Source organism: Dictyobacter alpinus, assembly GCF_003967575.1.
GTDB lineage: Bacteria > Chloroflexota > Ktedonobacteria > Ktedonobacterales > Ktedonobacteraceae > Dictyobacter > Dictyobacter alpinus.
This window is the reverse complement of sequence record NZ_BIFT01000001.1, coordinates 5536461-5582978: the sequence shown is the minus strand read 5'-3', so window position 1 is coordinate 5582978 and position 46518 is coordinate 5536461. Positions and strand designations below refer to the sequence as shown.

General features: G+C 51.7%; 44 protein-coding genes and 2 pseudogenes (1 of these 46 cut by a window edge). 17 read left to right on the top strand and 29 right to left on the bottom strand.

Going from position 1 to position 46518, the window contains the following annotated elements; genetic code table 11:
- Positions 1–576 precede the first annotated feature (576 nt).
- From EL633_RS22205 to EL633_RS36655, 6 genes are all read right to left on the bottom strand, one after another.
- The gene (locus EL633_RS22205; protein ID WP_126625225.1) at positions 577–816 is read right to left on the bottom strand and encodes a hypothetical protein; all 240 of its coding nucleotides are present in this window, start codon (positions 814–816) and stop codon (positions 577–579) included.
- 857 nt (positions 817–1673) lie between these two features.
- Positions 1674–2150, bottom strand: a complete 477-nt coding sequence (locus EL633_RS22200; protein WP_246039055.1) for a TniB family NTP-binding protein — start codon at positions 2148–2150, stop codon at positions 1674–1676.
- Between the two features lie 536 nt (positions 2151–2686).
- Complete coding sequence (locus tag EL633_RS22195; protein WP_161981819.1) at positions 2687–3127, bottom strand: Mu transposase C-terminal domain-containing protein; 441 nt, start codon at positions 3125–3127, stop codon at positions 2687–2689.
- A 64-nt stretch (positions 3128–3191) separates the two neighbouring features.
- A complete protein-coding gene (locus EL633_RS22190; RefSeq protein ID WP_126625228.1) occupies positions 3192–4013 on the bottom strand; it encodes an IS3 family transposase in 822 nt (273 codons plus the stop codon).
- 29 nt (positions 4014–4042) lie between these two features.
- Positions 4043–4354, bottom strand: coding sequence for a transposase (locus EL633_RS22185; protein WP_126625229.1), 312 nt, complete (start codon positions 4352–4354; stop codon positions 4043–4045).
- 63 nt (positions 4355–4417) lie between these two features.
- Positions 4418–4561 carry a hypothetical protein gene (locus tag EL633_RS36655; RefSeq protein WP_161981820.1) on the bottom strand — a complete coding sequence of 48 codons (144 nt, stop codon included), beginning with the start codon at positions 4559–4561 and terminating at the stop codon, positions 4418–4420.
- A 239-nt stretch (positions 4562–4800) separates the two neighbouring features.
- Here EL633_RS36655 and EL633_RS22180 point away from each other — a divergent pair, with 239 nt between their 5' ends.
- Together EL633_RS22180 and EL633_RS22175 are read left to right on the top strand one after the other, a co-directional pair.
- The gene (locus EL633_RS22180; protein ID WP_126625230.1) at positions 4801–5115 is read left to right on the top strand and encodes a hypothetical protein; all 315 of its coding nucleotides are present in this window, start codon (positions 4801–4803) and stop codon (positions 5113–5115) included.
- A gap of 850 nt (positions 5116–5965) precedes the next feature.
- Positions 5966–7109, top strand: a protein-coding gene (locus EL633_RS22175; protein WP_371865511.1) for an IS3 family transposase whose coding sequence is annotated in 2 segments (ribosomal slippage) — positions 5966–6253 and positions 6255–7109 — 1143 coding nt in all. Because the reading frame shifts where the segments join, the coding sequence is not laid out codon by codon here.
- 1024 nt (positions 7110–8133) lie between these two features.
- On the opposite strand, the gene EL633_RS36650 is transcribed toward EL633_RS22175, so the two are convergent.
- The 5 genes from EL633_RS36650 to EL633_RS22155 form a co-directional block, all read right to left on the bottom strand.
- Positions 8134–8277, bottom strand: coding sequence for a hypothetical protein (locus EL633_RS36650; RefSeq protein ID WP_161981821.1), 144 nt, complete (start codon positions 8275–8277; stop codon positions 8134–8136).
- 230 nt (positions 8278–8507) lie between these two features.
- Complete coding sequence (locus tag EL633_RS22170; RefSeq protein ID WP_281275918.1) at positions 8508–9398, bottom strand: ABC transporter permease subunit; 891 nt, start codon at positions 9396–9398, stop codon at positions 8508–8510.
- Positions 9399–9634: 236 nt separating this feature from the next.
- Complete coding sequence (locus tag EL633_RS22165) at positions 9635–10078, bottom strand: DoxX family protein (protein WP_126629289.1); 444 nt, start codon at positions 10076–10078, stop codon at positions 9635–9637.
- Between the two features lie 357 nt (positions 10079–10435).
- Positions 10436–10735, bottom strand: coding sequence for a hypothetical protein (locus EL633_RS22160; protein ID WP_126629288.1), 300 nt, complete (start codon positions 10733–10735; stop codon positions 10436–10438).
- 397 nt (positions 10736–11132) lie between these two features.
- Complete coding sequence (locus EL633_RS22155) at positions 11133–12008, bottom strand: sigma-70 family RNA polymerase sigma factor (RefSeq protein ID WP_126629287.1); 876 nt, start codon at positions 12006–12008, stop codon at positions 11133–11135.
- A gap of 70 nt (positions 12009–12078) precedes the next feature.
- On the opposite strand from EL633_RS22155, the gene EL633_RS22150 reads away from it, so the two are divergent.
- Both EL633_RS22150 and EL633_RS38205 read left to right on the top strand, forming a co-directional pair.
- Complete coding sequence (locus tag EL633_RS22150; RefSeq protein ID WP_246039190.1) at positions 12079–12399, top strand: hypothetical protein; 321 nt, start codon at positions 12079–12081, stop codon at positions 12397–12399.
- A gap of 99 nt (positions 12400–12498) precedes the next feature.
- Positions 12499–13585: pseudogene (locus EL633_RS38205) on the top strand (LLM class flavin-dependent oxidoreductase).
- Between the two features lie 429 nt (positions 13586–14014).
- On the opposite strand, the gene EL633_RS22140 reads toward EL633_RS38205, so the two are convergent.
- Positions 14015–15043, bottom strand: a complete 1029-nt coding sequence (locus EL633_RS22140; RefSeq protein WP_126629286.1) for an MBL fold metallo-hydrolase — start codon at positions 15041–15043, stop codon at positions 14015–14017.
- A gap of 305 nt (positions 15044–15348) precedes the next feature.
- On the opposite strand from EL633_RS22140, the gene EL633_RS22135 reads away from it, so the two are divergent.
- Complete coding sequence (locus tag EL633_RS22135) at positions 15349–19032, top strand: WD40 domain-containing protein (protein WP_161982327.1); 3684 nt, start codon at positions 15349–15351, stop codon at positions 19030–19032.
- 69 nt (positions 19033–19101) lie between these two features.
- On the opposite strand, the gene EL633_RS22130 is transcribed toward EL633_RS22135, so the two are convergent.
- Both EL633_RS22130 and EL633_RS22125 read right to left on the bottom strand, forming a co-directional pair.
- The gene (locus tag EL633_RS22130; RefSeq protein WP_218027535.1) at positions 19102–19590 is read right to left on the bottom strand and encodes an iron chaperone; all 489 of its coding nucleotides are present in this window, start codon (positions 19588–19590) and stop codon (positions 19102–19104) included.
- Between the two features lie 226 nt (positions 19591–19816).
- Positions 19817–19972, bottom strand: coding sequence for a hypothetical protein (locus EL633_RS22125; RefSeq protein WP_174845173.1), 156 nt, complete (start codon positions 19970–19972; stop codon positions 19817–19819).
- A gap of 160 nt (positions 19973–20132) precedes the next feature.
- On the opposite strand from EL633_RS22125, the gene EL633_RS22120 reads away from it, so the two are divergent.
- Positions 20133–21902, top strand: coding sequence for a general stress protein (locus EL633_RS22120; protein WP_126629284.1), 1770 nt, complete (start codon positions 20133–20135; stop codon positions 21900–21902).
- Positions 21903–22170: 268 nt separating this feature from the next.
- Complete coding sequence (locus EL633_RS22115) at positions 22171–22653, top strand: MarR family winged helix-turn-helix transcriptional regulator (protein ID WP_126629283.1); 483 nt, start codon at positions 22171–22173, stop codon at positions 22651–22653.
- Between the two features lie 48 nt (positions 22654–22701).
- On the opposite strand, the gene EL633_RS22110 is transcribed toward EL633_RS22115, so the two are convergent.
- Positions 22702–23265: a redoxin domain-containing protein gene (locus EL633_RS22110; RefSeq protein WP_126629282.1), complete on the bottom strand. Its 564-nt coding sequence runs from the start codon at positions 23263–23265 to the stop codon at positions 22702–22704.
- A gap of 237 nt (positions 23266–23502) precedes the next feature.
- Between EL633_RS22110 and EL633_RS22105 the strand changes: the two genes are divergently transcribed.
- Entirely contained in the window at positions 23503–23841 is a 339-nt protein-coding gene (locus EL633_RS22105; RefSeq protein WP_126629281.1) for a YciI family protein, read from the top strand.
- 353 nt (positions 23842–24194) lie between these two features.
- Here EL633_RS22105 and EL633_RS22100 read toward each other — a convergent pair whose 3' ends face one another.
- The 3 genes and pseudogenes from EL633_RS22100 to EL633_RS22090 all read right to left on the bottom strand — a co-directional run bounded on the left by EL633_RS22100 (position 24195) and on the right by EL633_RS22090 (position 27390).
- A complete protein-coding gene (locus EL633_RS22100) occupies positions 24195–24707 on the bottom strand; it encodes a GNAT family N-acetyltransferase (RefSeq protein WP_126629280.1) in 513 nt (170 codons plus the stop codon).
- A 186-nt stretch (positions 24708–24893) separates the two neighbouring features.
- Positions 24894–25771, bottom strand: a pseudogene (locus EL633_RS22095) (RNA-guided endonuclease InsQ/TnpB family protein); the annotation flags it as partial.
- Positions 25772–26187: 416 nt separating this feature from the next.
- On the bottom strand, positions 26188–27390 hold the full coding sequence (locus EL633_RS22090; RefSeq protein WP_126629279.1) for a cytochrome P450: 1203 nt from the start codon (positions 27388–27390) through the stop codon (positions 26188–26190).
- Between the two features lie 262 nt (positions 27391–27652).
- On the opposite strand from EL633_RS22090, the gene EL633_RS22085 reads away from it, so the two are divergent.
- The 5 genes from EL633_RS22085 to EL633_RS22065 are packed head-to-tail and all read left to right on the top strand — an operon-like array spanning position 27653 to position 32783.
- A complete protein-coding gene (locus EL633_RS22085) occupies positions 27653–28591 on the top strand; it encodes an STM4015 family protein (RefSeq protein WP_126629278.1) in 939 nt (312 codons plus the stop codon).
- Between the two features lie 6 nt (positions 28592–28597).
- Positions 28598–29758, top strand: coding sequence for an STM4014 family protein (locus EL633_RS22080; RefSeq protein ID WP_126629277.1), 1161 nt, complete (start codon positions 28598–28600; stop codon positions 29756–29758).
- Positions 29751–30575 (top strand): STM4013/SEN3800 family hydrolase, encoded by an 825-nt coding sequence (locus tag EL633_RS22075; protein WP_126629276.1) that lies wholly within the window; start codon positions 29751–29753, stop codon positions 30573–30575. The genes EL633_RS22080 and EL633_RS22075 overlap by 8 nt, the downstream gene beginning before the upstream one ends.
- A gap of 4 nt (positions 30576–30579) precedes the next feature.
- Entirely contained in the window at positions 30580–31929 is a 1350-nt protein-coding gene (locus EL633_RS22070) for an STM4012 family radical SAM protein (RefSeq protein WP_126629275.1), read from the top strand.
- Positions 31926–32783 carry an STM4011 family radical SAM protein gene (locus tag EL633_RS22065; RefSeq protein ID WP_126629274.1) on the top strand — a complete coding sequence of 286 codons (858 nt, stop codon included), beginning with the start codon at positions 31926–31928 and terminating at the stop codon, positions 32781–32783. The genes EL633_RS22070 and EL633_RS22065 overlap by 4 nt, the downstream gene beginning before the upstream one ends.
- A 259-nt stretch (positions 32784–33042) precedes the next feature.
- On the opposite strand, the gene EL633_RS22060 is transcribed toward EL633_RS22065, so the two are convergent.
- Together EL633_RS22060 and EL633_RS22055 are read right to left on the bottom strand one after the other, a co-directional pair.
- On the bottom strand, positions 33043–34086 hold the full coding sequence (locus EL633_RS22060) for a DUF6745 domain-containing protein (RefSeq protein ID WP_126629273.1): 1044 nt from the start codon (positions 34084–34086) through the stop codon (positions 33043–33045).
- A gap of 41 nt (positions 34087–34127) precedes the next feature.
- Complete coding sequence (locus EL633_RS22055; protein WP_126629272.1) at positions 34128–34421, bottom strand: DUF8820 family protein; 294 nt, start codon at positions 34419–34421, stop codon at positions 34128–34130.
- A 230-nt stretch (positions 34422–34651) separates the two neighbouring features.
- Here EL633_RS22055 and EL633_RS22050 point away from each other — a divergent pair, with 230 nt between their 5' ends.
- Positions 34652–35617 (top strand): alpha/beta hydrolase, encoded by a 966-nt coding sequence (locus tag EL633_RS22050; RefSeq protein WP_126629271.1) that lies wholly within the window; start codon positions 34652–34654, stop codon positions 35615–35617.
- Between the two features lie 109 nt (positions 35618–35726).
- On the opposite strand, the gene EL633_RS22045 is transcribed toward EL633_RS22050, so the two are convergent.
- A complete protein-coding gene (locus tag EL633_RS22045) occupies positions 35727–36338 on the bottom strand; it encodes a TetR/AcrR family transcriptional regulator (RefSeq protein ID WP_126629270.1) in 612 nt (203 codons plus the stop codon).
- Between the two features lie 277 nt (positions 36339–36615).
- On the opposite strand from EL633_RS22045, the gene EL633_RS22040 reads away from it, so the two are divergent.
- A complete protein-coding gene (locus tag EL633_RS22040) occupies positions 36616–37263 on the top strand; it encodes a nitroreductase family protein (RefSeq protein WP_161982326.1) in 648 nt (215 codons plus the stop codon).
- Between the two features lie 117 nt (positions 37264–37380).
- Here the strand turns inward: EL633_RS22040 and EL633_RS22035 are convergent, their stop codons facing one another.
- Positions 37381–37791 (bottom strand): RidA family protein, encoded by a 411-nt coding sequence (locus EL633_RS22035; RefSeq protein ID WP_126629268.1) that lies wholly within the window; start codon positions 37789–37791, stop codon positions 37381–37383.
- A gap of 357 nt (positions 37792–38148) precedes the next feature.
- Between EL633_RS22035 and EL633_RS22030 the strand changes: the two genes are divergently transcribed.
- Positions 38149–38529 (top strand): VOC family protein, encoded by a 381-nt coding sequence (locus EL633_RS22030; protein ID WP_126629267.1) that lies wholly within the window; start codon positions 38149–38151, stop codon positions 38527–38529.
- A 170-nt stretch (positions 38530–38699) separates the two neighbouring features.
- The gene (lipP1, locus tag EL633_RS22025) at positions 38700–39626 is read left to right on the top strand and encodes a LipP1 family hormone-sensitive lipase (RefSeq protein ID WP_126629266.1); all 927 of its coding nucleotides are present in this window, start codon (positions 38700–38702) and stop codon (positions 39624–39626) included.
- A 120-nt stretch (positions 39627–39746) separates the two neighbouring features.
- Here lipP1 and EL633_RS22020 read toward each other — a convergent pair whose 3' ends face one another.
- From EL633_RS22020 to EL633_RS21995, 7 genes are all read right to left on the bottom strand, one after another.
- Positions 39747–40736, bottom strand: a complete 990-nt coding sequence (locus tag EL633_RS22020) for an LLM class flavin-dependent oxidoreductase (protein ID WP_126629265.1) — start codon at positions 40734–40736, stop codon at positions 39747–39749.
- 91 nt (positions 40737–40827) lie between these two features.
- Positions 40828–42519, bottom strand: coding sequence for a GxGYxYP domain-containing protein (locus tag EL633_RS22015; RefSeq protein ID WP_161982325.1), 1692 nt, complete (start codon positions 42517–42519; stop codon positions 40828–40830).
- A 436-nt stretch (positions 42520–42955) separates the two neighbouring features.
- On the bottom strand, positions 42956–44200 hold the full coding sequence (locus EL633_RS22010) for an MFS transporter (protein WP_126629263.1): 1245 nt from the start codon (positions 44198–44200) through the stop codon (positions 42956–42958).
- 150 nt (positions 44201–44350) lie between these two features.
- Positions 44351–44824, bottom strand: coding sequence for an Rrf2 family transcriptional regulator (locus EL633_RS22005; protein WP_126629262.1), 474 nt, complete (start codon positions 44822–44824; stop codon positions 44351–44353).
- Positions 44825–44961: 137 nt separating this feature from the next.
- The gene (locus tag EL633_RS36645; protein WP_161982324.1) at positions 44962–45117 is read right to left on the bottom strand and encodes a hypothetical protein; all 156 of its coding nucleotides are present in this window, start codon (positions 45115–45117) and stop codon (positions 44962–44964) included.
- A gap of 82 nt (positions 45118–45199) precedes the next feature.
- A complete protein-coding gene (locus EL633_RS22000; protein ID WP_126629261.1) occupies positions 45200–45967 on the bottom strand; it encodes an MBL fold metallo-hydrolase in 768 nt (255 codons plus the stop codon).
- Between the two features lie 422 nt (positions 45968–46389).
- Positions 46390–46518, bottom strand: partial view of a hypothetical protein gene (locus EL633_RS21995; RefSeq protein WP_126629260.1) — the 3' end only. The gene runs 333 nt beyond the window's last position; only the last 129 of its 462 coding nucleotides appear in the window; its start codon lies off the right edge, out of view — the gene reads right to left on this strand; it ends in the stop codon at positions 46390–46392.

Below are 46518 nucleotides of genomic sequence, written 5' to 3'. Positions count from 1 at the left end.
GGGGGGGGGCAGCGCGCTCCTGCTGTCGCAGTCGCTCGATCGAGTCGCTGTCGCTCCTCTCGAACTTCATCATTCTATTGCTAGCTAACTTGATACTCTATCAACAAAGTATTGTATTATTGGAATTTATATGTATAATCATTTTAACTCTTTTTACTCTTATATCTCTATAAATAGATAATATGCTCTTTTCAGTACTTTTCTTCTTAAGGGTGCTAAGATCCCTCTTTTTCCCTACGCCCATCAGCTCTCTAGCATATTTTACTGTCCTTTCTGCCACTCCTCAGCTCACCACCTCCTTTGGAATAGGGAATTGGCAGACTCAACGCGCTGTCGCGCTTACACTCTCCAACAGAAAACATGAATGGCCTGGAAGTGACAGTGAAGCCTGTATTTCAACAGATACTATCCTTTCAGCCAGGCCATTTTCTCCAAAAAAGGACGCATTCATGCCCCCAAAAATATTCATGCTCAGGCCGCTACGCGCCTTGCATTTTGGGGAGGCTCTCTAGCGGCAACATACCCAGACTTGGGCAGCCTCTTCGGGGTGATCAAACGTATTGCACTTCCCTCCTGTCACCTCCAGCACACGCTACCACACCATGGTGTCATCAATCTCCCAGCGACAAACATCGCCACTGGGGGCAAGCTCATCCATGCCAGGATGGACATCACGTTACGGCTCAACTGGGTGAAGGAACCAGGGCCATGCACCACGATGATGCTGATACCACCACGTACCAGCTGGAACACACCTGTTTCATCGAGGGGTTCTCTGGCGTCAACACGATCCGCTCCAGCATCGGAATACTCCAAGAAGCAGAGCTCTCTTCGGTACTTGAGGATGCTGTCGACAGCACCTCCAGTTTCGAGCCATCCACCCAGGTTTCATGTGTCTGGCCAGCCAATTCCACGAATGCCCATCACACTGATTGCCCACCATCTGTTCTCCCAATGTCAGACACAAGCTCGGGTACTCCCCGTCGGACGGCACCGCGAACAACTCTAGCTCGACACCATGGCACATCCCCCACCAGGCAGAGGTGCAGCTAGCAGATGGACATCTCCTTGGGGATCATCTACCGCCTCTGTTCTCAGCCAGGCGCATGTGTTCTGATCCATGGATATCACGAGATGATGCTCTGCATTCATCAGAGGATTTCCCTCTCTTTTCCTCTCCCTCCCCACATGCCACGCAGACAGGTTCCCAGCAGCAGCGCTGCTCCTCCGACATTCCAGTCTTGCAGGATGAAGACCGATCCCTACACCTAAACCAGGCTGCTGCTCCTGTTCCTGCCCACTGCCAACTACTCATCACGTCAACAGAAAAGCCGCAACAGCATTTCACCTACATCTATTCATCATATGATGAAATATATCTCCGTATACAAAATTATCCATCTGAACACAGCACACACCTGCCCAGGGGATACAGGACACAGGACAAAGAAAACTCTTTCCAGCAGCAGCAGCATCCCCTCCGGCCCACTCTCCACCACCGCGCATTTCCCAAGACAATCAAACCCATTCCCAGCGATCTCGACTGCCTCAAACGCGATCCTCTCCTCCCAGGATCCAAACAATGTAGGTGCATGAGGATACACAAAGGAGAGGCACCTGCTCGATACCTCTCCTGTCTTCGCACTTCTCTGCTTGCCTTTCCCCTCTCGCGCTCACCCTCGCCCATACACCAGTTGCTCCCGCGCTGCCTCTACCACCTCCTTACTCACCACATCCACCTGCGGGTTAATTTGCACGATTCTCTCGATTTGCATCAATACATGCTTCTGCCGTTGAAAATTCCCCTCCGTCATCCGGATCATCGTCGCCAGCGCTTCTTGATCCACCTGCAATGGTTCCCTCGCATTTACTCGCCGTTCACTTATCCTCTCCACTTGCTCCAACAAGATCTGCCGTTGCTCTTCCACTCCCAGCGCCCTCATCTGATGCACAAATCCCACACGCCCATACACTTGCGCATATCTCGACAGCTTTCTCTCTAGCCCGGGCAACCCCAGCAGAATCATTCCCACCTCGCTTTCTTCGTGCAGATCTCTCAGCACCTCCAGTGCCAGGGGCTTCAACCGGTCCACCTCATCCACTCCGATCACCCGCAAACTCCATCTCAGCAACCGGATCTCATGCTCCATCTGTCGCGGCGTCACCCTCGCTCGCGGCGTATATACCGCCGTTCTTGGCCTCGGATTCTCCGGCGACAACGATGGTTCCACTACCCCTCTCCACGTCAACAACGGCTCAATCTCTTCCCACTGCGCATACTGCTTCGCCGCTCTCGTCTTGCCCACTCCCGTCACCCCACAACAGATCCCCATTGTCCTGCCTCTCCGGCAACTTTCACACAGTTCCACGAACCGGTAGTATTCCCTCGTTTCCACAAACCTGCCTCGTCCATCCACCATCCTCGGCTCCCTTCTGCTTCCACGTCCTACTCATTAAAATATCGCTTCAACGTCACCCGCCCAGGTTCTTCCCCGCTCGGCTTCTCCGCCTCCACCGATCCTTCTCCCGGCACCCCTCCTGCATGCTTCTCCTCACTCACCCCTCGTTTCACTCCCGTTTTCACTCGCCTCACCGCTCCCTGTCTTTCCTTCAACGCTCTCTCTACCTCTCGCCTCTGCTCCACACGCGCTGCCACAATCTCTTTTAAACTCACCTGCCCTCCCGCTCATTCTGGACACACCGCTCGACATACAAACCGATCCTCCGCAAAAATACGCACCTCAGCCATATCCGCTGGATCATATCGCAGCACCACATCCTCCCCCACATACCCCGACAACGTCGGATCCATGTACCGATACCCCTCAAACGACACTCCATCTTGCTGCACCCGTCTCTTCTTGGCCACCGTCACTAGCAGCAGATCCAATTGCTCCACACTCTCGGGCATCCGTGGCAAAAATCCTCCTCCTTCCCATTTCTCCTTCGGACTCATTCCCAGTTCCCCATGCTCGCGTTGGTGATATTCCTCCATCACCCATCGGCGAAATCGCTGCTCCACTTCCTCCAGGCTCTCAATCCCTGCCCGCTCTCGCCTCGGTTCCTTCCCTGCCTTCTTCGGCCATTCCCCTTTGGGCGCATATCCCGCCTCTCGCTCCGCAAACAACTGCTCCACCGTCCGAAAAAAACGCTCGATCTTCCCTGTAAAGTACCCAGTAAAAGAGACACTCCTATAAGGAAATGAAAGGAGCCATATGCAACTGATGTGTTTGAGCATAATGTAACGGTGAACAATTTCCCAAGCCCTCATGAGGACGTATCCTATTGTAAAAATTGACCCACGATTCTGCTGCTCGCAAGAAATGACCCAGCGTTCGATAGGAACGGCGTTCAGCCACCGCTAACTTGAAGGTCCCAACGAAACGCTCGGCCAATCCATTATCTGTCGGCGTTCCTGCACGACTCATCGATTGAAGAAACCCTTTCTGTAACAGCAGTTCTCGTGTGCTTTGCGCCCCATATTGTTTTCCTTGATCGCTATGCCAAATGGCTCCTGGAGCGTGGAACGTCATTGTTTCAATGACACTGGTCACCAGATCTGCCCGCATATGATAATCAAATGCCAGTCCGAGAATCTGGCGCGTCTGCTTCTCGAGGGCAAAACACCCTCGCACACGTGATTGATCAGCGAGATGGACTTCAAACATGTCGGAAAACACCACCTTTTGCAGACTCTCCTCGGTCATCTCTCGGACAAGATTGGGAGCCGTGTGCGTCGCCTTACCTGGATAGATGTACTTTTTCTTTTTGCGCCGAGCAGCGATGCCATATTTCTGCATCACCCGTTTGACGCGATTTTTTCCGGTCTTGATGAGCACCGCAAGCTTGCGATGTCCGAGTGTATCATCGTGTTCATGCCACTGCTCAATGCTGACAACCAACGCTTTATCCAGGTGAGGCCGCTTGGGATGCAGATACAGACTGCTGCGAGCAATGCCAAGGGCGCGGACGAGTTGACTTTTATTGATCGGACCACCAGAAGCGCAGAGCATACGCCCGATCTCAACTTTCTCATGTGCGCTTAATTGCCTAGTAGCCCCCGGGATTTTTTTAGCAGTTCATTTTGAACCGCCAGGTCGCCAATGAGCTGTTTCAACTCCTCAGGTGATTCTCCTGGTGCATAGCCTTGTGCTTGGTTGCGCGTTTTGTGATCGCGTTGATCGGCAAAAATCTCTGGCCCTTTTTGCTGAAATTCTTGCCGCCATCGGCTGATCACTGAGCTGGCCAAACCAAATTTCCGGCACACTTCTTCAAGGGTCGTCTCACGCTGAAAGCTTTCCATCACGACTTTGAATTTAAATTCGGGTGTATAGGTTTTTCGTTTCCCTGTCATGTTTCCGTACCTCTCTTCTTTCACTGTCTATTTTACCAGGTACGTTACAGCCCTCGCACGGCATCAACAACACAACAGCGTCATAGCCTCACCGATGCACATCTTGCCACGCTCTTGCGATGCTCGCCTGGCAATCTGACGCACCTGCACCTCTGCCGTCTCCCGGCCACCAATCAGGACGTAGCCCACCTCGCACATCGCTTCCACGACGACCAGGCCGCCCTCTCCACGCTCCTCTCAGAAGACGCGAACGCGCACTGAACACAAAGGAGGGGCGACCGATACGGTGATCAGTCGCCACTCCTCTTGCGCACCCTTCCACGAATTTTCTCCCTGTTCCCCAAATTCGCCTCTCTTCGTGCGACACGTTCATATTGCGGCTGTATGACTCACGTGAGACAACATGAAAACGCCGCTTCTGGCGGCTCCACTGAAAGGACACTCTGATGATCGACGACACATCCATCCTCACCACCTGGTATGCCCACGCCGCCAGCGCCCCTGGCTTTCTCGGCCATGCCTTCCACCTCTATCGCCAGCGTACCGGCCTCTCGCTCACACGCCAACGCGCCTTGCTCGGCCTGCGCGATCCTTCGACAGACGCCCTCTGGACACGCCTGCAAGCCATGCCTCTGCCACGCTCCCAGCAGTTCGACACCGATCTCCAGCGCATCGTCGCTCACCTGCTTACGGCTTTCCCAGATCACACCATCCACATCTCCCAGCTGGCCACCTTCCTTCGTACCCAGGGGGAGCCATAGCGACCAGCATCCTCTCACACAGCAGTGAGCAGGACTGGCAAGCTGACCAGTCCTGCTCACCTGGTTCCCCTCTCACATAGTGTTCACACATTCATCTCATTTATCGATCAAGCAATGACACAAGGAGGCTGGCACAGTCAATTCCATTTGTTTTTGGTCTGCTTTTTTCTTCGCTTTTTGAACGTTCCTTCTCCTGCCTCACCCTGCTTCCTTCCCCTCCCCATGCGCTTTCCCTCCCTTTTCTCCTCCTCCTTATTTCTCCCCATGCCACCACGAAAAAAAGACCTCATGTATTTTTCGCATTTACTCGCGTCCTTTTCTGCTGTCAATAGGTCCTCCAGAGCGACAGGTTTCCAACCAGGTTGTGACAAGGCGAGAAGCTGCAAAGGGGCAGGGCCATCAATGTAACCAGGGGAGCAAGACACATTGCAGCCCTGGCATGGGGAAAGGATCTACCAGCGGGGAAAGCGACGAGGGCGCAGCTGGGAGCACTGGTGGCGCACCGGTTCGCAGAGTGAGTGAGTGGCCACGGCCACCTGTCAGTCGGAGACCGCTGCCGCCATTCCCTGGCCAGCACCGGACCCTCAGAGGAGGTTCCATCTCCTCATATTCATCCTACCATGCAATACTTCTCACTCTGCACATACCAGCATCTGGCCGGGAGGGATTAGCGATGAGCATGAACCTCTCCCCGTTCAAAACATCATTCTCTCCAGGTGTTCTGCCAGATTCTGGGTGGAAAACGCTTCGCTATCGTCTCGAGGATGGGAAGAAGAAACGCCATTCATACCATGAGCTCTCTTGCGGGCACTGTCATCCACACATGATTCCTTGAGAGAAACACACGCACATGCAAAAGCAGAAACGGAAGCAATATACGGCAGCATTTAAAGCCAAGATCGTCAAAGAGATCTTGAGGGAAGAAAAAACCGTCAGCCAACTCTCAGCGGAATATGAGATTCATTCAAGTCAGCTCTATAAATGGAGGGACCAAGCGTTAGCTGGCTTACCCGGCTTATTTGATGAGCAATCAGAAAAAGCGCTGGCCGAGAAAGAAATAGCCTGGGAACGAGAGCGGGAAGCCCTCTATGCTGAGATTGGACGATTAACCACAGAGAAACTGTGGCTGGAAAAAAAATCTCGAGCAGTCTTTAAGGAGAGATGAGCGGCAAGAGCTCATTGATTGGGAAGACAATGAACTGCCGCTGAGCACCCAGGCCAGATTGCTTCATCTGAATCGAAGTAGCTTGTATTATCAACCGCGGCCACCATCAGCAGAAGAAGTGGCACTCAAGCATCGGATTGATGAGATTTTTACACAATGCCCGTTCTACGGGTACCGCAGAATTGCTGAGCAATTACATCGAGAAGGGCGAAGCGTCAACAAGAAAACGGTCGCAAAATATATGCAGGAGATGGGGTTGATGGCCATTTTCCCCGGCCCCAATCTTTCCAAACGTGCGCAGCAAGCGGCAATCTTCCCCTATTTGCTCAGGAATCTGAAAGCTGAGGTGCCTGATCACATTTGGGGCGTTGACATCACCTACATTCGCCTGCGCGCTGGATGGATGTTTTTGGTCGCGGTTCTGGATTGGTATTCTCGTTATATTGTGAGCTGGGAGTTAGATCAAAGTCTGCGTCAGGATTTCGTGCTCTTAGCGATGCACAATGCCTTGAAACAGGCCACCCCTCAGATTTGTAATAGTGATCAAGGCAGTCACTTCACCAGTACGAGCTATATTAATCTGCTCAAGGAGCATGAAGTACGTATTAGCATGGATGGAAAGGGGAGAGCACTCGATAATATTTTTACGGAACGTTTGTGGAGAACAATCAAGTATGAAGAAGTATATGTGAAAGAGTATGATAGCCCTCGCACAGCTCGTAGAGAGTTGTCTCGCTATCTCCACTTTTACAACGAGGAACGACTTCACCAGGCACTTGATTACCAAACTCCAGCCGAACGCTACTTTTCTGGGAAACGTTCGACGTAACGTCGTCTCTGTCTCTCATGAAAAATGGGCCCAACGTACCATTTGGCTTGGTTTTCGTAAAACGGTGAAACACGTTCACTCAGAAATGGACGAGCATGCTTAAAGAAAGGAGATTTCTCTTAAGGACTCGGATTTTTCTGTCTTGACAATCTGGGTCACTGTATTCATACCATGAGCTCTCTTGCGGGCACTGCCATCCACACATGATTCCTTGAGAGAAACACTCTCTGTCTCCCTTCGCTCCTTCCCATCCTCTCCACACAGAGGAACAACACCAGCAGAATCGGGATTGAGCAACGGACTGGCCGAGCCAAAGAGCAGAGAGAGAAGCGGAGACAAACACCAAGAGCTGCCGCCGCATTCCCTCTGGCCTTCCCTCCCCTCCCCTCAGATGTTCCAGTCATGCATGCAGGATGAAGACCGATTCATGGACCTGGACCAGGCGGCCGCTCCTGTTCATGCCCACTGCCAACCACTCATCTCGTCGACAGAAAAGCCTCAGCGATCGCGTTTCCCATCCTCCTATTCACCCTATGATGAAATACTTCTTCGCTTGCAAGATCATCCATCTGCATACAGAATACACCCGCCAATTGGAGAGAGGACACAGAGCAAAAAAGAACTCTTTCCAGCAGCGCAGCATTCCCACCCTGCTTCACTTCCCCCCAGGTTTCACACCATCGCCACTACGCTCTCCGATGACGCCTTCGGAAATTCATCATTTGATGCTTTACACCACCTCATGACCCTCCTACAGGAGGCCGCCTTCCCATCAGATGCACCACCTCTACTGCCTGGGAAAGATGCTCCTTTCTCTCACATCCTCTTCATGATGTCCTTGCCCAACGCAAACAGTATGCCACGCATATCTCCCGGATTCTCGATATCCCCCCACGGCTGAGCAATGCGCAAAAACAGCACAGAAACCGCTTTCTTCTCTCCTCCAGGCACGAGGATCTCCGTTCCACTCTGCACGGCGAGATCCAAGCCTCGACAACAACAGGCACACTTCACACCAGAAGGATCAACACGTCATTTCCGCTGGTGTGACGAGGCAGGAACCTACCAACCGTGCAAACAAGCTCCGTCGGCGACGTGCTGACACACCTGCCTCGGTCGCTCCTACTGTCTCATCCACCGCATCCTCCACCAAATCTGGCTCACTCACTTGATCACATCGCTCCACGCTTCCCAACGACAGTGGATCGCTTGCACGCGCTGCGTGATGTCCCCCTAATCCGTCTTCATCACTACATCATTCGATGCCTGACACAGCGCTCCAACACACCACGGCTCTCCACTCCCTCATCACTCCATCTCTCTTATCACCACATCCACACAAAAATATTCCCGTCATGCTTCATCACATCACAGGAATATCCTTCACTCTCTCTCCCTTTAACGACCACTTCGACTACGCGCTTGCGCTCGACGAATCAACGCATCTGACGTCACCGCCAAAATAAGCACCAACCCCTCTACCATTTGCTGCACATCCGACGTCTGATTTAACAGCGATAAACCATTGTCTAAACATTGAATAATGAAAATACCCAATACTACCGCCCAGATCGATCCTCGTCCACCAAAAAGACTTACCCCCCCTATCACTGCCGCCCCAATGATATTCAATTGCAACATCGATGGAATCGCACTGGCCACCGCGTTCTGACGCGACGTATCCACCACCGCTGCAAGCACTGCTATCAGCGAACATAACACAAACACCGCCACACGAATCCCCACCACGTTAATACCCGCACGCCTCGCTGCTTCAGCATTGCCGCCAACCGCATAAATATGCCTCCCAAATGACGTCCTCGTCAACACAACCCACAGCAACAGGATAAGCCCAAAAAGAATGCCCATAGAGTACGGAACACCCTGATAGTTCTCCAAAATCACCACCACTCCCTCAATCACCACCACCGCCACCACTGATTGCACCATCAATCTCGTTATGGACATCGTCCGCAATCCAGCTTTTTTTCGAGCAAAATACTCGATAATCAAACTCCCTACATACCCCAACACCGCTAACGTCGGTAATCCTACACCCAAAACATCCGTAAAGTAACTCACACGCGTCCCTGCCAGCGCTAATATAAACGGATCTCCAACACTTTGCGTCGTCTGCGTCCCTAACAGAAAAAGTAAGAGACCTGAATATATTATGAAAAATGCCAACGTCACAATAAACGACGGGATACGTAACACCGCCACAAAAAGTCCATTCAGCAAACCTGCACACCCTCCCGCTAACAACGCTACCACCAACGCCGGCGCAATCGCCCACCCATGCCGATGGATTTCGCTTTAGAGTGGAGGTTGACGCACCTTGAGCAGTAATCAGCCTACACTCACGTCCATAGCGTGCCAAACGGATTTGCGCAAGTAGCGCTCATGCCGGATCGCAATTTCACGTCTCCCGGCAGCTTGGGGAGCATGAGAGATGTTCTTCTACTGCCAGGAGGCATGCGCATAAGCTACGTTTTGGATCCGTAAGAGGTAAAGCAGGCTTTCTCCTATGCTGGTCGCTTGATGGTGGAGTGCGTCATTTCACTTCTATCGGAAAAAATGGTTCCAAGCATACGGCTTTGTGGTCGAAGTGCCCATGAAATGATCGAGAGAATAGCGAAGATAGCAGGTTGAATGACCATAGCTGCACCCAAGTTGCACACTGCGTTCGACACAGCCGCGCCAGTCATAGCAATGATTTCGCCAGCATACGCCCATTCTTTGACCCGAGGAAAACGCGGCACAAGGAAGGCTATGACCGCCAGTAGCTTCCACACTCCCATAATCGTGAGCATATATGTTGGATAGCCAAGACGCGTCATGACATCGACGACAGGATCACCAGCCACAAGCATTGTTCCACTGTGCACTAGATCCGATATACCACCTGCTAGAAGCTCAAGCGTGATGATTGCGGTAGTTACCCAATACGTGATTATTTTCGCTTTCACAGTTACTCATCCTTTCACAAACATTGTCGATGTTTTCCTCTTTTGTATGATGCTCCGCATATGTAGTTATCACTACACGACGTACGTACGTCCTTACATTTTTCTCTCAAGCCAGAAAGATATAAGGCATGACGACCTTTCGAAAGAGCTAAGGCGATACCATACAACACTCCCCCATACAAGTGTTTACAGGGCGTGCCGTCAATTTGAACAAAAAAGAAAATGTCTTTTAGCCTCTACGGCCGCTTCAGGCTCTTTTCATCTTGCTGTTTTTGCTTATTTCGACGAGGCACCATCGTCAAGCATCATAAGACGAGGTGTCATACTTGTACGTCCATGTCTCCTTTGATTAGCATTTTAGAAAAGCTGATACGACCCGCTCACCGTCAACTGTTCGACGATTGGCGGCCCGGCCATCCACTGTTTGAGGTTCTCCTGGAATGCTTGAAATTCTGGCAATGCAGGCAGAGGGTTCTCTACTCCCTCGTCAAGTTTCAACATGGCCACATACGTCTCTCCATCGGAAAGTCGGCATGATGCGTAGTGGACACCCTGGGGTTGTGCTTGTTGAATTGCCGCGAAGAGACGTTTAATTTCCGTTTCGACTTTTGTAACCTGTGCAGTTTTTACTTTGGAACGAACCATGAGTATGTTCATGAGGACCATTGCCTTTCACTCGGATATCTTTGCTCAAAAGAAATACCGACGTTCTCTAACATTGACACCTGGGATGCTGACCATCCCCGATCCGATTGAGACTTCGCCCTAGCCAGGGTTTCAACGAGAGTCATATCTCCCGTCACCCTGGTTGAGTTTTACCTCTCATTTTAACGACGGAGTGCCGCAGAAAAATGTGACCACTATATGGGAATCGTTGATCTTAGGGTAGATCTGTATTCAGCTCTGACTGATGGCCACTTTTCCGAAAGGGTAGCCGTTTCTGTCATACGGATAGGTCGCTTTTGCGTCCTCGACAAGACCAAAGAAGAAGCTCTCGATGTTTTTCTCTGTTTGCTGCGACTGGGGACACGCCAGGCTCTGGATTCTCAGTGCGTCAGTCTGGCAGTACTGCCAGATCAAGTTGGCTCAGACGTGCGAGGTCAGCAATGGCCTCGATCTCGGTGATCTTGCCATCCCTGATGGCAAACGTACCAACCAAGAGCAACCTTCCATACGGAGCTACGACGATACCCACAGATCCATTGACCAGAACTGCTCGTGCTACCTGGGCGCTTCCCACGAATTGTCTGGCGACGTTCTGTGCACCACGAATTTCACCTGACACACTCGTTGCCACGGCTCTAGGACCTCCTCTGAACACGACATCTGGATCGAGTACTGAGAGCAACGCGTCAAAGTTACCGGCACGCGAGGCGGCCAGAAAGGCCTCAACCACGTCTCGCTGGTAGCTCAGATCGGCGTCATCTGCACTCTCTCTTGCCTGTATCCGGCGACGTGCGCGGCTCGCAAGTTGCCTTGCTGCCGTTGGTGTACGCTCCACAATTGGAGCAATCTCATCAAAAGGGACGTCGAATATATCGTGTAGTACGAAAGCAAGACGTTCTGGGGGAGAAAGTGTGTCCAGGACCACCAGCAGCGCTAGACCAACTGAGTCGGCCAGCAGTGCTTCTTGTTCGGGATCAATCACGTCCTCTGCATGGGTAAGTGGTTCGGGGACAGAGGCGTCCTGGGAGACTTCACGCCGCGATTGACGCGAGCGCAGCATGTCCAGGCAGATACGTGCGACGACTTTCATCAGCCATCCACCCAGATTTTTGATGGAACTGGTGTCAACGCGACTCAGGTGAAGCCAGGCTTCCTGTACAGCATCGTCAGCCTCGGATAGGGAGCCGAGCATCCGATAGGCCATGGCCTGCAGTTGGGGACGCTCAGCCTCAAATCGCTCAACCCGCCAATCATGTGTATCCATTCATTCACTTCCTTCCTTCATCCATTTTTATTTGGTCACTCATAAGACCGACGAGGGAAACGGAGTTAATGTGACAGAATACCAGCCATCTGGAAGGTTATTGACCCACAGCAGAAAGTCCGACCTCAATGGTCGCACTGACCGCAGGAAGCAGGGAGCCGGTGTGTCTGGCACGGCAAAGGTTATCTATGTGGTTGGTGTGCAAAAACTGGTGGCAAACCTGAATGATGGGTTCCGCCTTCTTTATGAATACACTCTGCCACTTGAAGATGAGAGGGCTCTCAATGCCTATGGCGTCAATAGCTCGGTGAACAAACTGCTGATCATCAATCGGGAAATTTTCCCTGGATGCATCTCTGTTATTCTGGTCAATGAGAACCTTGGCTTCTAAATCTGCCAGGAATAGCCCTATCAAGCGCTTATGAAGACAAGCGCTTGACATTTTGTATATACGATATGATAAACGCATGTATAAAAGGAACACACAGACATGACTGAAACGCCATCTAGCACCGAACCCGTACAGTTTCCATTTACCTTTGGCCTCGACACCTTCGGTGATTTCATAAACGATGAAGAGGGGCACACACTCTCGCACGCACAGATTATCTGGCACCTCGTCGAACATGGGATTCTTGCCGACCAGGTTGGCCTGGACTTCTTCGGGATTAGCGAACACCACACCGATGACTTTCCGCTATCAGCTGGCGACGTAGTGCTCGCCGCGATCGCATCCCTCACCTCCCACATCCATCTCGGCTCGGCCGTCACGGTATGAGCTCGGACGATCCAGTCCGCGTCTTTCAGCACTACTCCACACTCAATGCCATCTCTAATGGGCGGGGGGAGGTCATCCTTGGACGAGGCTCCAGTATCGACTCTTTTCCCCTCTTCGGCCATGACCTTTCCGACTACGAAGAGCTCTTCGAGGAGAAGGCCGGCCTCTTCTCGGAGATTATCAAGGGCGAGCCTGTCACCTGGGAGGGCAAGGCGCGTGCGCCACTCTATAACCAGGATATTGTGCCACACATAAAATCCAGATCCTTTCCAGTGTGAGTCGGTGTGGGTGGTAGCCCACAATCGGTTATTCGTGCCGCGCACCTTGGCTTTCGGCTAATGCTCGCGATTATTGGCAGATCTCCGTCGCGCTTCGTACCTTTCTCACGGCTGTATCTACAGGCACTGGAACGTTTCGGGCACCCTACGTTGCCCATTGGGGTGCACTCGCCAGGTCATGTCGCCACGACCGATCAGCAGGCACGCGAAGAGTTCTGGCCACGCTACCGGGAGGTCTTTACCAGGTACAGCAAGATTCGCGGCTTCGCCATCCCCACCAGAGAATCCTTCTATATGAGACTGGTCCAGGAGGAGCACTCTATGTGGGTTCGCCAGAGACCGTTGCCCAGAAAATCGCGAAAAATCTTCCTGCTCTTGGCGCGAGTCACTTCGATCTGAAATACGGCATGGGAGGTCTTACACAACGAGCCCTCATGACTCATATTGAGCTTTATGGCACCCAGGTGGTCCCTCGCGTACGCGAACTGCTGGCACAAACGCAAGATAACCGTTCTCATTGAACTCATGAGTCATCCCCCAATTTTTCTGCAACCGTTGGATGTCACACAGGAGAGGCACCGTCTCGGTACCTCTCCTGTGTCCCAGGTCCTCTGCTTGCCTCTCTTCTCTCATCCCCGGCCATTCACTAATCCATTGCCGAGATAGCCCGTGCCTCCGAGAGCAAAGACATGTATAATATCCTCCTTCAGGCGTATACAGTATCTTAAAGTGATGACAAATGTGCCCATCAGTCATCCGTTCGAACGGCTTGCCGTCCAGGGTAGACTGCGATACTCACTACTCCTCACCCCAATTGCAAAGGGTCGGAGCTACTTGAATAGCGTTTCTCTACCTCGCTAAAAGGCTTATCCCGAGAACCGGGACGCTTGCGAAGAGTGAGAACGCACACGCTGATTTTACCCCTTCGGCGATTTCGAGGGAAACTACACTCATTCACTCAGAGGTGTACGACGTACTATAGGTTGCGAACTTTCCAGACGATGTCCCTGAATCATAGAAAAAGCATGTTGATGACTCCAAAGATCAGCTCCCGCAAGACGCTCTGTCCAGGTTTGGCCCGTTGCTGTTTTGGTGTTAAGGAGGCGATCAGTGGTGAGACGCACCAGTTCGTTGATATAACTATCAAACAACACCCAGGAATGGCTAATGCCCACTGAATCAATGATGTGTGCAAGATCAACCTCTACCAACGCTTGAGCCGCAATATCACGCAGTGTAAACATGTACTCACGTTGCGTCTCCACGTCTTCCTTTGTGCCAGTACGTGTCAGATGCCCTGTGATGAGATGATCAAAGTCGTAATCTAGAATCTGATCGTGCGCTTGCAGAAATCCGTGAATATTCTCCGCCATGAAGAGGTTTCGGAATGGGACCCATCCAGGACAGATGATATCAACTGCCATCAGCACACGTTGGGCAGGAGCATAGGTGAAGATGTTTCCTGATGCATGATTCATGCCTTTATAGGAAAGTTCCAGGCGGACACCTCCCACATCAAGAACCGCATGATCGGTAAAGGTTTCCGTGGGCAAAGGCCGCTGGGGATCGGGAAATCGTTCGAGCTCCTGACGTGTCAGGTCATGGGCAATACGGACGACATTATTTCCAAAGATCGACGCAGCCCCTATATGATCGGCATGCCAATGACTGTAGACAACATGAGTCACCGGCTCATCAGTAACCTCTTCAATAGCCGAAAGCATAAGCTCTCCAAGATTGGGAGGAGCATCAAGCACGACGACACCGGAGCCGGTCACGATAAAGCCAGCATCGTACCACCCCTGGCTGACCCAATATACCCCATCATTGAGTTCCTGGACATGATAGCCTTTCGCCAGACGGTCAGGCAGGTACAGCGAGCCTTGGGCTGCTGGAGGAATAGGCCGATAGGCGTCCAGAGCAGTGAATTGTTGTCCATGTTCATTTGGCGTTCGTAAGACAGAAGCGATATTACTCATCAAAAAAACTCCTTGTATATGCTGAAAAAAGTGCAGGCTAGTAAGACCATACGCTCCAGCACGCGTGGGAAGCAAATAGCAGCGACCATTGTGCTAGCGGGCTCCCCCATGCTACGATAGAGAAAAAACGTCGCGATGCACTCCAACTGATGGGCAGAAGAGATGTTGTATCTTTTCACTGCAAGTTTACTTGAAAAGCGATGATCGTGTCATCGAGCCTACCGTCAGCTTTTGGCATCGTGTTGCATCGTGTTGCATCGGTCTTTCAAGAGATGACGAATCAATTGCCAGGAGTATACAAGAAGATGAGGCATTACAAAGTCAACAACTATCAATTTGGGCTCAGGCTCCTCGCGTTACGTACCCAAACAGGGTTGACACAAGCGACACTTGCTGCCCGCCTTTCTGTCGCCACGCGAGCGATTCAACGATGGGAAAGCGGGGCTGGTTCTCCTTCAACCGAACATCTCAAAAAGCTCATACGTATTTATGTACAGGAGGGGACATTTACCACAGGAAAAGAGGTAGAGGAAGCAGAAGATCTCTGGAACTCATCGCAGAATCCACATGCACATCGCAAGCCTTTGTTCGAGAAGGAGTGGGTGAGGGATGTGCTTTTTGAGCAGGAACATCTCATCCAAGCCCCGGACGCAGGCGACTTGGCTCAATTCAAGACTAAAAGCACCACACAAGCAATAACATCTCGTCCCCAACAGGTGGACTATGCGCCTCATCCTTTTTACGGACGAACGGCTGAATTAGAACAACTCTCGCACTGGATTGTTGGAGGGCACTCGCGTTTACTAGCGATTGTGGGCATGGGAGGAGTCGGCAAAACAGCACTTGCGGGTGCACTAATGCAGCATCTAGCACCTTCCTTTGAAGCGGCCACCTGGCAGGCGCTTCACGCAGCTCCCCTGCTGGAGGAATTGCTTACAAACTGTCTCCTTGAGCTACAAGAGGATCGACACGAAGATGCCACGTTCGACGAGGAGCACGCGCTTCGTCGATTGCTCAAGGTCCTGCAAACGCGACGATGCTTGCTCATCCTCGATAATGCGGAAACGTTGATACAAACCGGAAGCTATGCTGGTGCATATCAAACAGGCTACGAGGGATACGCTCGTTTCCTGCTCCTGCTTGGAGAAACACCGCATCGGAGTTGTGTCGTGTTAACCAGCCGTGAAACACCGAGGGAAGTTCACTATTTGGAGGCGAAAGGTTCTCAAGTGCATACGCTTTACCTGGCTGGCCTCAAACCAGAAGAAAGTCGCGCACTTTTGTGCCAGGAGCAGATCGTTGGAGCGCAGGAGACGCTGGACGCCCTGGCAGAGAGGTATGTTGGTAATCCTCTTGCACTCCGCCTGGTATGTGGCACCATACGGGAGGTATTTGGAGGCGAGAGTGCCACGTTTATTGCCCATGGCGCCTTGCTCTTTGGGCATATCCGTGAGCTACTGGCTCAGCAGTTTGAGCGCATGGCCCCATTGGAACAGGCTATTTTGTACTGGCTCGCGCTTGGGCGAACGCGGGTGTCGTTGGAGGAGCTGCTCTCGAATCTAATACCGTCTCCTTCCCGTGAGATGGTCGTAGAGATTATAGATTCTCTCCTTCGACGGCGAGCATGGGTCGAAGGAGATAGAGGGAGAGCACAGTTCCAGCTACAACCAGTCATTGGGGAGTATGTGACCGATCATTTACTCAGGCAGATCTGCCAGGAGATTGAGGCAGGGGAATTGACAATGCTGCAACGTTATGCATTGCTACAGGCGCAGGCGAGCGATTCAGTGCGCAAGAATCAGCTGCGGCTGATTCTCACACCTCTCCTTCAACAACTGTTGGAAGCTCTAGGAAAAAGGGGTCTGCAGCAGCAATTTCATATGCTACTTGCTCGTTTGCGAGAGTTGGGACCGCGTGCTCCGGGATATGCAGCCAGCACGATCCTCCATCTGCTTGCGCAGTTGGACAGTAATCTGAGTGAGTATGATTTCTCCCATCTCACGCTCTGGCAAGCAGATCTACGGCTGGTTGATGTGCGGAGATGTACCTTCGCATATGCGGACCTGGGGCGTACACGCTGGCTGGAACGCTTCAGTACGATTCAGAGCATCGCATTCAGCCCTGATGGGACATGGATGGTCGCAGGGACAGGAACGCCTGGAGAGGAAGGGCGAATGTGGCGTGTCGCAGATGGAAGTCTTGCCTGGACTATTAATACGCATCGAGATTGGGTGACAGCAGTCACGTTTAGTCGTGATGGTCGCTTACTGGCTCTGGGAAGTGGGGATCATAGTATTACGTTATGGGACGTGCAGAGGCGCGTGTGTCTACATACGTTAAGAGAACACACAGATTGGATTGCCGCGGTGGCTTTCAGTCCTGATGGACGGATTCTGGCCAGCGCGAGTAGTGATCGGAGTATACGCTTGTGGGATGTCGAGATGGGAACGTGCCTGACCACATTTTTGGGTCATAGTGACGCCGTCTGGTCTGTCGTCTTCCATCCCAATGGGCAGATGCTAGCCAGTGGCAGCGGAGATGGGAGTGTAAGACTCTGGGATGTGACGACATTCCGCTGCTTCTCCACTCTCCAAGCCCATCACAAACCGATCTGGGCAATAGCCTTTCATCCTGATGGGCAGATGCTGGCCAGTGGTAGCGGCGATTGCAGCGTGCGGCTGTGGAATATCTCATCACAGCAGTGTATTGCAACACTACAGCAGCATACAGAAACGGTCTGGACAGTGGCCTTCAGCCCGGATGGGCAGATGCTGGCCAGTGGCAGTGGAGATACGACGATCAAGCTGTGGGACACAACAACGAGGCACTGCCATACCACCTTACGTGGCCATGGGAGTCTTATTCGCTCCGTAGCCTTTCATCCTACCAGACAACTTCTCGCTAGTGGCGGCTATGATGAATCAATCCGATTCTGGGATTTAGATCAAGGGCAGAACCTTCTCACCTTGCAAGGAGAAACTCATCCAGTTTGGTCTCTCAGTTATAGCGATGTGAACGGACTGCTGGCTAGTAGCCACGGTGATAGATTTGTCTATCTGTGGGATGTGAGAGGAGGACGATTACTGCAACGGCTCCGTGGTCATACCGATTGGGTAACCTCCGTGGCATTCCATCCTCACTCAACGCTTCTCGCCAGCGGAAGCCAGGATCAAACGGTTCGACTTTGGGCTAGTACGGGTCAATGCATACGGGTCTTGTCGGGACATACCTCTCCTGTCTGGGCTTGCGCATTCAGTGCTGATGGCTTACTGCTGGCTAGTGGCAGTTCTGACCAGACGATCCGGCTGTGGAGCGTTGAGACTGGTCAGTGTCTTCTCGTGTTAGAAGGGCACAGAGGATGGGTGACCTCCCTCGCCTTTCATCCCGATGGCAAGACACTAGTCAGTGGGAGTGGTGATCAGACGATACGATTATGGGAGATAGAGACTGGCAAATGCATTAGCGTCATGCATGGACATAGCAGCGTTGTTCGTTCAGTCACGTGTAGCCCAGATGGGAGACGACTGGCCAGCGGCAGTGGGGATACAACCATTAAGCTCTGGGAGGTTTCTACTATGACGTGTTCTGTTACCCTGCAAGGACATAGTAGTCAAGTCTACTCGGTCGCGTTTAATGAGGACGGAAGATTTCTCATCAGTGGCAGTGCAGATCAAACTGTCAAACGGTGGCAGAGCCACGATGGGCGCTGCCTACAAACCTTTCGTGGTCATACTCAAAGTGTTCAAACTGTCATCTTTGGTTATGACGAAGCGACCATCATCAGTGGTGGCCAGGATGAAGCGATCCGTTGCTGGAGTATTCCAACAGGGGAATGCTTCGAAACACTCAAGGCTGATCTTCCCTATGCACAGTTGGATATTACAGGGGCAGAGGGGCTGACGGAGACACATAGAGCAATGCTCCTTTCGCTTGGGGCAGTAGATCAAGCTAGCAAAGAGACTGTACCAGAATTGCCTCCATCACTGTAAAGTTAGCTTTTTTCCCGCTTCAAAATTGTTAGCGTGTAAATACAGAGTAGATCGAAGCGCAGGGCTTCGCTATGAGCTCACTGCTTTCTTCACCAACGCGCTGATCCTCGCCTCTGATGCTTCGGTCAACTCCGTCAGCGCGAAGGAGGTTGGCCACATGACGCCTTCATCTAGGGCCGCCATGTCGCTAAAGCCGAGCGTCGCATATCTTGTGTTGAACTTCTGCGCGCTTTGGAAGAAGCAAACGATCTTGCCGTCCCTGGCATATGCTGGCATCCCATACCAGGTTTTTGGCGAGAGGACTGGGGCACTAGTTTTGATGATCTCATGCAGCCGCGTAGCCATAACGCGCTCTGATTCTGGCAGCTCGGCGATCTTCGCGAGCACGTCGCTTTCCCCTTGCTGCTTGTTCCTGCTCGCGCGCTCTTCCTCCTTCAGCTCTTTGGCGCGCTCCTTCATCGCGGCTCGTTCCTCATCTGTGAATCCCCTGGACTTCTTGTTGAACGCAGCGGTACTCTTGACAGACTCCTGCATACCCTCTTTTTCGGTTTGGCTCATAAAAACCTCCTCATGTTGCCTTGCTTTGATTTTCATCATGTTTTTCACCGGTCACATATGTTTGGAATGGTTCGTCACTCCTATGACGAACCATTCCAAACATATGTGACCGGTGGATGGTTCGCTCAACGTGTCTACGCTGGTATTCCGTCTGACATGATCGTTGAAACAACATCGAAAGGTGCTGACTTACTCAAGCGATGAGTCCTCTGGTAGAGGTGGCTGGCTAAGAGGAACAGGCGTTGATTGAATAATTAGTGGTCGTTGTTGAACCATACAAAAGGAAACTATCGATCAGCTTGATCGTCTGCTCGATAGCGGGAAGGTAGACTTTGAGGACAAAGCAATCTTCACCAGTCAAGAGTCCCAGGAAATTTACCATGGACTTGGAAATCTACCAACATATTATTCATCGAGTATCTTGCATCTATTTTTCAGTTAACCCCGTAAAAAAAGAGAGGGGCACAAAGTAATGTGCCTTATGAAATTATCTCAAAACCGTCAAAATTTATGAATAAGATTCCATCGGAGGAGCGAACACTATGTCAGTTACACCATCTCCTGCAGTAGTAGGCGTTTTCAGAGACCGTTCCGCCGCCGAACAGGCAATAGAGGCTTTTTACAGAGCTGGATTTAATCAAGATCAACTTAGTTACTCAGTTCCTGGTAGCTCCGGAAGCTTTTTTAATGAGCTCAAGAACCTCTTTACAGGTACTAACGCTGACTCTGGCAACCTTGTGAACAATCTTACCGCGATGGGCCTTTCAAATGAGGAAGCCCGCTATTATTCTAATGAATATGACAATGGCAATATCGTCTTAGTCGTAAATTCCTTGAATCGTGAACAGGAAGCTTTAACCATTTTCCACCAATACGGTGCCTATGGCATCTATAATACTCAGCCAGCAACCACCAATTATTCACAACAATCTGCTGACTACGCACAGTCAACAACCTCTGACTATGCTCAGCAGCCAGCATCTTCTACCTGGGGTGAAACCACTCAGCCTCGATATACTTCAGCAACAACCGAGCAGCCAGTAGTATCAGGTTATGCTGACAATGATACATACAACACACAGGATAACGTAGCAGCAACCGAGCACACCATCGATAATCAGGATCTTCCAGATGATGGTACAGCTACTACTGAACCAGTAACAAAAGACGAGTACCAGACCGAACCCAATAATACTTCTGACGATTACGAACAAACAACGCAGAAACATCCAGCCTTCCAGCCAGATACCGCCTCAGATTATCAGGGTTCAGAGCAGCCTTCCATCGAGGATGAACCAACACAATCTTTTGCATATAACGCTCATGATAATTCCACTACCTCTGAGGAGCAAGTAGCCGAGGAGTATCAGGTCGCGCAGGATAGTACATATGCAGATGAGAATACCTCCGATGTACATCCAGCTTCTGCAACCTACGAGGATGGAGCCGATAATACCTCAAATGATTATGCAGCTACTCCAGATACCACCACTGCGCACGCTCACAATACCTCGGACTATCAACAAGATCAGCCCGCAAACAGCACTTCAGAGTATACCCCGGCCGATCACACAACCTTTGATACAACAACCCCAGACGAAACGGAGACCAGCACTATCGATCACACAAACACTGATACAACTCCGGCTGATGCTGAGACCAGTACCACTAATCATACAGACAGTACTGAGTACACCACCCCTACTGATGTTGATACCAGCGCCGCTGATCATACCAACGCCAATGAGTATACCACTTCAACTGACGCTGACGCCGCTGATCACAACAACAGCACTGAGTACGTAACTCCTGCCGAGACAGAAACCAGCGCTGCTGATCATGCAAACAGCTCTGAGTACACCACTCCAGCTGAGACGGAAACCAGCAACGCTGATTACACAAACCAGGCCGATGTGACACCTGCGACCACGCTAGATACCACTACACCGACAGCATACACGACAGAGCAGGACACTCCTTTAGAGACCACTGGCGCGGCTAATACTGAGAGCACCTTGGCTGAACAATCGACTCCTGTCAATACCACTGATCAGTTTACGCCAGCAACGGAGCAGACCTCTCCGACCGCGACAGCTCAAACACTGCAGGCCGAGAAGCTACGCTTGTTACAGGAACGCCTCACAAATGCTCAGCGGCGTCTAGAAGAGTCTAAAACTCAGTTACAGGCAGCCAAAGAACATGAGACGCAGTTGCAGGCCGTCAAGCAGCAATTGGAAGCAATCGAGGCTGAATTGCAAAAAAACGATGCTGAACTCAAAGAGACACATTCCCGTATCGAACAATACTATTAATCAAGGTTCACAAGCAGGATTTACTCATGCATTATCCTACCCATAAAGGATAAGATAGTACTATAAAGCCCCTTGATATACGCTGAAACACATAAATATCAGCTATATCGAGGGGCTTTTGACATCTAAACGATGCACTCTTTACTTTGTGATACGCAGCCTGACAGCTACATTTATGGCTTTGAACCTTCCCAGGAACCTTGCCCATAAAGGAAAAGTGCGATACTATGCAGTAAAATCCCACATGTCAGGAGTAGATATATATAGTATGAGCAAAGAAGTGAGCCCGAATCAAGATTTGGTACAGCGACGACAGGAGAATATTGGCCGCTATTTCTGGCGTGCACATCGCGCCTTTGTCGCCATATCAGTGCGCAAACTGGCGGCTCACGGCCATCCTGGACTGAGTATGGCCCATACTACGCTCCTCCCACATATCGATACTGGTGGCACACGCATCACAGTGCTAGCCAAACGGATGGGGGTCACCAAGCAAGCCGTCGGACATTTAGTTGCGGACCTGGTTGAAAAAGGCTATCTCATCAGTACTACCGATCCTACCGATCGCCGTGCCGTCCTGGTTACCTTCACGGACCTTGGCTGGCGCTTCCTCCAGAATGCCTATGAGATCAAAGGTGAAATCGAAACCGAATTCATAGACATCCTGGGCCAGGAACGCTTCGATCAGTTGCGCGACACGCTTACTGATCTCCTGATCCATATTGAAGATGAAAAGGATATCATCGAATAATGGATGAAAGAAAGTTTCACCCGGCCACGACATTGCTCTGCTTTAAACCTATTTATGGATACTCAAAGCGCCTTCAATCTCCGCGAAGGAGAGATGTTCACCGATGAAATCGGAGTAGAAGGCAAGCTGGATATGCTGATCAGGACCAATCAGGAAATCGGCCGGTATACGATTGAAGTTTGCGCCTTCTTCATGCATAAGTTGATAACCGATACTCGCCGCAGCCTGAATCCTCTGCTGCATCTCTGGCGTATCAACACGAGCCACGCTGGCCTGTGTCTTCTCTTGCGAGACCTCGACGCCATACAGATCATAGAGCGCCGCGCTCGGATCAGCAATAATGGGAAAAGGCACATCTTGTTTGGATACCACATATTGCTTGATACTAGTTACCGGCGATTCAAAAACGGCTAGCATCTCCAATCCACGTGCATGAAACTCAGGATAACGCATAATCAACTGATGGACGCGCAAATTACACATTGCACAACCTCCATTGCGCAAAAACGACAGTAACACAGACTTCCCCTTGTAAGCACGCAAATCGATGTGCCCGCCAAAAATGTCATCTACCTCAAAAGGTGGCGCAACCACGCCGATCTCTAGTTTCATGGTATCTTCCTTGTCCTTTATCTGACACAATTAGACAATATGGTTTACTATCTAATTAGATAGTAAACCATATTGTCTAATTGTGTCAAGCCTATATTTACAAGTAGATCTATTGAATAATATCTTCACCCCGCAGAGGGCTCAAACTGACTTATGGTCCGTCTATCAACAATACATAGGAAAGGTTGTATAATATTTAAGCAGTACTATATAAATCTTTCTTCGGAGGATTACATAATGACAGATATCACAGACGATTTTATGCGCCGCATGATTTCTAGCACCAAAAATTATAGTATTATTATTTTGAAACATGGACCCCGCAAGCATGATGAAGGCGCGGATAGCATCATCTGGGAACATGGACGACGAAACTTTTCGCTACGCGCGGAGGGTCTGCTATCAATCGTTTGTCCTGTAAATGATGGCAGCGATATCTCTGGCATTGGTATTTTCAATGCTCCTGTCGAGGAAGTCAAAAAGCTTATGGATGAGGACCCTGGCGTCAAGGCAGGCATTTTTGTCTATGAAATGCATCCATGCCACAGTTTCCCTGGCGATAGCTTGCCACGATAAACTACCTCAGACTTCTTCGGAAGTCTGAGCTCGCTTTTCTTATCCTATCATAGACTCGCTGCGGGTTTTTGATGTCTATGATAGGCCAGAAACGCTTCCCAGGTCCATCCATCGACCATCAAGAAAGCACCGCTCCCCTCATCACGAACACGTCCTCGTAGTTACGACCCTCAGCGGTCGTTTGCCACCTGCCGCAGCGTAGTGGCCCTGTATCCCCGCAATCCGCTCCCTTATGGTCCGACACATTCCCTCACGTGGTACCCAAAAGAGACCTGACAAGATTTTTCAGCGCATGACACCGCCCGGTAGATGGAGAGAGGCTTGCTGATTAGCTCTCATCAATCAAAGACAGTCTACGAGGATACGGGACGAGTTAAAAAATGCAGGTACACGTCGTTACCATGGGTATCATGTGTCGATGAGCGTTGGATGTAGTCGCGTTTCTTCCAAAAAGCTAACGCAGGCGCATTCTTCACGAGAACAGCAAGTCCAATCTGCGTAATCTCCAGAGACGAGAAAAGGTAGCCTTCTAACAACGCAGCCGCTTCTGAGCCATACCCGAGACTTTGAAATTCGCGTTGGATAAGCAAAAGCGAGATCCAGGCACCATGTGGAGGATGAAGCGTTGCCGTCTCAGCAACACTTACAAGCTTTCCCGTTCGTGTCCTGATCTGCCAGATCATACCATCAGGTAGTTCCTGCGTTTCCAGTATATCGCTGCATACTTCTGCTAAAGACAGTGTTGGCCCATATCCACTCCACACATTGAATTGCTCGTCACCATTAAACACTGGCAAGAGTTCCTCTGCAGCATCTATGCCAGTATTCCTCAGAGTCAGATGTTTTCCGCACAACTCCGTTGTCACTAGTTACTGCTACCTTTCTCATACTCAAATGTGTGCAAAACACGTCTGAGCGGTCAGTTGTTCCTGCTTCACAGTCAGTTGCCAGAGCACGAGGACCTTTAGATCAGCCCCCTCGTTTCGGTCTCACATTGGCTCCACAGGCGCTTTTACGTCATCGGTCGTAGCCACTACCCAGGACGGCCAACTTTACGCATGAAGTTGGCGAAGCATGTCTGTTGCGAAGCAGGCCAGGTTGCAAGCCGCATTCACATCCCGGTCGATCACGAGCTCACAGTTCTGGCACCGATAGGTTCGGTGCTTGAGCGGCATGCGCTTTTTCACATGCCCACAGCCGCAACAGCGTTTGGTCGAGGGAAACCAGCGTGAGGCGATGAACACATCTCCTCCAGCATTGGCTACTTTCGTCTTCAAGAATTGCAAGAGTTGCCCCATGGCTGCATCCGCCACGGCACGTGACAGCTTCCGATTGGCCATCATCCCCAACAGATTGAGGTCTTCGATGCCGATCACTCCACAGGTTCGTGCCACTTCGGTGGTAAACTTGTGTTGGATATCTCGCCGGATGTTCGCAATCTGCTGATGCTTGCGTGCTACCTTGAGCCGCTGCTTCTCATAGTTCTTGCTGAAAACAGTTCGCTTGGTTTCCGGGTCTTTCGTCTTCTGTTTCTTAGAAAGTCGGCGTTGCAGTTTGCCAAGTTTCTTGAGATGGGATGCCAACGGCCTTTGGTTCTGGAGCCGTCTCCCATCGGAAACCACCGCAACATGCTTGATGCCTACATCGATCCCAACGACTGTGACAAGGGTCTGGAAGGGCGCTCTTTCTTGATGTCGAGTTGGATTGACACATACCACTGACCTGCTTCACACGAGATGGTTGCTCCCAGGATCTTGAGGGATGCACAAAGGACGCATTTGCGTTGGTTGCGCTTTGTCGTAGGCGTGGTGCCACTCCTCGCTACGACAAAGCGCAGCCTTTCTGCCAGGTTGATCGTCCCGAGTGGGCGCAGGAGCTTGCCTCGATCCTTCGTTGTGTGGCGTTGGTCCAAGATGAAACGTCTGGTGCCACAAGCACGCGTAAGATACGCTACTTGTTCAGGCGTGGGATTCATCCTGATCCGATGTGCGGTTTTCATCGGTGAGTACCTTCTCTCATACGTTGCGGTAACGACACAGTCCATACGATCCTGAACGCATGCTTGTTCAAGAGAAAGCTGCTCGGTGTTCATGACCACCAGACACCCATCATGGGTTTCGCATCGATGTGCCAGTACCCTCTATCCAATGTGTGCTAGCCAATCCAGTGTTCAAGAAGGAGGACGGAAACGCAAATTCTCTTGCCAAATTCACTCAATATATACATACGCCTACATTATACACTTTTGCGTACTTTGTCAAGAGCTAGCTATTGGCTCCTTGTCACAATTATAGAAAGAAAAAGAGGGCCACCCATCACGGATGGTCCTCGTTGTTCTGTTCATCTCTAGTGACTGAAGGTCACAGGCAACGATTGGATAACATAGACAATGCCTGCACGTACATTGATGGGAACATCGGGTACGCGTTTGATGTCTTTGAGCTGTTCAAGCAACATGGGCAGGATAACCTTGCCTTCCAGACGGGCCAGGGGCGCTCCGATACAGAAGTGGATGCCGTGACCGAAGGTCAGGTGGCGGTTAGGGTCACGCTGGATGTTGAAGGTGTCTGGATCTGGAAATTGCGCGGCATCGCGGTTCGCGGACGAGTTCCAGGCCATCACGATGGAGTTAGCGGGTATGGTCTGACCTCCTATCTGCACATCTTCGGTGGCGCGACGGATGGTGAACCAGACTGGTGGCAGGAAGCGCAGGATCTCTTCGATCGCGGCAGGCATTAGGGCCGGCTCCTGACGCAGGCGCTCGGCTACCTCGGGATATTCGGTGAACAGATACATGGCGTTGGCGATCAGGTTCTTGGTCGTCTCCTGGCCAGCGGCTAACAAGAGAATACAGAAACTGACCAGTTCGCGCTCACTCAGGCGCTCACCATCGATTTCGGCCACGCTCAGGCTACTGATCAGGTCTTCACGTGGTGACTCACGTCGCTCGGCAAGCAGGCGGGAGAAGAAATCATACATATTCTCTTCCATCGACTGCTGCCCTTGGGCCGTGTTGTCCTCAGTACTGACTTCCGACCCGACTCCTTCACCACCGCTGGCCCAGCGCCGGAAGATATCCCAATCTTTGTCGGGTACCCCTAACAGTTCGGCGATGACTTTGGCTGGGAACGGGAAGGCAATGTCTGAAATCACATCCATAGTTCCCGCTGGTTTGATGCCATCGATAAGTTCCTGCGCGATCTCGGTCACACGACCCGACAAATGATTGACGGCACGCGGCGTAAAGGCCTGGTTCACCAGGTTACGCAACTTGCGATGATCGGGCGGGTCCTTGGCTACTACGGTTCCGTTCAGGAAGCTGTTCTCAGAGAAACCTGGAATTGACTCGGATGAGAAGTGGCTGTAGTCGGTTACAACCTTCGTGACATCTTCATAACGAAACACATGCCACAGATGTGATTGTTCATCATGATAGACTGGCTGATTCGCCCGCATCATCGAAAACCACTGGAACGTTTGCAGCGTCTGCTCAATTGGCTGAAATTGAAATGGGGAAAACCCTCTATTGGATTCATTTTGTTGCTGCATTCGGTAAACCTTTCTACAATTTTCGCCATTATCTATCTACACAAATAATGAGTGGAAAAGACTACGTTCTGCTTTTAGCATATCACATCCACAGGTTACACAATCTAGCCCGCTCAGCGGGAGTATGCGCTAATCAACTCATATGCCGTTACCGTATTTTGTCGATTCTGCGAGAATAGTATAGTATTGTAGAGATACTCAAAATTTTCGATATTCACATATTTCTTTGTTATTTTCTGTTGTGTGCGAAAGGATCATACAGATGACGCTCGGGGATCATGTGACCCAGGCATTTGGCTTGCCAATTAAGCATTATACAATTGGAACACCCATTACTGAGCCTGCCAAATGGGCTTATCGCTTTGCGGAAGATTCTTATGGAAAAGACGATTCATCCTGGGAGGAAAAGTTTTCGGCATTTTTACACGATCCTCTGGCGGCCGAGGTTACCACAATCGTGATGGGTATGTGGGATTCAGAATTACTGGATGAGGGTTCAGAAGGGATAATCGAAACGCTGTGTGCGGCAAACACGCAATTGCCAAATCTAGAGGCGCTTTTCATTGGCGATATCACCTACGACGAGTCGGAAATTTCCTGGATTAACCTGCCCGATGTCTCCCCCCTTTTTGCGGCTTATCCACGCCTGGAACATTTTCGCATACGTGGTGGGCAGGGCCTGAGTTTTGGGACAACCCTACGCCATAGCCAGTTGCGTAGTCTGATTGTAGAAACGGGTGGCCTGCCTCGGGATGTGCTCCATGACCTCTGGCGCTCCGAGCTACCTGCACTTGAGCATCTGGAGTTATGGTTAGGTAGCGAGAATTATGGTGGCAATGCTACCATTGAGGATCTGGCACCCTTGCTGAGCGGTGACCTGTTTCCGCGACTACATTCGCTCGGCCTGCGTGATAGCGAGTTTGAGGACGATATCGCGACCATGCTGACGCTCTCTCCACTAATGGATCGTCTCCTGGATCTGGATCTTTCATTGGGAACCCTTGGAGACGAGGGGGCTCAGGCCCTATTGGATTGTCCCGCGATCCTTAAACTCCAGAAATTAGATCTCCATCATCATTTTTGTTCGGCTGAAATGATTGCCCGCCTACAAGCATTGCCCATTACGGTCGATGTCAGTGAGGCAGAACTAACCAATACTGACATGGATGAGAGAGAACGTTATATCGCGGTCTCGGAATAACTGACTATGAATCAAAAGCCACCATTCCTTGTAATTGGCACACCTGGTGATCGACGCATTGACTTATTCCAACAGGCGCTTCTATCCTCAGGAGAGCCCGAGGCCCGCTTGATCAGTTATCTGGATCTTCTACAACAACGGACCTCGCTCTCTGCATATCTTTCGCCTGAGACCATCGTGCGTATCGAGTCACCAGGCAAAAATCAACAGGTGGAGCGGGCCTTGCTGACCCTTGGCGCGGAGCTCGAAGATCCTGAAGGAGTTCCTTATCAACGGCTCTCAACCAGCCTGCTGGCGGCTCTGCCGTTTGAAAAGGGGCTTCTCTTGCCATCGCGTCAGTGGTATCTAGGCTATAAGAAGATGATCGGGTGCTTGCATCCACAATTATTGGGTGTGCGCTTGTTTAATCAGCCTGAGGATATCTTGCTGATGTTTGATAAACGGGCCTGCCATCGTTTCCTGGCTCTACATGCTATCCCGGTTCCGCCGGCACTGGATCCTATCTCTTGCTATGAGGAGTTGCGTCAGCAGATGATACAGCGACATTGGCCGCGGGTCTTTATTAAGCCAGCTCATGGGTCGAGTGCGGCCGGGATTATTGCTTATCGCTGTCAGGGTACGCGTCAGCAGGCGATTACGACCATCGAGATGGTCAGCGATGAATCTGACGGGTATCGCCTGTATAATACACGCCGCATCCGCACCTATAGCGATGCCGCCCAGATCGAGCAGTTGATTAATGCTCTCTGCCTGCACCGTGTCCATGTCGAGCAATGGATCCCTAAAGCTGGCTATCAGGATCAGGTTTTCGATTGCCGTATCGTGGTGATCAATGGACAGGCTCAACACGCCGTGGTGCGCTTGAGTCACAGTCCCATGACCAATCTTCACCTGCTCAATCAACGCGGTGATCTCAACGTGATCCGCCAGCAATTGGGGGAAGATAACTGGCAGGCGGCCCTGCATACCTGCGAACGGGCGGCGGCGCTCTTTCCTAAAAGTTTGTATGTGGGCGTGGACCTCTTGTTCGCCGCTCATCATCCTGAACACCACGCTATCCTGGAAATGAACGCCTTTGGAGATCTCCTGCCCAGGCTGCTCTGCAATGGACAGGATACCTATAGCGCGGAGCTTGCCGCGCTCTTGAAAGGTAGCTCTGATGCTTAAATTGCCAGCCTTACTTGGCTCACATAATATCCTTTTTATGACTCTGGATACGCTGCGCTATGATGTGGCGCAACAGTTATTTCATCAGGGTCGTACGCCTTTCCTCGATCAGCTTTTACCTGCTACGGGCTGGGAGGAGCGACATTCGCCAGGTAGCTTTACCTATGCCGCCCATCAGGCCTTTTTCGCTGGCTTCCTGCCAACTCCGGCCCGACCGGGACGCCATGCCCGTCTGTTCGCGGCGCGCTTCCCTGGTAGCGAGACGACGACCACCGATACCTTTGTCTTTGATGCTCCCGATATTGTTTCAGGACTGGCGCGAGAGGGGTATCATACTATCTGTATCGGCGGCGTGGGCTTCTTTAATCAACAGGGACCATTGGGTAGTGTGCTACCAGGGCTTTTCCAGGAGAGCTATTGGTCGCCCGCACTGGGCGTGACGGATCCGGATTCGACGGCCCATCAGGTTGAGTTGGCCTGTCGGGTCCTGGCGGGACAGCCTGCGGAGCAGCGTATCTTTCTGTTTATGAATGTCTCGGCTCTACACCAACCCAATTATTTCTACTTGCCCACCTCTCAACAGCACCAGCGTGAGGATAGCCTGGAGTCGCATGCGGCGGCCCTGGAGTATGTGGATAGTCAATTGCCCCCACTTTTTCACACGTTACAGGAACGCGGTCCGCTCCTGGCGATCATCTGTGGGGACCATGGTACGGCCTATGGCGAGGATGGCTATAGCGGCCATCGCCTGGCCCATCCTGTGGTCTGGACTGTGCCCTATATCGAATGTCTCTTACCTGCAAGCAAGGGAGCCTGACTTTATGCCAAATGTTATCCCATTATCTCTGCCAAACATGCTGGGTAGCACCCCTTATACTTCCTATACCTATGCCTACCCACACAAAACAGCCTATCGCACCTTCGAAAGCCCACTACCACTCCATGAAATCTGGCAGGAAGCCGACCGACAGGCTCCCTTCCTTTATCTACATGTACCTTTTTGCGAGATGCGCTGCGGCTTCTGTAATCTTTTCACGACCATCAATCCCGCTACAGATTTTGTTGAGGATTTTCTACGTATGCTCAAACTAGAGGCCGGACAGGTCCGGGCGGAACTGGGGCCGGTTGCAATTGCGCGTATGGCTATCGGCGGTGGTACTCCCACCTATCTGGAGCCACAGCAATTGGAGCGGCTCTTTGGCATCGCGGAAGGACTCTTCGGGGTCACGCCAGGCACGGTACCACTGTCGGTGGAGACCTCGCCGTTGACGGCCACACCTGAACGCTTACAGGTTTTAAAAGATCATGGTACGGACCGTATCAGTATCGGCGTGCAGAGCTTTATGGAGGATGAGGTTCGTAGATCCGGACGGGCTCAGCAGACTTCGACGGTCCATCAGGCGCTAACTACTATTCGCGCACTGGATTTTGCTCATCTGAATATTGATCTGATCTATGGTCTACCCGGTCAGACCATCGCAAATTGGGAGAAATCTCTCCGGGCCGCCCTGGCCTATCAGCCGGAGGAGATCTATCTTTATCCTTTATATGTACGCCCACTGACAGGACTGGATCGTATCCAGCAGCGTTCGGGACACGATAAGGATGAGGATATCCGTCTGGCTTGCTATCAGGCTGCGCGCGATCTTTTGTTGGAGGCTGGCTATCAGCAGGTCTCGATGCGCATGTTCCAGTCCAAACGCGCCACAGTCCAGAATGGTCCAGTCTATTGTGTACAGGATGATGGTATGATCGGCCTGGGTTGCGGGGCCCGTTCCTATACACGTAGCCACCACTATTCCAATGAGTACGCGGTCAGCGCCCGTGGCGTCAAAGCGATCCTGGCTGAATATATCGCCACTCCTGCCGAGGCCTTTGCCTCTGCCCGCTTCGGTTTTACACTGGATGCTGACGAGCAACACCGCCGCTATGTCCTGAAGTCGCTCCTGGAGACCGGCGGACTCGATCGCCAGTCCTATCAGGATCGCTTTAACCAGGATGTCTTCCAGCACCTCCCTCAGATCACGGAACTACTAACCCTGGATTTAGTGGTCGAACGGTCAGGCCTGCTGCTGCTCACGGAACGTGGAATGGCCTACTCGGATACCATCGGCCCCTGGCTCTATTCGGCACAGGTACGTCAACGCATGGAAGGATATACGCTACGATGAAGCTCTCAATTCTCTATCGGGGTCCACTCTCAAGCTGCAACTATGGTTGCGATTACTGTCCTTTTGCCAAACACACTGAGACCCGTGCGGAACACGAACGCGATCGACAGGCGCTGGAGCGTTTCGTCGACTGGGTTGCGGAACGTCAAACGGATCAAATCGGCATCCTGTTCACGCCCTGGGGCGAGGCCCTGGTACGCCGTCGCTACCACGAAGCCTTTATCCGCCTCACCAATCTCCCTCAGGTCCATAAGGTTGCCATCCAGACCAATCTCTCTTCGCGCCTGGACTGGGTGGAGCGGTGCGATAAAAGCAAGACGGCGCTCTGGGCCACCTATCATCCTACTCAGGTCAATCAGGAGCGCTTTCTGGCCAAATGCCAGGAACTGGATCAGCGCGGTGTGCGCTATAGTGTTGGCGTCGTGGGCATGAAAGAACACACCCACGAGATCGAACAACTGCGGGCCACCCTACCTGACCATGTCTATCTATGGATCAACGCCTACAAGCGCCAGCCCGATTACTATACGCAGGAAGAGCTCCAACGCTTTACTGGTGTCGATCCGCTCTTCCCCATTAACAACCAGTACCATCCCAGCCTGGACGAAAGCTGCCGTGGCGGGCACAGCGTCATCTCGGTGGATGGTGATGGTACCATGCGGCGTTGTCACTTTATCAAGCAACCAATCGGCAACATCTACGATCCCAACTTCGCCGATCAGCTCTATGAGCGCCCCTGTAGCGCCAAAACCTGTGGCTGCCACATCGGCTACGTCCACATGGACAAACTACAACTCAACACCACCTTCGGCCAGGGTATCCTTGAACGCATTCCCGCCCAAAAAATCTGGTGATCAGCCCACATTAAACGTAGCCAGGGCATGTCTTTCATTGCCAACACCACCACAAGCAAAGGACACATGCCCTCCCAATCCTTTTCCCTTCATCACGCACACGCCCCGGTAGATGCGACCCTCAGCGGTCGCTTGCCACCGCCGCAGCGTAGTGGCCCGGTCTTCCCCGCGATTCCTTCCCCTTAGCCTGACGCGTTCCTTCACGCAGTGCCCAAAAGACCCCTCACCCCACACTATAAACGCACCCCCGAAACATTTATCACGTTTCAATCAGTGGGCGATAGTCATCAGGATTATCAAATCCGGCAATCCAGGCGACGGCCTGGCGGCAGCTCTTCATTGCGGGTGGAACGCGTAGCAAATAACTATGGGCGGTCGAAGGACACTTGACGGAGAGATGGACCAGCGGCTCATCTCCTGCCATCTCTACCTTCAACAAACGGCGCACACCACCTGGATCTTGATCTTCATCTATGACCTTTACCCGAGCATTACGCATAAAGACTTCCTGGTCCATCCGTTCGACCAGCACACGCCGCAACTCGACGTTATCTTCAGCAAAGACTTCTTCAGCGGTAATAGTCTCGGGCTCAAAAACGACGCGCTGGGGAACACGTACCGCGTGCCAACGCAACTGTACTTTATTGAGGGTGGCAGGTAAACCGCGTAAAGGCGTATTGGCCACATCCAGCCAGGAACGCACCTGGAGGTCCTGGGGAAGCTCTTCTAGCAATGGACAATCGCTGATATCCAGCTGGCCCACAATTTTCAGCCAGCCTGGCAACTGACGCAGATTGCGGCAATCACGCATATTCAGTCGTCCCAACGTAGCTGGTCCCCGTTGCGGAAATTCAGTAAGCCCCTGACAGCCTGAGATATTCAAGAAAATAACCTGCAAATCATTTGGCAATTCCTTGAGCGCCACACAATTCTGCAATTGTAGAGAGCCAGCTTTGAGTCCTGCCGGTAAAGATTCCAGCTGTTTAGAATCGCTGAGATTCAACACATTGGTGACTTGAATATCCGCTGGCAAACTCTTCAAGCCTGTCTCGCTGGCCAGCAAATCATAGCAGCGCAGCCCGGACGGTAACTGTTCAAGCTTGCGCGCGCCACTGATTATCAACCTGCGCACCTGCAAGCCAGCTGGCAGGCGCGCAGGTGGACAATCAGCCAATGAGAAATCCAGATCCCCCTGCACCAGCAGATTATCCGGGGCCGTGCCACGCAAGATCAACTTCTTTGCCTCGTCCCCGGACATCACTGTCACGGGGCACGAAGCAGATCTATCTGGTTGCTCAATCATCGACAAAGCTCAACTTCTTCCTGTCTCTATCCGGTCCGACACTAGTCGCGCACATACTTAATCGCTTGCGGCGTATATTCGCGCTGCTTCCAGACACGATACGTGCCCGGCTCCAGCGTAATCGGCTTATGCTCCTCATGGATAATGCGTACCGTATGGATCACTTGTAGGAAAAGCATTTCGCGGGTAGTCCACAGCACCGCATTCTCCGGCGTCTCCAGGCGATGGCTATGTCCCGTAATCTCACCGTGGGCCAGAATCGAGCTCTGTGTACGCGTCGCTGCCACTGGAAGCTCGGCAACCTGCTCAATTAAAACATCACCGTGTCTCCACATACGATTTTTCTCCTTCGGCACTATCAAATTCTATTAAATTGCTCTATATTACTATTCCTCCCCTCGTAGCCAAAAGCGGAAAAATGCCAGTGATAAATGAGGCGGCGCGTGATCAGTCTGTCTCTATCGCGTATATTATTGTAAAATATTATCAGAAACTTTCTATCAGCCACAGTGTAGTAATTGTTAATATAAAAGGTATCAAAAACGCAAAGGCAGGTCATTAAATTATGAGCGAAGAAAACAGTAATCTACTGAATAGTACGCCTTCTGAGCCGAAAAAACCTTTTCTCCAACCTCGCTTGACATGGAAACAACTCACTTTGACCTTGCTCCTGCTGCTCATTGTTATCTGGGCCTTCATTCCCGCTATACGCAGTTTTACACTTGTGGCTAATTCTAATCGTAGCCACCAGACACAAACAGATCCCGCTGGACTACCTGTAAAGAATGTCCAGTTTACCGCCACAGACGGGATTAAGCTCTCTGGTTGGTTGGCAATCGCTAACCCTCAGGCCCCCACCATCATTCTGGTCCATGGTTTCAAGGGGAACCGAACGGAAATGATACCAGCCGCCCGCATCCTTTATACAGGTGGCTATAATGTCCTGCTCTATGATAGTCGAGGCTGTGGTGCCAGCGAGGGGTGGGAAATTACTCTCGGGGCCAGAGAGCCACTTGACGTGCTTGGGGCCGTCAAATATCTGAAAGGACGCTCAGATCTAAGCAATAAGCACTTTGGCCTGGTTGGCAACTCGCTAGGTTCCGGTATCGTCCTCATGGCGGCGGCACGTGAGCCATCCATTCTGGCCACGGTCGCTGATAGTGTCTGGGTTGACAGTCAGGCACAGACTAATCGTATGGGAAGCCTGAACATAGGACCATTAACGCTTCCCTTACTGCCTTACGAACCCGCGCTCGTCGATCAACTTATTGGTGGACAACTCACCGCTACTCGCCCTATTGATGCTATCCATCAGCTCTCGCCTCGTGCTGTCCTCCTCATCCAATCCGCTGACGACCAGAATACAACCACCCCTCCTTCCGGTGAACATCAACTCTTCGCAGCCGCCGGCGAACCTAAACAAGAATGGATTGTTCCCACCGGAGGCCATACTGGCGCAGTCAGAGCACATCATGATGAATACGCTCAACGTGTTCTGGCCTTCTTTAACATCCATCTGAAGCTAACCTGAGTTTTCCTTCCTTAGCAAACCAGCCGACAGATGAATTACCCAACCAGCGCGGGAAAGCCCCCGTCATGTATGCGCTGGAGAGGTCTAAGAAATCGATTGTCAAATGACACTATGTACTCTTCTCTTCAAGTTCATCGCTGATATAGTGCTGGCAGACGGAACCGACAATCTGGCTGAGCCGCTCATCGGGGATCGCGCTCAGGGCCTCGGTGTGTAGCAAGCTACGCATAATAATGACGCCAATGAGTTGTGACAAGGCCAGCTCGGCGCGTAGATGCCCATCGGGACCGCCAACCTGCTCCGCAATAGGCTGCAGTAATTGTTCATTTAGGGTCTGGCGGAGTATGTCAGAGTTATCATTGCTCGATGCTGAACGGATCATGATGAGGAGCGGATCGCTGGCATCCTGTTTGCTCCGATGTGATATGTAGTGGTGAATCAAACTATGACCCAACCCCCTACTCTCTCCATCAAGGAAGTTGCTACAGCTGCCTTTATCTAGTGCTGCCAGGAAGAGGTTTTCTTTTGAACCAAAGTAGCGAATAACCAAAGCGGGATCGATACCAGCTTTGCAGGCGATGTCGCGAACGGTGACGCGCTCATAGCTAGCATGTGCAAAGAGCGTGCGCGCCGCCTCTAAGATAGCCTGGCGTGTCGCAACTGCGTCGCGCTCGCGACGACAACGATCAGAAGCGTGTTTAGCTGTGTCTCGTAAACTCATCCCGATTCCTCACTTTCCTGGACTCACTTGTATCTCTCATGCTTTTCCTATCTCGTCATCAATCATACCATAGTCAACAGGTGTTGACAAAAGCAGATGAGATAGATTATAGTTTTCTTAATAGTCAACAGGCGTTGACAAATGGATAGAGTCAGGCTTGATTGCGGGTATTTGGGTGCCTATCCTGGTGACACTGGGCGCAGCGCTCCTGATGTGTAGGACGTTGTGGCCGTGGGAGAACCATTCCAGACAAAACTATTCCCACTTTGGAGGAAAAATGAATACTGAAATAACGACAACAGAAGAAACATTCCAGCCAGATTATGCCGGACTCCAGTCCTATCTGGATTATGTCCAGAAACGGCGTTCTATACGTAAGCTTACCTCTGGCCCAGTCCCTGACGAGACGATTCGCGGGATCGTTGAAGCTGGCCGCTGGTCGCCTTCCTCTGCCAATTCACAGCCGACTCGGATTGTCATAGTGAAAGAGCGTCATAAGGAGCTTTGGGATTTTATTGAGAGCACATTGAAGCAGAATTTACAGGGGGAGCAATTGCAACGTGCTCTGAATCGCCTTCCTGGCTATCGTTCAGGTGTTTTCACGCTTGTTTTTTACGAGGACTCTGCCGTTGCTGACAATCCACCGTTTCCGGGAGGACAGGAACGCTGGAAAAATTTCTCTGCTCAGGCTCTGGGTATAGCTCAGGCTAATGTATGGAATGCTATCGCTGCCGCCGGGCTGGCAGCCTCCAATCAACATATTAATCTGCAAATAGAAGAGGAACTGCGTGACTTCCTGGGTGTACCTGCAACGTGGAGAAGCTATAGCATTTTTCCTGTTGGTTATGCAGACGAGACACCAGAGGAAGGAAGCCGTCACCCACATGAGGAAGTTATCTTCTACGAGCAGGGGCCGGCTGCGTAAGAACCTTTGCGACTTGACCAATCATCAGGCACTGGTTGTGAAGCATAACTTCAACCGGTAGGATCATAGGACCACGGGACATGAAACATTTGCCCCCGTGGTCCTATGATCCTGGATCTATTCTGGCAGATGCGCGATGGCTTCGATTTCAATCAAGAACTCTTCACGGGCCAGTTTGCGAACTTCGACCAGCGTGCTGGCTGGTGGATTGGCCGTGTTGACATAGTGATCGCGCACCTCGCGCAGGATCAGCACCTGCGAGATATCAACGACATATATATTCAACTTGACGACATGCGAGAAGTTAGCGTCAACCGCAGCCAGGGCAGCCTTCAGGTTTTCAAAAACCTGCTGCGTCTGCGCCCGGAAATCCTGCATTCCCACGATCGCTCCCACTTGATTAAGCGCAATCTGGCCGGCAATATAGATGGTCCGTCCCCGCGTGACCTCAACAACATGACTATAGCCCGGCATCGATGGCAGCGTCTCTGGATTAATAAAGCGTATAGTATTTGGATCAGTTGACATACACCATTTCCTTTCTCACAACAGATAACCTTTTTTCTATCTTTCCCTACTAATAAGCGAATGCCTATCCAGTATATAGCTCATGCCGCTTGATCGCAAACAGGCCTGTTTAAAACAGCTATCACCCATTTTTCGCAGTGGCATACACGAAATGGAAACCATCCACACGAACACGCCCACGTAGCTACGACCCTCACGCAGTACCCAAAAGCACTCTTCCCTTCCTCCAACCTGGCGCAGCAGGCGCCAAAAACAGGATAATTTAGGACTAATCTTTACCGCTACTGCTGCTATATTCATAGCAGTGGCAGGGTTGCCACGATCAGCATCTTTAGCATTCTAAAGGAGAAACGTTTTATGCCTTATGGATTTGGTTTGTTAGGTCTCTATGTACAAGATATCGAAAAAGCACAGCAGTTTTATGTAGATTTTCTCGGCATGACCCTGGTGCCAGAAAACTCCACACCGTCCTTTGTCTATCTCTTGCCCACTAAAGGGACCCCCATCGCCCTGCAAGCCGCCAGTACCCTACCAGCGGGCTCTCCGCCTCAGGTCGGTGGCTTCGAACTCAATCTGGAAGTTGAAGACCTCAAAGCCACCTGGCAGGCATGGCAGGACCGAGGCGTCGAAATCCTTAACGAGATTACCGATATGGGCGTTGGACACTGGTTCCGCGCCCGTGGTCCTGAAGGCCAACTGATCAGTGTCTTCCAGATGTACCCACAAACAGCACAATAACGACAAACCCCGGCGGATCCTGAATAATCAGGATCCGCTGACTATACTCCTTCATTTATCAATAAATACTGCCTCCTGCTGAACCCATCTTAAAAATGAGATATACTATAGCAGTATTTTCTAAAAACCTTATGTCAGTAAAGATGCTGCTATTCCCAAAGGAGGCAAGTATGCCAGTTGATTCCCAGACGCAGATCCTACTTGATCAGTTAAAGGCCTTTAATTTCTCTTTGACAGGCGACAAAACGCCGCAGGAGGCGCGTGATTGGGAGCGCACCCTACTTCAGGCCTTTTCTCATGACCCTGAACCGGTGGCTCACGTTGAGAACCGCACCATTCCTGGTCCGGAGGGCGAGTTGCCGGTCCGTATCTATCGTCCGGCGGGCAACGACCCGTTTCCGATTCTACTGTATTTCCATGGCGGCGGTTGGGTGATCGGGGACCTGGATTCTGAGGACGAGATTTGCCGAAGCCTGACCAATAAGGTGGGCTGTGTGGTGGTTTCGGTGGATTATCGACTGGCACCCGAGCATAAGTTTCCGGCGGCCCCTGAGGATTGTTACGCCGCTCTGCAATGGGTTGCAACCCATCCGGCTGAGATCCAGGGCGATCCCACGCGCATCGCGGTTGCCGGCACCAGCGCCGGTGGCAATCTGGCTGCGGTGGTAGCCCAGATGACCCGTGATCGCCAGGGCCCACCTCTAACGCTACAGGTGCTCTATGTGCCAGCCACTAATGGCTATATGAACACACCCTCTATCGAAGAAAATGCCAGCGGCTATCTGCTGACCAAGGCCGATATGCTCTGGTTCAATCACCATTATATCAATAGCTCAGACGACAAAGATAATCCACTGCTCTCCCCGATCCTGGCCGAGGACCTGACTGGACTCGCGCCTGCCGTGATCTTTACGGCCGAGTATGATCCACTACGGGATGAGGGCGAGCTCTATGGCCAGAAACTCCAGGCGGCTGGCGTACCCACGACCATCTCGCGCCGTGCGGGCGCTATCCATGGCTTCCTTGTTCCGGCGCAACTGGAACCAGTGCTAGAGTTATCGGCGGCCGCGCTCACTAAAGCCTTTGCCAGTTCCTGATCAATACAACGGTGGCCAGGAACAGCACGAGAGCATTGAAAATCGTGCCGTTGCTGGCCATTCATTTCATCAAACGTTCCTACAACCTACTTTTCTCATATGCAAAAAGCAGTCAGTAGATTAAAGTTGTCCAATTAATTGGGCTAACTGCTTGCGCTCAACATCAGAATCGTGGACGGCCACGGGCAATACCAGTAGCTCGTCGAGGCCACTCCCAAGGAGTTCGTTGAAGCGATGGGCAATCGCTTCTTGACTACCAGAAATCACCAGGCTGTTGACGAGATCGTCTGACATGATGCCACCAGCTTCGACTGGAAAGCCGGCGTCGGCGAACATGTTGGCGTAGAAGGGGAGCTTGCCATAGTTGCTGATCTGCTTACGTGTGGCGCTGATGACGGCCGACCTGTCTTCGCTCATGGCGACCAGTACATGGGCGACGAGCGGTGGTGGGGTGCGCCCTTGCTCTTTGGCGGATTCGTGCAGGATGGGCAGGCCGGTTTTGAGCAGGTATGGAATAGGACACAGCCAGGGTAAGGCTCCATCGGAGATCTCGCCAGCCAGTCGGAAGGCGCCCGCACGCAGGGTCGAGATTAATATCGGGATCTGCGCGGTACGTGGTAATGCTGCTGAGACGTTGAAGTAGCGCCCTTTGTGCTCGATCTTGCCTTGCCAGAGTCCGGCACGCACGATCTCGACATATTCACGCAGATACTCCAGTGGCTTCTCCATCGACAATCCATACATACCTTCCATGGTCGGTCGGTGGCTGGGACCAATCCCCAACCGCAGCCGGCCTGGGGCTATGTCATGGATTGCTAATGCCTGCATGGCCATGGTCAATGGATGTCGGGGATAGGTGGGTACGATTGCGGTTCCCAGCCGGATTACACTGGTCTGCATGGCGGCCGCTGCAAAGGTGGTCAGGGTATCGGGCGCGACTGGCATCTGGGTCATCCAGATCTGCCGCACACCTGCGGCTTCGGCCTCCACGATGGCCTGGACTGCCTTGGACGCGATTGCGCCGTTTATCACCAGGCCTACCCGCTCACGCACGGGACGACCAGAAGTTGATTGACTTAACGCTGCTTGCTCTACAGATTTGTCTTGCATAAAATTATCTTTCTTGTCGGCGCCAGCTTGCCTGGCAGACGAGCTGGCGCCTCTCAGTTCTACAACAAATTTTGTCTATATGAAGATGGACTTAGTAGCGTGAGGCGGGCAATTTGCGCGCTTTACGGATAAGCTCGAAGTATTGGTCGCCTCTGACTACAGTATAATCCGATCCCAGGTGATCTGCCACATATTTCATGTCGGTCGGGGTGAGATTCCAGGAAATTGCCAGGGCGGAGATGAAGAGTGGGCTACTCCGATTCCAGTGGGCGGCGCTCTGGCGGATGGCGCGTAACATCTGTACACGCTCGACGGCGGTGACTTGTGTGGAGACTGGCAGGTTTCCGGACGAGATGGAGGTCCGGCTAAGCTCGTTCCACCAGTTGAGGAGGATGCCGCTGGCGTTCAGCTGCTTGCTATAGGCTTGCGCGATTGCGTTGGATAACATGCTCTGGTTGTCAAGGATAAAGATGACGTGCATGCCGGTACGGTTCAGGTAGGTGTTTGAGCGTTGTAAAAAGCTGTTCAGGTTTCCTGGCGACCAGCTGGATGGATAACAATATCCTGAGCCGGAGGGACTGGCTATCAGGTCGTCGTTGGCGGTGGCGGTCAGTTGATAATGGTTTAAAATCGAGGGGGCGGCATCTATCAAAACGGGGTTGAGTGACCAGTTGAGTGGCACATGGCCGCGCTGCGGATCTTCCCAGAGTTTGCGCATGGTGTGCTGGGTGTATTGCAGGTTGTCTCCTTCGCTCATGGTCAGGGTGACGTAAATCTTTTTCTTGAGCGCGGGAGCCGGCACACTCTGCTGCACAAAGGTGGGAGCTTTGACTCCTGAGAAGACGGTGAGGTTGGAGAAGTAATCGGCGGCCAGCGTGTAGACGCCGTAGCTGGAGGTCAGGCGTACGCCGCGAAATTCTTTGTCGTACCAGCCCATATAGGGTGTGCCCGGTTCGACTCCTGAGAGGACACGCTTGAATAAATTGACTTCAACTGGATTGAGCAGGGAGTACCAGAAGACCATGGCGCGGTTGGCGACGGCGTAATCTCGCAGGTAACCATAGGTGGTGACACGCCCGACCAGTTTGCTGGGCGTGGTCGGGAGGAGTCCGACCAGTAGACGGTGGGAGGCGCGCGGCCATAAATGCTGGACCTGCCAGATGTTGGCCTCAAGGTTACTGCTAAATTTTCCGCGCAGGTCTGCCAGCACGGGGAGGTTGTATGGATCGGCTGTCAGGCGCGTCAAGAGGGCTGGACTTACTACCAGACCATCATCAAGTCCTGCCATGGTGGTGGCGACATTGACGCTATTCATGATTTTTGGATCATAGACGATCACGCCACGGGCCGCATAGAGGTATTTGTCCACTACTTCCCATGGATCGCTGTGGAGCCGATAGGGCACGCTTAAGTTGTAGAGCCAGGTCGCGACGCCCTCGGCTGGCAAACCTTCCATCAGGTAGATCTGTGGCCGTGATCGGTTGACTAATCCTTGTAAGGTTGCCAACATCAAACACAGATCTCCGGGCAAATCATTGACCTCCGCTACGTCTAGCAACTGCGGACTGGCAAAGGATGGCAGGGCCTGCCCGCGTGGCCAATTTATCCCCCCACCCTCATCGCCCAGTTGCAACTTCTGGGCCAATGCATGCCGCACGCTGGGCGAGAGCGTGGCCCGATCCAGTGAGGGAACGGCGACTCCAGTGAATTCCATCAATACAAAACCAAAACACAAAAGGACTCGCGCCAGGCGTAGCATGGGCGTCGTAAAAGTTCTCCCCATCGATATACTCCTCATCGCTGCGACGTAACATCCACTACATCAGTTATCCCACCTCTTACCATTCAATTGACTCTACGCCCTTGCCCAAAATGGAAATATCGTCATCAATACCGCTAACCACTACTCAGTAGCAACCGCCCCCAAACATACCATTACAAGCAAGTATTACAAGCAATCGGCATAGCCAACAATCAGTGACAGGTAGAGTATAAAGTATTTCACACCCATCTATACAATTTTTTTACCTTTACCGACCATATAACAAGCTCAATTGCACCGCTTTTTCTGACTACCCCAAAACTTATAAAACTGTGCCTTGAAGAACCTTCGGTCCCGCGAATTCACATAGAAATGGGTAGTGGAAAATACTGCATTTCACGCAATATTTTCCACTACCCATTGAAAACTTTTTTTGATTACTGTATGTCCAAAAATTTTACTCGGGCAAGAGCACACCATCTTTCTCTTCTTCTATCGCATTCTCACCTTTCGGTGCCGGGCGACCATTCAAGAGGATGCTGAGTCCAAGGAACACAAGGGCAAGCAGAGCGGCGACCACACCGATCCAGTTGAGCTGTGTGATGGGCAGGGTACGCAAGGCCACACCACCCAGCGCGGCCCCTCCGGCGATACCCAGGTAGAAGGCGGAATTGTTGAGGGCCAGGATCACATTCGCGTGCTCGGGTGCGATACTCAGGAGCCGATGTTGCTGCGGAATAAAGAGCATTGAACCTGTCACTCCCCAGATGAAGAGTATAAGCAGCGCACCAACAAATGTCGCGGTTGCCAGTGAGAGTAGGGCTTGTATGATTGCTAATACGATCAAGGCGACAATCAATAGGCGATTTGGACCAAAGCGATCCGCCAACCTGCCTCCTGAAAAGTTTCCACACACAATGCCCACGCCAAAGGCGACCAGCAAGCCGCTAATCTCCATAATATGTAGATTCTGCTGCAAGAGGGGCGCGATGTAGGTATAAGATGTATAAATACCCAGATTCCATACCAGTGATGGCAGTAAGGCTAATATGACACGTGGCTGCCCAATGGGAGCCAATCGGGCCTGCAGTGATAACGCGGATGGGGTGGTAGTCCTGGGCAAACCACGCAGAAGCAGTACCAGAAAAGCTACTGCCGCTAGCGCCGCTACCATGACAAAGGACATGCGCCAGCCAAAATGTTCTCCAATATAAGTACCCAGCGGTGAACCTAGCGCAGTCGCGACCGTTAGTCCAACTACAACCAGGGCCAGTGCCTGTCCACGTTTGGCGGGCGGGGCCAGTGAAACACCTACCGAGTAGGCAAGCGGCGCATAGCTGGCAGCGAAACAGCCGGCTAACACACGGGTAAGTAGTAAAAGTGGAAACGTGGGTGAGATCGCCGAAGCAATATTAGCCAGTCCAAAGAGACCCAGGGAACCGATCAACACACGATTAGGCGCGATCCGACCTGTGAGGGCCGCAAAGAAGGGCGCACCCAGACCATAGGTCAGTGAAAAGGCCGTCACTAACTGTCCTGCCAGCCCTTCCGCAACCCCGATATCTCTGGCTATTACGGGCAAAACGCCCGATACGACATTCGCATCCGTCCCCAATGCGAACATGCCCAGCGCTAACAAGAAAATACGCGGATTAATTTTATCTTCAGCTTGCTGACCGGATGATGCCATAGCTTGAGTCATGTGGAAGAATACTCCTCTTATTCGCGTTATAACTTTTTCGTTTTATTCCCACCAGGAACTTTTGATCATGGATGTAACAAAAGTTGTTACATCGGCGAGCAAAAAAAAACGCACTATCATTGCTTGTTTATAAGCGCAGATGCCAGCGTGTCATGACACGCTGGTCTCTGGCACAGACAGACCTGTACCGCTGCCTTGAGAATTATCAACGGTGTGACGCAACATATCAGCAATAGTCGTACTTGCCAATTCCTGATCCAGCGCCTCCTGGGCACGTGTATACACATCGTTCAATGCTGGCCGAATACCATGCCCAATCACACAGCGAGGATTCGGTGGCGTATGGTGCAATGAAAAAAGAGGATCTGGTTTGACCGCGCGATACACATCCAGCAGCGTGATCTCCTCAGGCCTGCGCGCAAGTTTCCAGCCCGCGTTACTGCCACGCTGAACGCTCACCAGCTGTTGATCCTCCATCATTCCCAATAGCCCTCGCAACGTTACCGGATTAGTCTTGACACTATGAGCAATCAGCTCCGAAGACGAAAATTCCTCCAGGTGAGCTGGCTGCGCCATCCAGGTCAGCGTATGAATCGCTAAAGTTAAACGACTATTGGCACTCATATCTCTTTTCCTCACTTTCACACACGCATTTGTATGCCTTCATCATCCGCTGTAATCAACATTGTTACAACCAGATGTAAGCATTATACTTACATCCACCCACACCTGTCAAGCCTGTTTGACACAACAGCTATCATTCATCTTTTGCCAACCCAACCATCAGTAAGACCACCCATCCCCCAACGATCCCTCCCCTGACCACGAACACGCCCCCCCGTAGTTACTATCCTCAGCGGTCGCTTGCCACCCGCCGCAGCATGGTGGCCCACTATCCCCGCGATCTCTCCCCCCATCACTTGACACCTCCCCTCACGCAGTGCCCAAACGAGACCTTCCCTCCCACCATAGCGTGGTGGGACTGGATAGGACCCCTCTTCAGAAAGCAAGCTTTTCTCCATCATCCGGAATGAGTACCTGTTGCGCCAGATCCTCTGCCTGCATGCGTGTACGCAAGGCCGCGCGCGAAAGCAGGCAATGGTTGACCGTTTCCATATGCACGGCCACCACCTGCGCAGCTGGTACAGCACGGCAGACACTGCATACATCATCCTCATTCATCGTAATCGGTCCACCACCGGTCACATATGTAGCGGCTCCCGTATTAAGCACAACCACCTCGGGAGCAAATTGTGCCAGAGCCTGCTTCACCTCAGGACACCAGATGCTATCGCCCGCGATATAGAGCGCTGGAGAATTATCTGCTTTGAGCACAAAGCCAGACACAGGACCCATCATTTTACCCAGTTCGCCACTGCCATGCTGACCACCTGTAAGTGAGATCTGTATCCCCTGCCATACCAATTGCTCAGTCACAGGCCTCACCTGCGAGAAACCAGCCTGTTCAATAGCCACTTGATCTTCAGGCTGGCAAAAAACAGGCAGCTGTTTCGGTAAAAGTTCCCGTGCAGCTGCATCCCAGTGATCCATATGGGTATGCGTCACCATGACCGCATCAATATGTTGTATCACCTGATGTAACTCCGCCTCCGTTAATGGAAGCTCAACCATCGGAATACGCCAGTCATTTCCCGCATTTCTAATGGGGTCCATGGCCCGCGCGGGACTAAGCATAGGATCAATAATTATATTTCTATCGTTGATTGTAAGAACAAAAGTTGTGTGACGAAGAAAATGTATCTGCATCTATTCCTCTTTCTAACCCGGAAGCTTGACAGCGCATATGCTACAATTGTAGAACCAGCATCGAAATATGTACAGGAAAAAAGCATGCCAATACATGCCTTTTCCTTTGCCCAGGAAAAACGTACCCGCATGTCCAACTCACCCTCTACCCATGATTCGTGTGCTTACACGTTCCCGAGCAATCATGCTTGAAAAACCATGATTCGTGTAGGCGCCACAGGCATGCGCTGCTTTCTAAACACGTACCACCTTTGATCAAGCCGCATGCCGGCCTTGCGTGTGGCGCCACTTCACGTACGACCAACCCGCTTCACACGTTTTCCCACCCAATCACGATCATGATCAAAGATGAAATATCGCTACGTGAGCTGTATCATCCACACCCAGGCCGGCATGCCGCTAAACACGAAAGCTGAACAATACTATTGAATGAGCGAGACCGAATAATTAAAGGTCGTGCCTGTCACCCGATACGATCCAACCCCGCCATTACCGTGCACGTAATGCACATAGCGGTCCCCAGAGTTTGAGGTTCCAAGAATAGCGTTGAC

What these genes read in the sequence shown, in the direction of transcription:
- EL633_RS22030 (WP_126629267.1), top strand. Translation starts at nt 38,149, where the DNA reads ATGCCTTATGGATTTGGTTTGTTAGGTCTCTATGTACAAGATATCGAA.
- EL633_RS22015 (WP_161982325.1), bottom strand. Translation starts at nt 42,519, where the DNA reads ATGGGGAGAACTTTTACGACGCCCATGCTACGCCTGGCGCGAGTCCTT.
- EL633_RS22120 (WP_126629284.1), top strand. Translation starts at nt 20,133, where the DNA reads ATGTCAGTTACACCATCTCCTGCAGTAGTAGGCGTTTTCAGAGACCGT.
- EL633_RS22180 (WP_126625230.1), top strand. Translation starts at nt 4,801, where the DNA reads ATGATCGACGACACATCCATCCTCACCACCTGGTATGCCCACGCCGCC.
- EL633_RS22055 (WP_126629272.1), bottom strand. Translation starts at nt 34,421, where the DNA reads ATGTGGAGACACGGTGATGTTTTAATTGAGCAGGTTGCCGAGCTTCCA.
- EL633_RS22105 (WP_126629281.1), top strand. Translation starts at nt 23,503, where the DNA reads ATGACAGATATCACAGACGATTTTATGCGCCGCATGATTTCTAGCACC.
- EL633_RS22135 (WP_161982327.1), top strand. Translation starts at nt 15,349, where the DNA reads ATGAGGCATTACAAAGTCAACAACTATCAATTTGGGCTCAGGCTCCTC.
- EL633_RS22020 (WP_126629265.1), bottom strand. Translation starts at nt 40,736, where the DNA reads ATGCAAGACAAATCTGTAGAGCAAGCAGCGTTAAGTCAATCAACTTCT.
- EL633_RS22185 (WP_126625229.1), bottom strand. Translation starts at nt 4,354, where the DNA reads ATGACAGGGAAACGAAAAACCTATACACCCGAATTTAAATTCAAAGTC.
- EL633_RS22070 (WP_126629275.1), top strand. Translation starts at nt 30,580, where the DNA reads ATGCCAAATGTTATCCCATTATCTCTGCCAAACATGCTGGGTAGCACC.
- EL633_RS22130 (WP_218027535.1), bottom strand. Translation starts at nt 19,590, where the DNA reads ATGAGCCAAACCGAAAAAGAGGGTATGCAGGAGTCTGTCAAGAGTACC.
- EL633_RS22005 (WP_126629262.1), bottom strand. Translation starts at nt 44,824, where the DNA reads ATGAGTGCCAATAGTCGTTTAACTTTAGCGATTCATACGCTGACCTGG.
- EL633_RS22080 (WP_126629277.1), top strand. Translation starts at nt 28,598, where the DNA reads ATGAATCAAAAGCCACCATTCCTTGTAATTGGCACACCTGGTGATCGA.
- EL633_RS22110 (WP_126629282.1), bottom strand. Translation starts at nt 23,265, where the DNA reads ATGAAACTAGAGATCGGCGTGGTTGCGCCACCTTTTGAGGTAGATGAC.
- EL633_RS22060 (WP_126629273.1), bottom strand. Translation starts at nt 34,086, where the DNA reads ATGATTGAGCAACCAGATAGATCTGCTTCGTGCCCCGTGACAGTGATG.
- EL633_RS22085 (WP_126629278.1), top strand. Translation starts at nt 27,653, where the DNA reads ATGACGCTCGGGGATCATGTGACCCAGGCATTTGGCTTGCCAATTAAG.
- EL633_RS22040 (WP_161982326.1), top strand. Translation starts at nt 36,616, where the DNA reads ATGAATACTGAAATAACGACAACAGAAGAAACATTCCAGCCAGATTAT.
- EL633_RS22090 (WP_126629279.1), bottom strand. Translation starts at nt 27,390, where the DNA reads ATGCAGCAACAAAATGAATCCAATAGAGGGTTTTCCCCATTTCAATTT.
- EL633_RS36645 (WP_161982324.1), bottom strand. Translation starts at nt 45,117, where the DNA reads ATGGGGGGAGAGATCGCGGGGATAGTGGGCCACCATGCTGCGGCGGGT.
- EL633_RS22065 (WP_126629274.1), top strand. Translation starts at nt 31,926, where the DNA reads ATGAAGCTCTCAATTCTCTATCGGGGTCCACTCTCAAGCTGCAACTAT.
- EL633_RS22075 (WP_126629276.1), top strand. Translation starts at nt 29,751, where the DNA reads ATGCTTAAATTGCCAGCCTTACTTGGCTCACATAATATCCTTTTTATG.
- EL633_RS22115 (WP_126629283.1), top strand. Translation starts at nt 22,171, where the DNA reads ATGAGCAAAGAAGTGAGCCCGAATCAAGATTTGGTACAGCGACGACAG.
- lipP1 (WP_126629266.1), top strand. Translation starts at nt 38,700, where the DNA reads ATGCCAGTTGATTCCCAGACGCAGATCCTACTTGATCAGTTAAAGGCC.
- EL633_RS22190 (WP_126625228.1), bottom strand. Translation starts at nt 4,013, where the DNA reads ATGCTCTGCGCTTCTGGTGGTCCGATCAATAAAAGTCAACTCGTCCGC.
- EL633_RS22010 (WP_126629263.1), bottom strand. Translation starts at nt 44,200, where the DNA reads ATGACTCAAGCTATGGCATCATCCGGTCAGCAAGCTGAAGATAAAATT.
- EL633_RS22045 (WP_126629270.1), bottom strand. Translation starts at nt 36,338, where the DNA reads ATGAGTTTACGAGACACAGCTAAACACGCTTCTGATCGTTGTCGTCGC.
- EL633_RS22200 (WP_246039055.1), bottom strand. Translation starts at nt 2,150, where the DNA reads ATGGAGCATGAGATCCGGTTGCTGAGATGGAGTTTGCGGGTGATCGGA.
- EL633_RS22160 (WP_126629288.1), bottom strand. Translation starts at nt 10,735, where the DNA reads ATGAACATACTCATGGTTCGTTCCAAAGTAAAAACTGCACAGGTTACA.
- EL633_RS22155 (WP_126629287.1), bottom strand. Translation starts at nt 12,008, where the DNA reads ATGGATACACATGATTGGCGGGTTGAGCGATTTGAGGCTGAGCGTCCC.
- EL633_RS22035 (WP_126629268.1), bottom strand. Translation starts at nt 37,791, where the DNA reads ATGTCAACTGATCCAAATACTATACGCTTTATTAATCCAGAGACGCTG.
- EL633_RS22125 (WP_174845173.1), bottom strand. Translation starts at nt 19,972, where the DNA reads ATGGTAAATTTCCTGGGACTCTTGACTGGTGAAGATTGCTTTGTCCTC.
- EL633_RS22140 (WP_126629286.1), bottom strand. Translation starts at nt 15,043, where the DNA reads ATGAGTAATATCGCTTCTGTCTTACGAACGCCAAATGAACATGGACAA.
- EL633_RS22050 (WP_126629271.1), top strand. Translation starts at nt 34,652, where the DNA reads ATGAGCGAAGAAAACAGTAATCTACTGAATAGTACGCCTTCTGAGCCG.
- EL633_RS22000 (WP_126629261.1), bottom strand. Translation starts at nt 45,967, where the DNA reads ATGCAGATACATTTTCTTCGTCACACAACTTTTGTTCTTACAATCAAC.